The 56,827-nt window shown below is 67.6% G+C and carries 56 protein-coding genes and 3 pseudogenes (2 of these 59 only partly in view); 43 read left to right on the forward strand and 16 right to left on the reverse strand.

The features are described from left to right. Positions 1-1,319, reverse strand: the 5' portion of a protein-coding gene (gene pknB, locus QFZ21_RS00270) for a Stk1 family PASTA domain-containing Ser/Thr kinase (RefSeq protein WP_307373198.1). The gene continues 637 nt to the left of window position 1, outside the view; 1,319 of the gene's 1,956 nt are visible here — the first part of the coding sequence; its start codon is at positions 1,317-1,319; its stop codon lies off the left edge, out of view. 78 nt (positions 1,320-1,397) lie between these two features. Then, on the reverse strand, positions 1,398-2,555 hold the full coding sequence (locus QFZ21_RS00275) for a LysM peptidoglycan-binding domain-containing protein (RefSeq protein ID WP_307373199.1): 1,158 nt from the start codon (positions 2,553-2,555) through the stop codon (positions 1,398-1,400). A 120-nt stretch (positions 2,556-2,675) separates the two neighbouring features. Here QFZ21_RS00275 and QFZ21_RS00280 point away from each other — a divergent pair, with 120 nt between their 5' ends. After that, positions 2,676-3,035 (forward strand): Rv2175c family DNA-binding protein, encoded by a 360-nt coding sequence (locus QFZ21_RS00280; RefSeq protein WP_373425984.1) that lies wholly within the window; start codon positions 2,676-2,678, stop codon positions 3,033-3,035. Between the two features lie 46 nt (positions 3,036-3,081). Here QFZ21_RS00280 and QFZ21_RS00290 read toward each other — a convergent pair. Continuing rightward, positions 3,082-4,171, reverse strand: a pseudogene (locus tag QFZ21_RS00290) (polyprenyl synthetase family protein). A gap of 97 nt (positions 4,172-4,268) precedes the next feature. Here QFZ21_RS00290 and QFZ21_RS00295 point away from each other — a divergent pair. The 30 genes and pseudogenes from QFZ21_RS00295 to QFZ21_RS00440 all read left to right on the forward strand — a co-directional run bounded on the left by QFZ21_RS00295 (position 4,269) and on the right by QFZ21_RS00440 (position 34,545). Next, positions 4,269-4,643: a DUF3040 domain-containing protein gene (locus QFZ21_RS00295; protein WP_307373205.1), complete on the forward strand. Its 375-nt coding sequence runs from the start codon at positions 4,269-4,271 to the stop codon at positions 4,641-4,643. A gap of 242 nt (positions 4,644-4,885) precedes the next feature. Beyond that, the gene (gene mraZ, locus QFZ21_RS00300) at positions 4,886-5,317 is read left to right on the forward strand and encodes a division/cell wall cluster transcriptional repressor MraZ (protein ID WP_307373208.1); all 432 of its coding nucleotides are present in this window, start codon (positions 4,886-4,888) and stop codon (positions 5,315-5,317) included. 104 nt (positions 5,318-5,421) lie between these two features. Then, positions 5,422-6,360, forward strand: a complete 939-nt coding sequence (gene rsmH / locus QFZ21_RS00305; RefSeq protein ID WP_307373210.1) for a 16S rRNA (cytosine(1402)-N(4))-methyltransferase RsmH — start codon at positions 5,422-5,424, stop codon at positions 6,358-6,360. Beyond that, complete coding sequence (locus QFZ21_RS00310; RefSeq protein WP_307373213.1) at positions 6,357-6,920, forward strand: hypothetical protein; 564 nt, start codon at positions 6,357-6,359, stop codon at positions 6,918-6,920. The genes rsmH and QFZ21_RS00310 overlap by 4 nt, the downstream gene beginning before the upstream one ends. Before the next feature lie 37 nt (positions 6,921-6,957). Continuing rightward, on the forward strand, positions 6,958-8,730 hold the full coding sequence (locus tag QFZ21_RS00315) for a penicillin-binding protein 2 (RefSeq protein ID WP_307373215.1): 1,773 nt from the start codon (positions 6,958-6,960) through the stop codon (positions 8,728-8,730). 27 nt (positions 8,731-8,757) lie between these two features. After that, on the forward strand, positions 8,758-10,170 hold the full coding sequence (murF, locus tag QFZ21_RS00320) for a UDP-N-acetylmuramoyl-tripeptide--D-alanyl-D-alanine ligase (RefSeq protein ID WP_307373217.1): 1,413 nt from the start codon (positions 8,758-8,760) through the stop codon (positions 10,168-10,170). Continuing rightward, entirely contained in the window at positions 10,167-11,273 is a 1,107-nt protein-coding gene (gene mraY, locus QFZ21_RS00325; protein WP_307373219.1) for a phospho-N-acetylmuramoyl-pentapeptide-transferase, read from the forward strand. Before murF ends, mraY begins: the two co-directional genes overlap by 4 nt. Next, positions 11,263-12,798, forward strand: coding sequence for a UDP-N-acetylmuramoyl-L-alanine--D-glutamate ligase (gene murD / locus QFZ21_RS00330; RefSeq protein ID WP_307373222.1), 1,536 nt, complete (start codon positions 11,263-11,265; stop codon positions 12,796-12,798). Before mraY ends, murD begins: the two co-directional genes overlap by 11 nt. Then, positions 12,767-13,972 carry a putative lipid II flippase FtsW gene (gene ftsW, locus QFZ21_RS00335; protein ID WP_307373224.1) on the forward strand — a complete coding sequence of 402 codons (1,206 nt, stop codon included), beginning with the start codon at positions 12,767-12,769 and terminating at the stop codon, positions 13,970-13,972. The genes murD and ftsW overlap by 32 nt, the downstream gene beginning before the upstream one ends. Then, the gene (locus QFZ21_RS00340; protein WP_307373226.1) at positions 13,969-15,045 is read left to right on the forward strand and encodes a glycosyltransferase; all 1,077 of its coding nucleotides are present in this window, start codon (positions 13,969-13,971) and stop codon (positions 15,043-15,045) included. Before ftsW ends, QFZ21_RS00340 begins: the two co-directional genes overlap by 4 nt. A gap of 38 nt (positions 15,046-15,083) precedes the next feature. After that, positions 15,084-16,485: pseudogene (gene murC / locus QFZ21_RS00345) on the forward strand (UDP-N-acetylmuramate--L-alanine ligase). Between the two features lie 3 nt (positions 16,486-16,488). Then, positions 16,489-17,460 (forward strand): FtsQ-type POTRA domain-containing protein, encoded by a 972-nt coding sequence (locus QFZ21_RS00350; protein WP_373425985.1) that lies wholly within the window; start codon positions 16,489-16,491, stop codon positions 17,458-17,460. 179 nt (positions 17,461-17,639) lie between these two features. Continuing rightward, positions 17,640-18,791 carry a cell division protein FtsZ gene (gene ftsZ / locus QFZ21_RS00355; RefSeq protein WP_307373227.1) on the forward strand — a complete coding sequence of 384 codons (1,152 nt, stop codon included), beginning with the start codon at positions 17,640-17,642 and terminating at the stop codon, positions 18,789-18,791. Beyond that, positions 18,788-19,498: a YggS family pyridoxal phosphate-dependent enzyme gene (locus QFZ21_RS00360; protein WP_307373229.1), complete on the forward strand. Its 711-nt coding sequence runs from the start codon at positions 18,788-18,790 to the stop codon at positions 19,496-19,498. The genes ftsZ and QFZ21_RS00360 overlap by 4 nt, the downstream gene beginning before the upstream one ends. A gap of 42 nt (positions 19,499-19,540) precedes the next feature. Further along, the gene (locus QFZ21_RS00365; RefSeq protein ID WP_307373232.1) at positions 19,541-20,020 is read left to right on the forward strand and encodes a cell division protein SepF; all 480 of its coding nucleotides are present in this window, start codon (positions 19,541-19,543) and stop codon (positions 20,018-20,020) included. A gap of 3 nt (positions 20,021-20,023) precedes the next feature. Next, on the forward strand, positions 20,024-20,320 hold the full coding sequence (locus QFZ21_RS00370; RefSeq protein ID WP_307373234.1) for a YggT family protein: 297 nt from the start codon (positions 20,024-20,026) through the stop codon (positions 20,318-20,320). Positions 20,321-20,477: 157 nt separating this feature from the next. Beyond that, positions 20,478-21,092, forward strand: a complete 615-nt coding sequence (locus QFZ21_RS00375; RefSeq protein ID WP_307373235.1) for a DivIVA domain-containing protein — start codon at positions 20,478-20,480, stop codon at positions 21,090-21,092. 96 nt (positions 21,093-21,188) lie between these two features. Beyond that, entirely contained in the window at positions 21,189-21,746 is a 558-nt protein-coding gene (gene lspA / locus QFZ21_RS00380; RefSeq protein ID WP_373425986.1) for a signal peptidase II, read from the forward strand. 2 nt (positions 21,747-21,748) lie between these two features. Next, entirely contained in the window at positions 21,749-22,669 is a 921-nt protein-coding gene (locus tag QFZ21_RS00385; RefSeq protein ID WP_307373236.1) for an RluA family pseudouridine synthase, read from the forward strand. A gap of 48 nt (positions 22,670-22,717) precedes the next feature. Beyond that, positions 22,718-23,317, forward strand: a complete 600-nt coding sequence (locus QFZ21_RS00390) for a GNAT family N-acetyltransferase (RefSeq protein ID WP_307373237.1) — start codon at positions 22,718-22,720, stop codon at positions 23,315-23,317. 31 nt (positions 23,318-23,348) lie between these two features. Beyond that, complete coding sequence (locus QFZ21_RS00395) at positions 23,349-23,582, forward strand: RNA polymerase sigma factor (RefSeq protein ID WP_307373239.1); 234 nt, start codon at positions 23,349-23,351, stop codon at positions 23,580-23,582. Positions 23,583-23,599: 17 nt separating this feature from the next. Continuing rightward, complete coding sequence (locus QFZ21_RS00400) at positions 23,600-23,947, forward strand: RNA polymerase sigma factor (RefSeq protein WP_307373240.1); 348 nt, start codon at positions 23,600-23,602, stop codon at positions 23,945-23,947. Further along, positions 23,944-25,074, forward strand: a complete 1,131-nt coding sequence (locus QFZ21_RS00405) for a hypothetical protein (protein ID WP_307373242.1) — start codon at positions 23,944-23,946, stop codon at positions 25,072-25,074. Before QFZ21_RS00400 ends, QFZ21_RS00405 begins: the two co-directional genes overlap by 4 nt. 40 nt (positions 25,075-25,114) lie before the next feature. Further along, complete coding sequence (locus QFZ21_RS00410) at positions 25,115-25,720, forward strand: RNA polymerase sigma factor (RefSeq protein ID WP_307373244.1); 606 nt, start codon at positions 25,115-25,117, stop codon at positions 25,718-25,720. Further along, positions 25,695-26,771, forward strand: coding sequence for a hypothetical protein (locus tag QFZ21_RS00415; protein WP_307373245.1), 1,077 nt, complete (start codon positions 25,695-25,697; stop codon positions 26,769-26,771). Before QFZ21_RS00410 ends, QFZ21_RS00415 begins: the two co-directional genes overlap by 26 nt. A gap of 60 nt (positions 26,772-26,831) precedes the next feature. Beyond that, entirely contained in the window at positions 26,832-30,350 is a 3,519-nt protein-coding gene (dnaE, locus tag QFZ21_RS00420) for a DNA polymerase III subunit alpha (protein WP_307373247.1), read from the forward strand. Positions 30,351-30,420: 70 nt separating this feature from the next. Further along, entirely contained in the window at positions 30,421-31,710 is a 1,290-nt protein-coding gene (locus tag QFZ21_RS00425) for a hypothetical protein (protein WP_307373249.1), read from the forward strand. A gap of 1 nt (position 31,711) precedes the next feature. Continuing rightward, the gene (hisD, locus tag QFZ21_RS00430; RefSeq protein ID WP_307373251.1) at positions 31,712-33,016 is read left to right on the forward strand and encodes a histidinol dehydrogenase; all 1,305 of its coding nucleotides are present in this window, start codon (positions 31,712-31,714) and stop codon (positions 33,014-33,016) included. Positions 33,017-33,026: 10 nt separating this feature from the next. Further along, entirely contained in the window at positions 33,027-33,497 is a 471-nt protein-coding gene (gene nrdR, locus QFZ21_RS00435; protein WP_307373254.1) for a transcriptional regulator NrdR, read from the forward strand. 10 nt (positions 33,498-33,507) lie between these two features. Continuing rightward, positions 33,508-34,545, forward strand: coding sequence for a quinone-dependent dihydroorotate dehydrogenase (locus QFZ21_RS00440; protein WP_307373255.1), 1,038 nt, complete (start codon positions 33,508-33,510; stop codon positions 34,543-34,545). Here the strand turns inward: QFZ21_RS00440 and QFZ21_RS00445 are convergent. Then, a complete protein-coding gene (locus QFZ21_RS00445) occupies positions 34,520-35,092 on the reverse strand; it encodes a DUF3043 domain-containing protein (protein WP_307373257.1) in 573 nt (190 codons plus the stop codon). The two genes, QFZ21_RS00440 and QFZ21_RS00445, sit on opposite strands and share 26 nt — an antisense overlap. Positions 35,093-35,138: 46 nt before the next feature. Here QFZ21_RS00445 and QFZ21_RS00450 point away from each other — a divergent pair, with 46 nt between their 5' ends. The 5 genes from QFZ21_RS00450 (at position 35,139) to QFZ21_RS00470 (ending at position 40,164) form a co-directional block, all read left to right on the forward strand. Then, positions 35,139-36,560 (forward strand): dipeptidase, encoded by a 1,422-nt coding sequence (locus QFZ21_RS00450; protein ID WP_307373260.1) that lies wholly within the window; start codon positions 35,139-35,141, stop codon positions 36,558-36,560. 70 nt (positions 36,561-36,630) lie between these two features. Beyond that, the gene (gene erpA, locus QFZ21_RS00455; RefSeq protein ID WP_307373262.1) at positions 36,631-36,996 is read left to right on the forward strand and encodes an iron-sulfur cluster insertion protein ErpA; all 366 of its coding nucleotides are present in this window, start codon (positions 36,631-36,633) and stop codon (positions 36,994-36,996) included. A gap of 96 nt (positions 36,997-37,092) precedes the next feature. Next, on the forward strand, positions 37,093-37,989 hold the full coding sequence (gene coxB, locus QFZ21_RS00460) for a cytochrome c oxidase subunit II (protein WP_307373265.1): 897 nt from the start codon (positions 37,093-37,095) through the stop codon (positions 37,987-37,989). 3 nt (positions 37,990-37,992) lie between these two features. Next, positions 37,993-39,726 carry a cytochrome c oxidase subunit I gene (ctaD, locus tag QFZ21_RS00465; RefSeq protein ID WP_307373268.1) on the forward strand — a complete coding sequence of 578 codons (1,734 nt, stop codon included), beginning with the start codon at positions 37,993-37,995 and terminating at the stop codon, positions 39,724-39,726. 3 nt (positions 39,727-39,729) lie between these two features. Further along, positions 39,730-40,164 carry a cytochrome c oxidase subunit 4 gene (locus tag QFZ21_RS00470; RefSeq protein ID WP_307373270.1) on the forward strand — a complete coding sequence of 145 codons (435 nt, stop codon included), beginning with the start codon at positions 39,730-39,732 and terminating at the stop codon, positions 40,162-40,164. 91 nt (positions 40,165-40,255) lie between these two features. On the opposite strand, the gene QFZ21_RS00475 is transcribed toward QFZ21_RS00470, so the two are convergent. The 7 genes and pseudogenes from QFZ21_RS00475 to QFZ21_RS00505 form a co-directional block, all read right to left on the reverse strand. Continuing rightward, positions 40,256-40,675, reverse strand: coding sequence for a rhodanese-like domain-containing protein (locus QFZ21_RS00475; protein ID WP_307373272.1), 420 nt, complete (start codon positions 40,673-40,675; stop codon positions 40,256-40,258). An 84-nt stretch (positions 40,676-40,759) separates the two neighbouring features. Beyond that, complete coding sequence (locus QFZ21_RS00480; protein ID WP_307373274.1) at positions 40,760-41,272, reverse strand: GNAT family N-acetyltransferase; 513 nt, start codon at positions 41,270-41,272, stop codon at positions 40,760-40,762. Then, positions 41,269-41,373, reverse strand: a pseudogene (locus QFZ21_RS00485) (RidA family protein); the annotation flags it as partial. The gene QFZ21_RS00480 and the pseudogene QFZ21_RS00485, both read right to left, overlap by 4 nt. Before the next feature lie 157 nt (positions 41,374-41,530). After that, entirely contained in the window at positions 41,531-43,345 is a 1,815-nt protein-coding gene (locus QFZ21_RS00490; RefSeq protein WP_307373276.1) for a cytochrome bc complex cytochrome b subunit, read from the reverse strand. Further along, positions 43,342-44,418, reverse strand: coding sequence for a ubiquinol-cytochrome c reductase iron-sulfur subunit (locus tag QFZ21_RS00495; RefSeq protein ID WP_307373278.1), 1,077 nt, complete (start codon positions 44,416-44,418; stop codon positions 43,342-43,344). Before QFZ21_RS00495 ends, QFZ21_RS00490 begins: the two co-directional genes overlap by 4 nt. Positions 44,419-44,454: 36 nt before the next feature. Further along, positions 44,455-45,255: a c-type cytochrome gene (locus tag QFZ21_RS00500; RefSeq protein WP_307373280.1), complete on the reverse strand. Its 801-nt coding sequence runs from the start codon at positions 45,253-45,255 to the stop codon at positions 44,455-44,457. A 20-nt stretch (positions 45,256-45,275) separates the two neighbouring features. Then, positions 45,276-45,929: a heme-copper oxidase subunit III gene (locus tag QFZ21_RS00505; RefSeq protein WP_307373282.1), complete on the reverse strand. Its 654-nt coding sequence runs from the start codon at positions 45,927-45,929 to the stop codon at positions 45,276-45,278. A gap of 192 nt (positions 45,930-46,121) precedes the next feature. Here QFZ21_RS00505 and trpD point away from each other — a divergent pair, with 192 nt between their 5' ends. Both trpD and QFZ21_RS00515 read left to right on the forward strand, forming a co-directional pair. Beyond that, entirely contained in the window at positions 46,122-47,192 is a 1,071-nt protein-coding gene (gene trpD, locus QFZ21_RS00510; protein ID WP_307373284.1) for an anthranilate phosphoribosyltransferase, read from the forward strand. Positions 47,193-47,194: 2 nt separating this feature from the next. Continuing rightward, complete coding sequence (locus QFZ21_RS00515) at positions 47,195-48,181, forward strand: PHP domain-containing protein (RefSeq protein WP_307373285.1); 987 nt, start codon at positions 47,195-47,197, stop codon at positions 48,179-48,181. 20 nt (positions 48,182-48,201) lie between these two features. On the opposite strand, the gene QFZ21_RS00520 is transcribed toward QFZ21_RS00515, so the two are convergent. From QFZ21_RS00520 to QFZ21_RS00540, 5 genes are all read right to left on the reverse strand, one after another. Continuing rightward, positions 48,202-49,146 (reverse strand): 5'-3' exonuclease, encoded by a 945-nt coding sequence (locus QFZ21_RS00520; RefSeq protein WP_307373287.1) that lies wholly within the window; start codon positions 49,144-49,146, stop codon positions 48,202-48,204. A 29-nt stretch (positions 49,147-49,175) separates the two neighbouring features. Beyond that, positions 49,176-49,901: a hypothetical protein gene (locus QFZ21_RS00525; protein ID WP_307373288.1), complete on the reverse strand. Its 726-nt coding sequence runs from the start codon at positions 49,899-49,901 to the stop codon at positions 49,176-49,178. Positions 49,902-49,987: 86 nt separating this feature from the next. After that, positions 49,988-50,518, reverse strand: a complete 531-nt coding sequence (locus QFZ21_RS00530) for a hypothetical protein (protein WP_307373289.1) — start codon at positions 50,516-50,518, stop codon at positions 49,988-49,990. An 89-nt stretch (positions 50,519-50,607) separates the two neighbouring features. Then, positions 50,608-51,174: a hypothetical protein gene (locus QFZ21_RS00535; RefSeq protein ID WP_307373292.1), complete on the reverse strand. Its 567-nt coding sequence runs from the start codon at positions 51,172-51,174 to the stop codon at positions 50,608-50,610. A 209-nt stretch (positions 51,175-51,383) separates the two neighbouring features. Then, positions 51,384-51,923, reverse strand: a complete 540-nt coding sequence (locus tag QFZ21_RS00540; RefSeq protein WP_307373295.1) for a hypothetical protein — start codon at positions 51,921-51,923, stop codon at positions 51,384-51,386. Positions 51,924-52,161: 238 nt separating this feature from the next. On the opposite strand from QFZ21_RS00540, the gene rpsA reads away from it, so the two are divergent. The 5 genes from rpsA to acs all read left to right on the forward strand — a co-directional run. After that, positions 52,162-53,616, forward strand: coding sequence for a 30S ribosomal protein S1 (gene rpsA, locus QFZ21_RS00545; RefSeq protein WP_307373298.1), 1,455 nt, complete (start codon positions 52,162-52,164; stop codon positions 53,614-53,616). A 147-nt stretch (positions 53,617-53,763) separates the two neighbouring features. Next, positions 53,764-54,615: an ABC transporter ATP-binding protein gene (locus QFZ21_RS00550; RefSeq protein ID WP_307373301.1), complete on the forward strand. Its 852-nt coding sequence runs from the start codon at positions 53,764-53,766 to the stop codon at positions 54,613-54,615. Next, a complete protein-coding gene (locus QFZ21_RS00555; protein WP_307373304.1) occupies positions 54,612-55,655 on the forward strand; it encodes an aliphatic sulfonate ABC transporter substrate-binding protein in 1,044 nt (347 codons plus the stop codon). Before QFZ21_RS00550 ends, QFZ21_RS00555 begins: the two co-directional genes overlap by 4 nt. Next, the gene (locus QFZ21_RS00560; protein ID WP_307373306.1) at positions 55,652-56,512 is read left to right on the forward strand and encodes an ABC transporter permease; all 861 of its coding nucleotides are present in this window, start codon (positions 55,652-55,654) and stop codon (positions 56,510-56,512) included. Before QFZ21_RS00555 ends, QFZ21_RS00560 begins: the two co-directional genes overlap by 4 nt. Continuing rightward, positions 56,509-56,827, forward strand: the start of a protein-coding gene (gene acs / locus QFZ21_RS00565) for an acetate--CoA ligase (protein ID WP_373425987.1). It continues 1,709 nt past the right edge of the window; the window shows 319 of its 2,028 coding nt (coding positions 1-319); its start codon is at positions 56,509-56,511; its stop codon lies beyond the right edge, outside the window. Before QFZ21_RS00560 ends, acs begins: the two co-directional genes overlap by 4 nt.

The raw sequence follows: 56,827 nt of genomic DNA on the forward strand, positions 1-56,827 counted from the left end.
TCGAGGTCGTGCGATGCGGGACCGGCCGAGACGATGACCGCGACGGTCACGCCCTTGTCGAGACGGGTGCCTTCGCCGGGATCGGTCTTGATCACCGTGCCCTTGGCCACGTCGACGGAGAACTCGTCCTTCTTCTCGGGGACGAACCCCGCGTCGGAGAGGACGTCAGCCGCCTCGTCGTACGTTCCGCCGGCGACGGTCGGCACCGCGATCAGTGAGCCGGGACCGGAGCCGAACCACCAGCCCACACCGCCTGCGAGAACGGCGAGCAGCAGCACGAGGGTGAGGAGGAAGGCGCCCCGCGCGCGGCGCTTCGAGGCGCGCCGCCGCAGGATCGTGGCGTTGTCGACGGCCGGAGCGCCCGGTGCGGTGGTATCAGGGATGACCATGGTCCCGGGCATGACCTTGGTGAGGTCACCCGAATCGGCCTGGCTCCGCTGAGACGTCGTGGCCCTCGCGACCGCCGGGGCGATCCCCAGGTCGCGTTCGATCTCTCGGAGGCGCTCGAGCATCTGCCCCGCGTCATCCGGTCGCTCGTCGGGGGACTTCTCGGTCGCCCAGAGCACGAGCTCGTCGAGCTGCTCCGGAACCGCGGGGTTCCGCACGCTCGGACGCGGCACGGACTCGGTGGCGTGCTGGAACGCGATCTGCATCGGCTGCTCGCCCTTGTAGGGCTGCTCGCCGACCAGCATCTCGTAGAGCATGATGCCGAGAGCGTAGATGTCGCTGCGGGCATCGGCGGTGCCGCGGGTCACGAGTTCTGGGGCCAGATAGGCGATGGTGCCGAGCAGCTGCTGACCGGTGGCGGTGTTCGCCGTCGTCGCGCGCGCCAGCCCGAAGTCGCCGATCTTGATGCGCCCGTCCTCGGCGAGCAGAACGTTCTCCGGCTTCACGTCGCGGTGCACGATCCCGGCGCGGTGCGCGGCCGAGAGCCCCGCGAGGATCGCGTCCATGATGGTGATCGTCTGCGGGATCGTGAGCCGCTTCTGCTCCCGCAGCAGTTCGCGCAGCGTGATGCCGGGCAGATACTCCATGACGAGGTAGGCGAGCTCGCCGTCCTGACCCTGATCGAAGACGTTCACGACATGCGGGTCCGCGAGGCGGGCCGCGGCGCGGGCCTCCTGGATGAAGCGGCTCTGGAAGGCCGAGTCATCGCTGAGGTGCGCGTGCATGACCTTGAGCGCGATGCGTCGCTCCAGGCGGAGGTCGGTCGCCACGTAGACGGTCGCCATGCCTCCGCGGGCGATTCGTGCCCGCACGCGATAGCGACCGTCGACAAGCCGCCCGATGAGGGGGTCGGCTTGCTGATTGGACGTCACGTCAGAATTCTATGGAGAACTGCCTGAAAGACAGGGGAGCGGCTCACCCCTGGCACCTGCGGGTTTTCCCGATGCCGGTCATCCGTAGTGAGCCAGCCAGCTGTATGCCTGCTTCTCCCACTGGCCGTACCGGTCGGGGTAGGCCGAGATCTGCACGGCCTGCGCGGCGTCGGTGAAGGACATCGCCTCCCAGCCGGGGATGTCGAGCAGGCCACGGGTGGTCTGTCCGTTGGGATCGCCATGGCCGCCGTAGAACACTCGCGTGCTCCGGTCCGCGTCGAGGATCTGAGCGGGGGTTCCCCACCCCGTACTGGGCCGCTGCTGGAAGATCCCCAGCGAATCGCGGTCGCCCCAGTCGAGGTTGCGCAGACCCGATTCGACCATGGCGGTCGCGAGTGCCGTGGCGATGGCTCGATCGGAGACGCCCATCTCGCGACCGATGCGGATGATGAGTCCCGCGTTCGATGCCTGCTCGGCTGTGAGCGAGGCGGTCCGCTGCCCTCCCGTCGATGACGCCGCTGCCGGCGCGGGGGCGCTCTTCACGACGAGCTTCTGGCCGGGGTAGATGATCGATGAGGCGCCGAGACCGTTGAGGGAGAACAGCGCCTGGCTGGTCGTGCCGTACTTCTTCGCGATTGCGAAGACGGTGTCTCCGGCGACCACGACGTGGGTCGTGGCGGAAGCCGGAGGAGCGGTCACGGCCACCGGGGCCGCCACGGCCGGTGCTGCGGTGCCCGAGACCGCGAGCTTCTGCCCGGGATAGATGACCGAGGTGCGGCTCAGCCCATTGGCCGCGAGGACCGCGTCGACGGTGGTGCCGTACTTCTTCGCGATCGCGAAGACCGTGTCGCCGGCGACCACGGTGTGGGCGCTCGCGGATGTCCGGACGGCGACCGGCGCGGGGGCAGCGGCGGATGCGTGGAGCTTCAGCTTCTGGCCGGGGTGGATCACCGAACGCCAGGTGAGTCCGTTCCTCGTGAGCACGTCCACGGTGCGAAGGCCGAACCGGCCGGCGATGGCCGAGACGGTGTCTCCCGGCTGCACGATGTAGTCGGCGGGTGGCGCCTGAGTCGGAACGGTGCGCAGGGGTGTCGAGCGGTGCCGCTCGATCGTGGTCGGCTGCGGGGCGGCGTCCGCCGGAGCAGCGACCAGTGTCCCCGCCAAGGCGCCGAGGATGGCGCCCGGCATGCCGAACTGCAGATATCGCGTGCGACGCGTGGCGGTGTGCTGGGTCAAAGCGTCCCCCTTTTCGAGCACTTCACGCTGACACGGATGTAAACAGAAGTCAACAGGAGTGACGCAAGTGACAGATGTGACTGGAGTGCCGATATGCGACTCGGAAGCGGAGGTGAGATAGTGGGCAACGTGTCTGAGAACGTAGCTGTGACCCCCGCCGTCGAGTGGCTGACCATGCCCGATCTCGTCGAGGTGCTCGACGTGCCCCTTGGCCGTGTGCGCCGCCTGATCGACGATCACTATCTGGTCGGGTCCCGGCGCACCGGCGTCTTCGCGGTGCCGGCTGTCTTCATCGTCGACGGGCACCCGCTCAGCTCGTTGCGCGGCACCATCATCGTGCTGCAGGACGCCGGCTTCACTGACGACGAGCTGATCGACTGGCTGCTGGCCGAGGAGGAGAGCCTCGGGCGCTCCCCGATCGACGCGCTCCTCGCGGGGCACAAGAGCGCGGTCCGCCGCCTCGCGCGCACCCTCGCCTGATCCGAGCGCGCCCTCAGCCCGGGCCCGCAAGCCGGCAGCGCGACCGTCAGGCCGAGCGCACCGTCGCGGCGCGGGCGAGGTCCCGCAGGTCGCCGACCGCACCGTTGTCGAGCCGCGAGCCCGAGAGGGCGCGGTCGGCCTGCAGGGCGAAGTCGGCGATCATGGCCTCGACCCGCTCCAGCGCTCCGGAACCGGTGATCGTCGCCTGCAGGAACGACACCTGTTGCGCGGTGAGCTCCGGGTCGCCGAGCATCTCGTCGAGGATGCTCCTGGCGGGGGAGTCCAGGGACTCGCGGGGTGAGGGCGACGAGCACCGTGCGCTTGCCCTCCCGCAGGTCGTCGCCTGCCGGCTTGCCGGTGACCGACGCATCGCCGAAGACTCCGAGGACGTCGTCGCGCAGCTGGAACGCCATCCCGACCGGATGCCCGAATCGACGCAGGGCGGCCAGCTGGTCCTCGTCGGCGCCCGCGAGGGCGGCACCGAGGACGAGGGGCTGCTCGATGCTGTAGCGGGCGGACTTGAGCGACACCACCCGGAGCGCCCGCTCCGCATGCTGGGACCCCTCGTTCACGCTCCACGCCGATTCTTCGGCGATGTCGAGATACTGCCCCGTGGTCACGTCCCGGCGCATCCGGGCGTACTCCGACCGGACCGCGCGCGCCTGAGGGTGCGCGTCGAGGGCCGACTCGAGCAGGTCGTCGCTCCAGGCCACGAGCAGGTCGCCGAGAAGGACGGACGCCGCGCGCCCGAAGGCTTCGGCGTCGCCGTGCCATCCGGCTGCCCGATGGGAGGCCTCGAGAGCCCGATGAGCGGCGGGTCGGCCGCGTCGGGTGTCGGAGTTGTCGATGAGGTCGTCGTGCACGAGAGCGGCGGACTGGAAGATCTCGAGTGCGGCGCAGACATCCCAGAGCGCGTCGTCCTCGGTGGCGTCGCGATCACGGAATCGCGCGATCGAGCGCCATCCGGCATGGCAGAAGCGGGCGCGAAGACGCTTGCCGCCGACCAGCGTCGCCGCCGCCGCGTCGAGGAAGGACATCGCGTCGGGGCCGTACTCGCCGGATTCGGCGCGCATCCGTTCGAGGAAGCGCTCCAGGCGCGCGGCGACGGCGTCGGAGACTTCTGAGGGGGACGACACGACTCCCAGCATACGTAAAGCAAGGAGGCCCCGATCGGCTAGCCCCGAGCGCCTCGGCGCGCGTAGAATGAACAGGACCATACCCGAGGGGGACGAAATGCCACTCTCCGAACAGGAGCAGCGTCTGCTCGATGAGATGGAACGCCATCTCCTCCACAACGACGCCGACGTCGTGACGGCGCCTTCCGGCGATCGCACTCTCAGCTACCGCAACCTCGTGTACGGGGCACTCCTCCTGCTCGCCGGCATCGCCGGTCTCATCGCGGGGGTCATCCTCGGAGACGTCTGGGGGATCGTGGTCGGAGTCATCGGATTCGCAGCGATGCTCGCCGGCGTGATGTTCGCCGTCACTCCCGTTCGCCGCACCACCCCGGTGGTCCCGCAGGAGCGCACCGCAACGAAGCCACAGACCTCCGCGTCCTTCATGGATCGTATGAACGATCGATGGGATCGCCGCCAGGACGGTCACTGACCACCTCCCCCTTTCACAGAAGCCCGGATGCTGAGCATCCGGGCTTCTTGCGTTGACGGTCACCTCCGCTCGGTTCCCTCCACTTCCCCTCCACCTCCCTCCACCGCGGAATCCCGCGGAACTTCGGCGTGCCCTTTTTGGCTCGGCCGTCGATTGCGCCGATTGACCGTAGGAATGTGGAGGAAAGTGGAGTAAAGTGGGGCGCACCTCGAGTTGGCCGGACGGAGAGGGGGTGATGGCCGATGTTGCTAGGGACTCATTCCCCGAAGCTGGACGACAAAGGACGGGTCATCCTTCCTGCGAAGTTCCGCGAAGACCTGGGTGGCGGCATCGTCGTCACGCGTGGTCAGGAACGCTGCCTCTACGTGTTCAGCACGGCCGAGTTCGAGACGATGCACGAGCGGATCCGTCAGGCGCCGCTCGCCAACAAGCAGGCGCGTGACTTCATGCGCCTGTTCCTCTCCGGTGCCAGTGCGGAGATGCCCGACAGCCAGAACCGCATCACCATCCCCGCCCACCTGCGTCAGTACGCGGGCCTTCAGAAAGAGCTCATCGTCACCGGAGTCGGCGCTCACGCCGAGATCTGGGATGCCGAGAGCTGGAACAGCTACCTCGCTGCCGGCGAGGAGACCTACTCCGATCTGGAGCAGGAGGTGATTCCGGGACTCTTCTGACCTCGGCTGTGATGCCCCCGCCGCTCCCGCCCCGACACACTTCCCCGGTGCCGGGTCGCGAAGCGGAGGGGGATCAGGGCCGAAGGTCGAACCCGAGAAAGATCATGAGCCTCCGCGATATCCACACTCCCGTCCTGCTCGACCGCTGCGTCGAGCTGCTCGCTCCCGCCCTTCAGGCGGACGGAGCGGTCCTCGTCGACGCCACCCTCGGAATGGGGGGCCACTCGGAAGCACTGCTCGAGCGATTCCCGCACATTCGGCTGGTCGGGCTGGACCGCGACACCGACGCTCTGCGCATCGCGGGGGAGCGCCTGGCCCGCTTCGAAGACCGCGTGACGCTGGTGCACACCGTCTACGACGAGATCGGACTTCACGCGCAGGGAGCCGCCGGCATCCTCTTCGACCTGGGCGTCTCGTCGCTCCAGCTCGACGAGGCCGAGCGGGGCTTCGCGTACTCGAAGGACGCACCGCTCGACATGCGCATGGACCAGACCAAGGGCGTCACCGCCGCCGAGGTCATCGCGACGTACAACGAGGGCAACCTGCGGCGCATCTTCGAACGCTACGGCGAGGAGAAGCTCGCGGGACGCTACGCGCGCTTCATCATCGACGCTCGTCAGAAGCAGCCGATCACCCGATCGGGAGAACTCGTCGAGATCCTGATCGCCGCGACGCCCGCTGCGGCGCAGCGCGCGGGTCACCCCGCGAAGCGCGTCTTCCAGGCCCTGCGCATCGAGGTCAACGCCGAGCTGAACGTGCTCGCGGACGCCATCCCCTCGGCGATGGACGCCCTCAGCGTCGGTGGACGCATCGTGGTGATGTCGTACCAGTCGCTGGAGGATCGTCTCGTGAAGCAGGCGTTCGCCGCGGCATCCGCCTCGACCGCACCCGCCGGGCTTCCCGTCGAGCTCCCTGAACACGCCCCCCGGTTCCGCATCCTCACCAAGGGCGCCGAACTCGCGGGCGAAGACGAGCGGGCACGCAACCCCCGCGCGATCCCGGTGCGCTTGCGCGCCGCCGAGAAACTCCGGGAGAGCGCATGAGCCTGAACGCCGCGGCAGTCCGCAAGCCGGCACAGCCGATCGCCCCGCAGCGCACGCCGACCCGGCGGCTGCAGCCGGTCACGAGCCCTGCCGTCCGACGCAAGCCCAAGCTCGCCTACGCGCTGATCGCGCTCGGCGGTGCCCTCGCCATCGGAGCCGCGCAGATCGCCCTGTCGCTCGCGATCACGCAGGACTCTTTCGCCCTGAAGGATCTGTCCTCGCAGCAGCGTGAGCTCGATCTGCGCACCCACGCCCTCAACGAGGAGCTGACCGGTATGAGCTCCCCCCAGGTGCTGGCGACCGGCGCAGCGAGCCTCGGCATGGTGGTCGCCGGATCTCCCTCCTACCTCCGACTGAGCGACAGCACCGTCTTCGGCACCGGAGCCGGCGCGGACGGGGTGTCGACTATCGACCCGGAGGGCGCCGGCGCGGTCGGGAACGCTCTGATCACCGCACCACCGGCGGAGACCCCCGCCACCGAAGGCGGAGCCGTCGACCCGACCACGCAGGACCTCCCGCCGGCGATCACCGACGGCCTGCCGAGTCCCACTACGCACTGACGCCCGCCCACCGCCCCTGATCCGACGGAGAGATCGCATGACGACAAGAGCCACCCGCGGACCGCGGCGACGCACGGTGGTCGCCCTCGCGGTCATCCTCACGGTGCTGGCGACGTTCGTCGTGCGGCTCGTCGACATCCAGGTCGTGAGCGCCGACGAGCACGTCGCCAACTCGCTCACCAAGCTGGGCGTGGGGGACTCGATCCCCGGACAGCGGGGTTCCATCGTCGACGCCTCCGGAACGGTGCTCGCCTCCAGTGTGCTGGTCTACGACGCCCAGCTGAGCCCGCTGGTGATCATGAAGCTCGAGGAGAAGAAGCCGAAGCTGCCGTGGGCGGAGGCATCCGACAAGATCGCGGAGATCACCGGCCAGACCGGCGACGAAGTGCGAAAGATCGTCTCAGACGCGCTGGTCGACAACCCCGAGAGCCAGTACGCGCCCCTCAAGAAGTCACTCGACACCGAGCAGTTCATCGCCCTGCGCGATCTGGGTCTGGCGCCGTACCTCAGCATGAAGCCGCGGGAGACGCGGGTCTATCCGAACGGCGCCGTCGCCGGCAACATCCTGGGCTTCCTCGACAACACCGGGGCCGCACAGGCCGGGGTCGAGAAGCTGGAGCAGAAGTGCCTCGCACCGGTCGACGGCGAATTCAGCTATCGCCAGGGCAGGGACGGCGTGATCATCCCGGGAAGCGAACGCACCATCGACGCCGTCAACGGCGGTTCCGTGCAGCTGACCATCAACAGCGACCTCAACTGGTACCTGCAGCAGATGATCGCCGAAGAGGCGCAGAAGCAGGGCGCGAAGGGTGCGACGGCCACGGTGGTCGAGGTCAAGACCGGGAAGATCCGGGCCGCAGCCGAGTGGCCTGCGCTCGACCCCAACGATCTGGCGACGATCACCGCTGACGGCTGGGGGAGCGAGATCTTCCACCGCGACTTCGAGCCGGGCTCGACCTTCAAGGCGATCACCGCGGCCGCGGCGATCGAGGGCGCGGGCCTGAACCCGCTCAGCACCGTCAGCGCTTCGTCGCGAGAGACCTTCCCGAACGGTGCGGTGATCAACGACGCGTTCACCCACCCGGCGTACAACTACACTCTCGCGGGCGGTCTCATCGACTCCTCGAACGTCGCGCTGTCGAAGTTCGGAACCATGGTCAGTCCCGAGGTGCGCTACGACTATCTCTCTCGTTTCGGCGTCGGCAAGAAGACGATCGGACTCCCGAGCGAGGTCGCCGGCACGCTGCACCCGGTCAGCGAGTGGGACAACCAGTCGCTCTACACGACCACGTTCGGTCAGTACTTCACCGTGACGGCCGCGCAGCTCGCCGGCGCATACCAGGCCATCGCGAACGGCGGCGAGAAGATCGATCTCTCGCTCGTCGAGTCGTGCACCGGCGCCGACGGCACCGTGGCCACGCCGGAGAAGCCGAAGCACGAGCAGATCGTCACCGAGAAGACGGCCGGTGAGCTGACGCGGATGCTGGAGAACGTCGCCGTCCAGGGTGGCAACGCCGATCGGATCAAGGTCCCGGGCTACCGCGTGACCAGCAAGACCGGTACGGCCCAGGTGGCTGACGAGGTGAACGGCGGGTACAAGGCCGGGGTCTACTACACCAGCATGGTGGGCTTCGCGCCGGTCGACGACCCCCAGTACGTCGTCGTGGTGACCCTCGACGAGCCGACTAAGGTTGTATCGTCCGCGGCCACCGCATCCGCCTTCCAGAAGGCGATGACCCAGGTGATGAAGACCTATCGCGTGATGCCGTCCACTGTCCCGATGGATGAGCTGCTTCCCAAGTTCGGATAGCCGGCGAGAGCCGCGCCTGGAGATGACATGATCACCCTGACGCTCGCTGAAGTCGCCGCCGCTGTCGGTGGTGAGCTGCGCGTGGCCGGAGAGCACACGACCGAGACCTCGGTCGCGGGCGTCGTCGACACCGATTCCCGCACGATGTCGCCCGGGGCGATCTTCGTCGCGAAGCCCGGTGCCGAGACCGACGGCCATCGCTTCGTCGGCGCGGCTGTGGCTGCCGGCGCCGCGTTGGCGATCGTCGAGCACCTCGTCGACGAGCCCGTGTCGCAGATCGTCGTGCCGGATGCTGTCGCCGCCCTGGGAGACCTCGCGAGAGAAGTCGTCGCACGTGCCCGTGCCGCGGGGAACCTGCGGATCGTGGGCATCACCGGCTCGAACGGTAAGACCACCACGAAGAACTTCCTCGCGCGCATCCTTGCCGATGAGGGCGAGACCGTCGCCCCCGTCGCCTCGTTCAACAACGAGGTCGGCGCCCCGGTCACGATGCTCCGGGTGACCGAGAGCACGCGATTCCTGGTGAGCGAGTTCGGCGCGGCCGCTCCGGGCAGCATCGCCCACCTCGCGGGACTCGTCGCGCCCGACGTCGCCGTCGTGCTGATGGTGGGCATGGCCCATGCCGGTGGCTTCGGAGGCATCGAGGAGACCGCCAAGGCCAAGGCCGAGCTGGTGGCGGCTGCGCAGGCAGCGGGCACGGCCGTGCTCAACGTCGACGATGCCCGCGTCGCCGCGATGCGCGAGCTCGCCGAGTCCCGCGGCATGCGCGTGGTCGGCTTCGGGCAGAGCGCCGCCGCCGACGTGCGCGCCCGCGACATCGAGGTGACGGCATCCGGAACCTCCTGCGTGATCGAAGCAGGAGGCGAGCGCATTCCGCTGCGCCTGCGAGTGCTCGGTTCGCACCACATCACGAACGCGCTGGCATCGATCGCCGCCGCCAGGGTGCTCGGAGTGTCGCTCGCCGACGCCGTCGCCCGCCTCGAGACGGTCGAGATCGCCGAGCGCTGGCGGATGCAGCCCCTGGGCAACGAGCGCGTGCGCATCATCAACGACGCCTACAACGCCAGTCCCGATTCGATGGCGGCGGCACTGCGCACGCTCGCCCAGATCACCGGTCCGACCGAGCGCACCGTCGCGGTCCTCGGGGCCATGACCGAGCTGGGGGAGAGCGCCGGGGAGGAGCACGATCGGATCGGACTGCTCGCGGTGCGACTGAACATCCAGCGGATCGTCGTCGTCGGGCCCGAGGCCAGAAGGCTCTACCTCTCTGCCGTCGGCGAAGGGTCCTGGGACAGCGAAGCCGTGCACCTGCCCGATCAGGACGCCGCGTTCGAGTACCTGCGCACCGAGCTCCGCGACGGAGATCGCGTGCTCGTGAAGTCATCCAATTCCGTGGGCCTCCGGCATCTCGGCGATCGTCTGGGAGAATTGTTCTCGTGAGGTCACTCATCATGGCGGCGGCGATATCGCTCGCCTTCACCCTGTTCCTGACTCCCGTCTTCCTGCGGCTCTTCCGCAAGTGGGGCTGGGGGCAGGTCATCCGCACCCCCGAAGCGGTGGAGAACCCGAGCCACGAGGCGAAACGCGGCACGCCGACGATGGGCGGAGTGATCTTCATCGCGGGGTCGATCGTCGGATACTTCACCGGCGTCTTCGTCAGCGGCGAGGTCCCGGCGCTGTCGGCGCTCCTCGTGATCTGGCTGATGGTCGGCTTCGGCGCCGTCGGATTCATCGACGACTACATGAAGGTGCGAAGCCAGCGCAGTCTCGGACTCTCGGGGTGGCGAAAGATCGTCGGTCAGCTGCTCGTCATGGTCCCGTTCGGGATCGTGGCCCTGAACTTCCCGAACAAGTTCGGACAGATGCCGGCGAGCGCCTCGATCTCCCTGTTCCGCGACATCACCTGGTTGAACCTCTTCGCGTTCGGCGTGGTCCTGGGATGGGTGCTGTACCTGGCGTGGATCTCGATCATCGGGGTCGCGACATCGAACAGCGTGAACCTCACCGACGGACTCGACGGTCTGGCGGCCGGTGCCGGGGTGATCGTGGTCGGCGCCTACAGCGTCATCGCCTTCTGGCAGTTCAAGCAGCCGTGCATCGGCGGCGACCCGGATTCGCTCGGCGGATGCTACGAGGTGCGCGACCCGTTCAACCTCGCGATCATCGCCGCATCCTTCGCCGCGGGACTCATCGGTTTCCTGTGGTGGAACGCACCGAAGGCCAAGGTCTTCATGGGTGACGTCGGGTCGATGGCGATCGGCGGCGTGGTCACCGCGATGGCGATCCTCACCCGCACCGAGCTTCTGCTCCTCGTGATCGCGGGCGTCTTCGTGATCTCCTCCGGTTCCGTCATCCTGCAGCGCGCCTACTTCAAGGTCACCCGCGGCAAGCGGCTCTTCCTGATGAGTCCCTTCCACCACCATCTCGAGATGCGCGGCTGGTCGGAGATCACCATCGTGGTGCGCATGTGGATCATCGCCGGCCTCCTCGCGGTGTCGGCCATCGGACTGTTCTACGTCGAATGGCTCACGCGTGTCGGCTGATCGCCTTCGCACCCTGACGAGCTGGCATGCCGACTGGCAGGGCCTGCGCGTGGCGGTGCTCGGCCTCTCGATGACGGGCTTCTCGGTGGCGGACACGCTGGCCGAGCTCGACGCCGAGGTGCTCGTGCTCAGCGAGACCGCCGAGGAGGAGTACGCCCGGCTGCTGCCCGTGATCGGCGTCGGCCTCGAGCTCGGCTCGCTCGCCGCGGTCCCCGCCGCGCTGGTGGAGTTCGCGCCCGACGTCGTGATCGCCTCTCCGGGGTTCTCGCCGTCGCATCCGCTCATCCGCTGGGCGCAGGCCGCCGGCGTCCCGATCTGGGGCGACGTGGAGCTGGCCTGGCGCGTCCGCGACAAGGTCCTCCGCGCCGATGGCACGCCCGCCGACTGGGTGCTCATCACCGGGACGAACGGCAAGACGACCACGACCCAGCTGACCGCCTCGCTACTGGTCGAGGGCGGGAGGCGCGCAGCGCCCTGCGGCAACATCGGCGTGCCGGTGCTCGACGCCGTGCGCGACCCCGAGGGCTTCGACGTGCTCGTGGTCGAGCTCTCCAGCCATCAGCTCTGGTACCTCGGCCTGTCGAGTCCTGAGGGCGAGCTGTATCCGTTCGCCTCGGTGTGCCTCAACCTCGCCGACGATCACCTGGTCTGGCACGGCAGTGCCGCGGCGTACCGCGACGCCAAGGCCCTCGTGTATCGGAACACCCGCGTCGCCTGCGTCTACAACAAGGCGGATGCCGCCACACGGCGCATGGTCGAGGAAGCGGAGGTGGTCGACGGTGCTCGGGCGATCGGCTTCGATCTCGGCATCCCCGGCCCCAGTGACCTCGGCATCGTGGAGGGCCTGGTCGTCGACCGCGCGTTCCTCGACGACCGGGCGCGCAGCGCGCTCGAGCTGACGACGGTCGCCGACCTCGAGCACGTCGGGCTGGCTGCGCCGCACATCGTGCAGAACATCCTCGCCGCGAGTGCCCTCGCGCGGTCCCTCGGCACTCAGCCCGAGGCGATCCACGCCGCGCTGCAGAAGTTCCGACTCGACGCACACCGCATCCAGATCATCGCGCGCCATGCGGGGGTGACGTGGGTCGACGATTCCAAGGCCACGAACCCGCACGCCGCCGCATCCTCGCTGCGCGCCTATCCCGGCGCGGTGTGGGTCGTCGGGGGAGATCTGAAGGGCGTGGACATCGCCGACCTGGTCTCGGAGGTCGGATCGACAGCCCGCGCGGCCGTCGTCATCGGCGTCGAGCGCACCGAGGTCGTCGCGGCATTCCGGCGACACGCGCCCGTGGTGCCGGTGTTCGAGGTGGATGCTGGCGAGACTGGACAGGTCATGAACCGTGTCGTGGAGATCGCGGCGGGGATCGTCGGCGACGAGGGCACAGTTCTGCTGGCCCCGGCGGCGGCATCCTTCGACCAGTTCTCCAGCTATGCGGATCGCGGCCACCGCTTCGCCGACGCGGTGCGGGACTGGATCGACCGGGGGAGCGCCGATGACGCAGGTAGCCCGCCCGCCGCGGTCTGAGTCCGGAGGTCTCGCGGCCAGGGTCTCGCTCGGTCGCCGGTTCACCCCGGTGTCGACCGAGTTTCTGCTCATCGCCTCGACGGCTCTGCTGCTGACTCTGTTCGGCCTGGTGATGGTGCTGTCCGCCACGAGCGCGACCGCGGTCGCCGAGGGCAAGGATCCAATGGGGGGCGTGCTGCGTCAGGGCACGTTCGCCCTGGTCGGCATCCCGCTGATGTTCCTGATCAGTCGTCTGCCCGTGGAGTTCCTCCGGAAGATGGCCTGGCCCGCCCTGTTCGGCGCCGTCGCTGTGCAGCTGCTCGTGTTCACGCCCCTCGGGATCGCCGACGGCGGCAACAGGAACTGGATCAAGGTCGCCGGCACCCAGCTGCAGCCGTCCGAATTCCTCAAACTCGCCCTCGCACTGTGGATCGCGGCGGTGCTGCTGCGCAAGCGGACGATGCTGGGCACCTGGCATCACGTCTTCATCCCGGTCATCCCGGTCGGCGCGCTGGCGATCGGCACGGTGCTCGCGGGCAAGGACCTCGGTACCGCGATGGTGCTCGTCCTCATCCTGCTCGGCTGCCTGTTCTTCTCCGGGGTCAAGCTCCGGCTGTTCATCATCCCGGTGATCCTCGGCGTCGCCGCCGTGCTGGCCTACGCGCTGTCGAGTCAGGACCGGATGCGGCGCATCACCGCCACCTGCGACGACATGTCGGCGTACGAGAACGACTGCTACCAGTCGATCCACGGCATCTGGGGAATGGCCTCGGGCGGCGTCTTCGGCCTCGGGCTGGGCAACTCCCAGGAGAAGTACGGCTGGCTCCCCGCCGCAGGCAACGACTTCATCTTCGCGATCGTGGGAGAGGAGCTCGGCCTGATCGGATGCATCGTCGTCCTGGCCCTGTTCACGTTCTTCACCGTCGGTGCGTTCCACGTCATCCGCAAGACGCCGGACCCGTTCATCCGCGTCGCCGCCGGTGGGATCACGGTGTGGATCGTCGGTCAGGCCGTGCTCAACATCGGCGTCGTCATCGGCGTCTTCCCGGTGATGGGTGTGCCGCTCCCGTTCATGTCCCAGGGCGGTACCGCCCTGCTCGCCGTGCTCATCGCGTGCGGGGTGCTGCTCGCCTTCGCCCGCACGCTCCCCGCCGAGGAGAAGCAGTCAGCAGGCCAGGGTAGGGTCACCAGGTGACCTCGTACCTCCTCGCCGGCGGTGGCACCGCCGGCCATGTCAATCCCCTGCTCGCCGTCGCCGATGCACTGCGCGAGCGTGACGCCGACGCCTCCGTTCTGGTGCTCGGGACCGCCGAGGGGTTGGAGTCGCGTCTGGTGCCCGAGCGCGGGTACGAACTGCTCGTGGTCGACAAGGTTCCGTTCCCGCGGCGCCCGAATGCTCAGGCGGCATCGTTTCCCACACGGTTCCGTCGCGCCATCGCGCAGGTCCGCGCGCACATCCGTCAGCATCGCGTCGACATCGTGGTCGGCTTCGGCGGATACGCCTCCGCGCCGGCCTACGTCGCGGCCCGCCGCGAGGGCGTGCCGTTCGTCGTGCACGAGGCGAACGCGAAGCCGGGACTCGCGAACGTGCTCGGAGCGCGACGAGCCGCCGGCATCGGAGTCGCGTTCGCCGGCACGCCCCTGCGCCGGAGCGAGGTCGTCGGCATGCCGTTGCGACGCGAGGTGATGGAGCTGGATCGCGCGGCGACGAGAGCCGAGGCCGCCGCGCACTTCGGGCTGGATGCCGACCGTCCCGTACTGCTCGTCTTCGGCGGCTCGCTCGGCGCTCAGCGTCTGAACGAGGCCATGGCCGACTCGTGGGGTGACATCCTCGCGGCGGGCTGGCAGCTGCTGCACGTGAAGGGCGAGCGCAGCGACATGCCCGACCCAGGGGTCCCCGGCTACACGATGCTCCGCTACATCGATCGCATGGACCTGGCCTTCTCCCTCGCCGACCTGATCGTGTCGCGCTCCGGATCGGCCACGGTGAGCGAGGTCAGTGCGCTGGGCATCCCGGCGCTGTACGTGCCGTACTCGGTCGGCAACGGCGAGCAGCGTCTCAACGCCGCATCGGCGGTGGCCGCAGGGGCCGCAGCCCTCCTGGACGATGCGGGCTTCGACGGTGACGCGGTGCGACGCATCGTCGTTCCCCTGCTGGGCGATCGGGAGCGGATCGCGCAGATGGCCGCGGCCGCCGAGAAGGTCGGCACCCGCACCGGCACCGAGAATGTCGTGGGGCTGATCGACCGCGCGCTCGGCGCCGTCTGAGCCGTCGACGCACTCGAGAAAAGTAGACTGAACCCGACATGATCAGACCCGACCTCTCCCTCCCGATCCCCGAGACGATCACCGCCGCGCACTTCATCGGCATCGGTGGTTCCGGCATGAGCGGCCTCGCGCGGATGTTCCTCGACGCCGGCATCCGCGTCTCCGGCACCGACCGTGCCGACAGCGACAACCTGCGGGCGCTGGCCGCCGCCGGAGCGACGGTGCACGTGGGGCACGACGCCGCGCACCTGGGCGATGCCGACACCGTCGTGCACACCGGAGCCATCTGGCCGGAGAACCCCGAGTTCGTGACGGCGAAAGAGCGCGGGCTGCACGTCATCCATCGCTCGCAGGCGCTGCACTGGCTCATCGGGACCCGTCGTCTCGTGTCGGTGGCCGGCGCGCACGGCAAGACGACCTCGACCGGCATGATCGTCACGGCCCTGCGCGAACTCGGCGCAGACCCGCACTTCGTGAACGGCGGCGTGATCGAGCAGCTCGGCACCTCCAGCGCTACCGGGAGCGGCGACCTGTTCGTGATCGAGGCCGACGAGTCGGACGGCACCTTCCTGCTCTACGACACCGCGGTCGCGTTGATCACCAATGTCGATCCGGACCACCTCGATCACTACGGCTCGGACGAGGCGTTCCACGACGCGTTCGTCCGGTTCGCGGATGCCGCATCCGAGGCGGTCGTCATCTCCAGCGACGACGCCGGAGCCCTCCGCGTCCGCGCCGGGGTCTCGCACCCGAACGTGATCAGCTTCGGCCAGGCCGAAGATGCCGACGTGCGAGTCACCGACATCGTCGCCGCAGGCCCGGTCGCGGCGACCATCACCCACGATGGCGAGAGCGTGCGCATGCAGCTCGCGGTCCCCGGCGTGCACAACGCGATCAACGCTGCCGGCGCGGTCACGGTCCTGCGGGCTCTCGGTCATCCGCTCGCCGATGCCGTGCGCGCCGTCGAAGGCTTCGCCGGCACGGTGCGTCGTCTCGAGCAGCACGGCGTCGAGCGCGGCGTGACGGTCTACGACGACTACTCGCATCATCCGACAGAGGTTCGCGCGGCCCTCGAGGCCATGCGCAGCGTCGCGGGCACGGGCCGCATCATCGCGATCCAGCAGCCGCACACGTACTCACGCACACAGCACATGTTCCAGGAATTCGCCGATGTCCTCGAGGAGTTCGCGGATCACACCGTGATGCTCGACGTATACGGCGCCCGCGAGGATCCGGTCCCCGGTGTCACCGGCGAGCTGGTCAGCGACGCGTTCCGCGACCCGCAGACACGTGCACTACGTCGCCGACTGGCAGGAGGCAGCCGACTACACGGCCTCGGTGGCACGCGACGGCGACTTCGTGATCACGCTCGGCTGCGGGAACGTCTACCAGATCATCCCGCAGGTCCTCGACTCGCTCCGCCGCTCCGACGAGGCGTGACGCATGCGCCGGCCCGCCCCACTTCCGACCACCCCGGAGACGCAGGGGCAGCAGGATGCCGCGTCGCCGGACGTGCGGACGATCCGGCGGCGACGCGGCGAGGCGCAGGTCGTGCCGGTGTCGGACGACGTCGTCCCGATCGCGGAGGACACGCTCGGTCGGTCGAAGGGTGAGGCGCCGGCGGGAGAGCCCTCGCCGAACGGCGATGAGGCTCCTCGGCTCACCTCGACCAGGGACGTGTGGCGTGCCGCCCGCGCCAGGCGAAAGGCGCTGCGCGCCGAGATCCGACGGTTCACGCAGCGATCGCGGCGTCGCAGGATCTTCTGGCTGAGCGCGGTCGGTGCCGTCCTGCTGCTCATCGGAGGCAGCGTCGCTGCCGCGTACAGCCCGCTGTTCGCGGTGGAGAAGATCACGGTCGCCGGCGCCACGACTCTCGATCCCGCGGTGATCGAGGCCGCGCTCGACGGTCAGCTCGGCACCCCGCTCGCGCTCGTCGACGCCAGCGAGGTGAAGGCGGCGCTGCTGGCGTTCCCGCTCATCGAGACGTATGCGCTCGAGGCGAGACCGCCGCACGATCTCACGGTGCGCATCAAGGAGCGCACACCCGTCGGCGTGATCCGGTCGGATGCCGGCTACACACTCGTCGATGCCGCAGGCGTGGCCCTCTCCACGACCTCGGACCAGCCCGCCGGGCAACCGCTCATCGATGTCGCCGGCGGCAGCGATTCCGCGGCCTTCGAGAGCGCGGGACTGGTCGTGCGGTCGCTCCCTGCCGATGTCCGCGCCTTGCTCACCGGGGTCTCCGCCACCACCGTCGACGACGTGACGCTCACGCTGAACACGGGCCTCACGGTGGTGTGGGGGAGCGCCGAGGATTCGGGTCTGAAGGCGCTCGCGCTCTCCACGACGATGCGCGTCAACCCCGACGCGTCATCGATCGACGTCACTTCTCCCCACCTCGCCGTCGTCGGCTGACGGCTTTCGGCGGGAATGGCGCGACACGCCCGTGTCCTCGCGCCCGCGAGGGCATGCGGCGCTTACCTTCGATCAGAGGGAAGGCAATACCGGGAAACACTTTACACCTCTAGTTGAGGTTTAAGGTTCACCCGCCTTCTCACCACAGACCGCAAGGCTCGAATAATCGGAGGCCGGCCATGAGCCAGAACCAGAACTACCTCGCTGTGATCAAGGTCGTCGGCGTCGGCGGTGGCGGCGTCAACGCCGTGAACCGCATGATTGATCTCGGTCTCCGCGGAGTCGAGTTCATCGCCGTCAACACCGACGCCCAGGCGCTCCTGATGAGCGACGCCGACGTCAAGCTCGACGTGGGCCGCGAACTGACGCGCGGCCTCGGCGCCGGCGCAGACCCCGAGGTGGGCCGCCGCGCGGCGGAAGACCACGCGGAGGAGATCGAACAGGCTCTCACCGGTGCCGACATGGTCTTCGTCACGGCCGGAGAGGGAGGCGGCACCGGAACCGGCGGCGCCCCCGTCGTCGCGCGCATCGCGAAGTCGATCGGCGCCCTGACCATCGGTGTCGTCACGAAGCCGTTCTCGTTCGAGGGTCGTCGTCGTCAGAGCCAGGCCGAGGCCGGAGTGGCGAAGCTGAAGGAAGAGGTCGACACCCTCATCGTGGTGCCGAACGACCGCCTCCTCGAGATCAGCGACCGCGGCATCTCGATGATCGAGGCCTTCGCGACCGCCGACCAGGTGCTCCTCGCCGGTGTGCAGGGCATCACCGACCTGATCACGACGCCGGGCCTCATCAACCTCGACTTCGCCGACGTCAAGTCGGTCATGCAGGGTGCGGGCTCCGCGCTCATGGGCATCGGCTCCGCCCGCGGCGCCGATCGTGCGATCAAGGCCGCCGAGCTCGCTGTCGAATCGCCGCTGCTGGAGGCGAGCATCGAGGGCGCTCACGGGGTGCTGCTGTCGATCCAGGGTGGGTCGAACCTCGGCATCTTCGAGATCCACGATGCCGCGGACCTCGTCAAGGAGGCCGCGCACCCGGAGGCGAACATCATTTTCGGTACCGTCATCGACGACACTCTCGGCGACGAGGTGCGCGTCACGGTGATCGCGGCCGGTTTCGACGGCGGCGAGCCCTCGCTGCGTCTCGACCCGATGGTCGTCTCCCGGCCCGCCACCACCACGTCCCTCCCCGAGGTCGCGCTGACCGAGGACAAGGAGCCGTCCCCGAGCGAGAAGGCTCCGGAGTCGCAGCCCACGCAGCAGCGAGTCCCGGCCACGAGCATCGAGCCGGCCTTCGCGGACGACGACATCGACATCCCTGAATTCCTGAAGTGACCTCTGCGCCCGTCCCGACGCAGGATCAGGCGGAGCTGGCTGCGCGGTTGTCGGAGATCGACGAACGGATCTCCGACGCCGCGCGCCGTGCCGGGCGGGACGTGGGGGAGCTCACCCGGATCGTGGTGACCAAGTTCCACCCCGCCTCCCTGGTGCGGGACCTGCGCGCGATAGGTGTGCAGGAGGTCGGTGAGAACCGTCAGCAGGAGCTCTCCTCGAAGCAGGCCGCGCTCGCGGACCTGGATGTGCGTTGGCACTTCATCGGTCAGGGGCAGACGAACAAGGCTGCTGCCATCCGGCGCTCCGCCGACGCCGTGCACTCGGTCGATCGCCAGAAGTTCGCCGACGCCCTGCATCGCGCCGCGGAGGGCGACGACGTCCTCGACGTGCTGGTGCAGATCAACCTCACCGACGATGCCGCCCGCGGCGGGGTCGCACCGGCGGAGGCGGCGGCTCTCGCCGAGCACGTCCTGACCCTGCCCTCCCTGCGGCTGCGCGGAGTGATGGCGGTGGCGCCTCTCGATGAGGAACCCGCCTCCGCGTTCGCGCGCCTCCGCAGCACCGCCGACGAGGTCCGCACGGTGGACCCATCGGCCACCTGGATCTCCGCCGGCATGACCGGCGACTTCGCCGAGGCCATCGCGGCCGGCGCGACACACCTGCGGATCGGCTCCGCAATCACCGGACCCCGGCCCGACCGGGGTTAACCTGTGAACAGACCACCCCAAACGTTCGAACCGGAGGACACGATGGGTAACCCGCTGAAGAAGACCATGGTGTATCTCGGCCTCGCTGATGAGGAAGAGGTCTACGAGGAGGAGACGCAGGCCCCGGCCCGCGCCCACCGTGAGCGCGATCGCGACCGCGACCGTGAGGAGCCGGCTCCGGCTCCCGTCACGCCCCTCCGTCGCCCGGTGGCGGTTCGCCAGCCGGCGGCCGGCACCGTGAACGAGATCCTCACCGTGCACCCCAAGCAGTACCGCGACGCGCAGCTGATCGCTGAGAGCTTCCGCGAGGGCGTGCCGGTCATCATCAACCTCTCCCAGATGAGCGACGCCGACGCGCGTCGTCTGATCGACTTCGCCAGCGGTCTCTCGCTCGGCCTCTACGGCCGTATCGAGCGCGTGACGTCGAAGGTGTTCCTGCTGTCACCGGAGAACATCGCGATCTCGGGCCACGGGGGAATCGCACACGCAGACGCCGAGTCTGCGGGCTTCGACCAGTCGTAGCCCGTGGAGCTTGTCTCCGTCGTCGCGAGCATCGTCCACCTGGTGCTGCTGCTGTACGTCTTCGTCCTTTTCGCACGCCTGATCCTCGACTACATCCCGATGTTCAACCGGGAGTGGCGACCCAAGGGCTTCGGCCTGGTCGCCGCCGAGGCCGTGTTCACGGTCACCGATCCGCCGATCCGGTTCTTCCGGCGGATCATCCCTCCGTTGCGCATCGGCTCGCTGTCGCTGGACTTCGGATTCGCGATCACGATGCTGATCGTCTTCATCCTGATGAACATCGTCAGCCTGTTCATCTGAGCCGGCTGGGACTTCTCGCGCTCCGGGTGTCGTGACATCGCGACGCAATGGCGCGGGGGCTATGCTGGCTCAGAGGTGCGCGCCCCGGGTTCGCGCCAGATCACGACCACGCCATACTTTGTAATTGGCAACCGAACTCATCGAAAGAGGAGCCATCATGGCACTTACCCCGGATGACGTCGTCACCAAGCAGTTCCAGCACGTCCGCTTCAAGGACGGCTTCGACCCGGACGAGGTGGACGACTTCCTCGACGAGATCGTCATCGAGTGGCGTAAGGCCCTCGAAGAGAACGCCGAGCTGAAGGCCAAGCTGGCCGCGTACGAGTCCGGCGATGCCCCTGAGGCCGCTGAGCCGGCTGCAGCCGCTCCCGCCGCGCCTGTCGCCGAGGTTCCTGCGCCCGCTCCCGTCGCCGAGGCTCCCGCCGAGCCCGCACCGACCGGATCCGCCACCGCGACCGCCGGCATCATCGAGCTGGCCCAGCGCCTGCACGACGAGCACGTGGCCGAGGGTGAGGCGAAGCGCAACCAGCTCATCGCCGACGCCGAGACCGAGGTCAACCGCATCCGCACCGAGGCCGAGGCCAAGCAGCGCGAAGAGGCAGCACGCCTCGAGCGCGAGCGCAACACGCTCGAGGCCCGGATCACCGAGCTCCGCAACTTCGAGCGCGACTACCGCTCGCAGCTGCGCGGCTACATCGAGGGTCAGCTCCGCGACCTCGACGAGAAGTCGGCTTCCACGGACTCCACGCCGGTCTCCGCGATCGGTCTGTAAGGCGCCCTCTTGTCAGGACGCCGTCCCCTTCGTCGGTCGGCGGCCGGTGCGATCGTTGCGGTTCTCGCAGCGTTCGTACTGGCCGCCGATCAGTTTGTGAAGTACCTCACCGTCGAGAATCTGCCCCTTCATGAGGCGGTCCCGGTGCTGGGTGAGTTCCTTCAGCTGTATTACATCCGCAACTCTGGTGCTGCCTTCTCGCTCGGCAGCGACGTGACCTGGATCTTCACCATCGCGTTGAGCGTGGTTGCCGTCATCATCATCTGGAAGGCGTTCGGTCTTCGCTCACGGTGGTGGGCCGTCGTGCTCGGTGCGCTGCTCGGCGGGGTACTCGGCAACCTGACGGATCGCCTGTTGCGTGACCCCGGCTTCGGCAACGGCCGTGTGGTCGACATGATCTCGATGCCGTGGATGATGCCCGCCATCTTCAACGTCGCCGACATCTTCATCGTCACGGGCATGATCTCGGTCGCGCTCCTCGTCGTGGTCGGACTCCGCTTCGACGGTACCCGCGAGCGGGACCACCCCACGGTCGAGACCGATGAGCAGGCCGAGGCTGCTGCGGTGGCCTCGGAACATGACGCCGTATCGGTCGATGCGGCCGACGCCGACATCGCGTCGACGAACGATGCGTCGTCGACGGACGGCCGCTGACCGTGGAATCACGCTCCCTCCCCGTCCCGGACGGCATGGACGGTGAGCGCGTCGACGCCGCCCTTGCGCGGATGCTCGGCTTCTCGCGCACCTTCGCCGCCGACATCGCCTCTGACGGGGGAGTGCGCCTCGACGGCGTCACTCTCGACAAGTCCGACCGCCTGCGCGGTGGCGCTTGGCTCGAGGTCGAATGGCAGCCGAAGGAAGGACCCCGGATCGTGCCGATCCCGGTGCCCGATCTCGGCATCGTGTACGACGACGATGACATCGTCGTCGTCGACAAGCCGTCCGGCGTGGCTGCCCATCCCTCTGTCGGGTGGGAAGGTCCGACGGTCGTCGGTGCGCTGGCGGCCGCCGGCTTCCGCGTCGCGACGAGTGGAGCCCCCGAGCGACAGGGGGTCGTGCACCGCCTCGACGTCGGTACGAGCGGGTTGATGGTGGTCGCGAAGACCGAGACGGCGTACACGGCTCTCAAGCGCGCGTTCAAGGAGCGCACGGTCGAGAAGATCTACCACGCGGTGGTGCAGGGCCACCCGGATCCGCTGGTCGGGACGATCGACGCCCCGATCGGACGGCATCCGAACCACTCCTGGAAGTTCGCGGTCGTCCCCGACGGCAAGCCCTCGGTGACGCATTACGAGACGCTCGAAGCGTTCCCGGGTGCGTCGCTCCTGGAGATCCATCTCGAGACCGGCCGCACGCATCAGATCCGCGTGCACATGGCCGCACACCGGCATCCGTGCGTCGGCGATCCGCTTTACGGCGCCGATCCGACGCTGTCAGCGCGGCTCGGCCTGACGCGTCAGTGGCTGCATGCGCACAAGCTGGCGTTCTCCCACCCGGCCACGCGCGACTGGGTGCAGTTCGAGTCGCCGTATCCGGCGGACTTCCGCCACGCGCTGGACGTGCTCCGCGGGGAGTAGTCCGCGCTTCTCCACCGCGATGTCGCATCGGTGGGGGACACTGGGCGCATGAGCATCGAGGTTCGTCCGGCCACCGAGTTCGACGACGTCGCGACGCTGGTGGGTCCGAAGAAGCCGACGTCGAATGTCTGCTTCTGCCTGAGCTACCGCATCGGCAACAAGGAGAATCTCTCCCTGAAGGGACCGGACCGGGCCGCGAAGGTGCGCGAGCTCTGTCATCAGGACCCTCCCCCGGGCGTGATCGCCTACCTCGACGGCGAACCGGTCGGGTGGGCCGCGGTGCATCCGCGCAGCGAGACGAGCTTCGCGCGCAACCGTCTCATCCCGCGCGTCGACGATCTCGATGTCTGGTCGCTCTGGTGCGTGCGGGTACGGCCGGGGTTCCGCAAGCAGGGGATCTCGCACGCGCTGATCGAGGGCGCGGTCGCCTACGCGAAGAAGCGGGGAGCCCCCGCGATCGAGGGCTATCCGGTCGACAACAAGGGGGAGAAGGTCAACCTGACGATGGCCTACGTCGGCACACGACGCCTGTTCGAGGACGCGGGGTTCACCAAGGCAGCGGACACGGAATCGGTGCTGGATGGCTTCCCGAGGGTGCTGATGCGGCTCGATCTCGCGGGCTCGAAGAAGTCGTCGAAGAAAACGTGAACCGTCTGTCGCCGCACGGACAATACACAGCGTGAGCACAGACAGCGAGATCATCCGGCGGTCGCTCGATCAACCGGCAGCCTTCGCCGAGTTGTTCGACCGATATGCGCGCGTGGTCAATTCCTTCGCCACGTATCGCGTCGGGCAGCATGCGGCGGAAGACGTCTTGAGTGAGACGTTCCTCGTCGCGTTCCGCCGTCGTGCCGACTTCGACACCGGAGTCGAATCCGCCGTCCCCTGTTGTTCGGCATCGCGTCTCGACTGATCCGCCGGCATCGGACCGTGGAGGCGAAGCACTGGCGCTCGTTCGCGGCATCCGTCTCGGGAGAGGAGCACTCTTCGGAGGGCGGAGTCGACGACGCGATGACGAAGATCGACGCGGAGCGTGAGGTCGCGGGATTGAAAGCCCGGATCGCGGCGTTGGCACCGAAGGATCGCGAGACCCTGCTGCTGTACGCCTGGCAGGGCCTGACCTACGAGGAGATCGCCGCGGCGCTCGGCGTGCCCGTGGGAACGGTTCGATCGCGGCTGAACCGCGTCCGACGACGATTGGATCCCGCACGGAGAGCAAAGGCGCACGCACAGACACAGATTCCGGCGCAGGCAGACGGAGCAGGGGGAGTCCGGTGAACGTTTTCGAGAGGGTGCAGGAGACCCGTCCGGAGATCGACGGAGCCGACGAGAACATCCTCGCGGCACGCGCGCGGCTGCTGTACGAGATCCAGGAGGTCCGGCGACCCGCCGGGTCGCGGGATGCGCGACGGCCGTGGATCGTGGCTGCGAGCCTGGTGGGCGCGGCGGCTGCCGTCACCGCCGGCGCGCTGGTGGTCGGCAACCTGACGGCGCCGACACCGACGGTCGAGGCCGTGCCCACGCGCGAGCCCGGTTCGGTGATCGTGCCGAGCCCGGCGCCGACCCCGACTCCCACCCCCATGACCGGGCAGGAGGTGCTGGCGGGCGCGGCGAGCGCCGCGGCTGGATTCGCACCGCCCGTGCTGGCTCCGGGGCAGTACCTGCGGCGTGCGTGGAAGGCAGAGATTCTGGGTGTCTTCGATGCCGCACTCGGCTACCCGGGGCAACCGGGATACAGCGCTTCGCGCGCGACGGCGTCGAGTGCGTGGACGATCGGCCTCGACGGGGCCGACTATGCGCCTTCCGATCTCCGAGCCCAGTGGTACACGGAATGGGGGGCGCCCACGGCAGGCAGCGTCTACGGCGACGAAGCACAGGCCCGCGCGCAGCAGGCTGGGGCACTGCAGGGTTATGGCCCAGCGCGTCAGGTTGCGCCCACGGAGGCGCCGCGGCTTTCCGAGGGAGGTGCTGAAGACGTCTTGTGGTTCTTCGAGAACATGCCGCGCGACCCGGAAGCGATGATCGCGTGGATCCGGGACTACAAAGGCCCGGATGCGTCGGGATGGGCCGACGGGAAGGTCGGGTGGTTGCTCATCGGTCTGCTGTCGCACAATGTCGGGGATCCGGACATGCGTGCGTCGATGTACCGCGCACTCAGCCTCCTTCCCGGCTCCACGGTAGCGGCGGAAGAGGGCGGCCGACGCACCGTCACCTTCGACTCTCAGCTCGGCGCCCCGGACAGCGGGCAGACGTCGCTGCGGCGGTTCACGCTGACGATCGACATGGCGACGGGCATCGTGACGCAGACCACGGATACCAGCGATGTCGGGGAAGGGCTGATTCCGGGCGACGTTCCCGATTCCCGTATGACGTTCGAGATGAGTGTCGTCGACTCTCTGCCATGAGTATTTGGAACCGCCTTCGGATTCCGGAGCAATACCTAGTGTGAGCACGGATAGCGAGATCATTCAGCGGTCGCTCGAAGAGCCCGGGGCCTTCTCCGAGATCTTCGAGCGGCACGTCCGGCCGGTCGGCGGCTATATCCGCCGCCGAATCGGCGCGGACGCGGTCGACGACGTCCTCAGCGAGACGTTCCTCGTCGCCTTCCGGCGACGCGCCGCTTTCGATACGAGCAGCGCGTCCGCGCGGCCGTGGCTGCTCGGGATCGCCACGCGAATGGTCAAGAGCCATCGCGCAGCCGAAGCGCGGCAGTGGAGGGCTTTCGAAGCGTCGGCATCAGCCGACGGTGTGAAGGAGCAAGCGCCGCATCTGATCTCCGACGCGCGTCTCGATGCCGACGCGGCACTGCGAGCCCTGGCTCCGCGGATCGCCGCGTTGAGCGTGCGAGAGAGGGACACACTGCTCCTCCACGCGTGGGGAGACCTGACCTACGAACAGATCGCCGACGCGCTGGGCGTGCCGGTCGGAACCGTTCGGTCCCGACTGAACCGCGTCCGACGCAAGCTCGCGCCCCCCGGTTCTCACGGTGCGACCCGACTGACCTGGATGAAGAAGGAGGAGAGCGATGCTGCTTATGGAACGAGTTGGTGAGATCGGGATCGACGAAGCGCGCATCTCGGAGGAGAGCGTGCGCGTCGCACGACAGGCGCTGATGCGGGAGACCGCACGGAGCGCGCGCCCCGAGGTCGCGCGACGGCCACGCCGGCGGATCTGGGCCGGCGTCGGGATCGGCGGCCTCGTCGCCAGCACCGCGGTGACCGCGATCATCGTCGGGTCTGTCCTGGCGCCACCGGCCGTCCCCGACGCCGCGGCCGCAGAGATCCTCGAGCACGCGGCCACGGCGACCGTCGATGCGCAGGATGCTTCACTGTCCCCGGGGCAGTTTCTGCGGATCGAGACGGTCGGAGAGCACCTGCAGTTCTGGAACTCGGCCTGGGCGGACGACGGGGATGAGAACACCGACGCGTTCAACGCCTCCCGCTCGGGTGCGGATGCCGCGGTCCTCGTCCGCGACACCCGCGTGCTCTACGTTCCCGCCGATCGTTCGACCGACTGGTTCTACGACTGGGGTCACGCGGAGGTCATCGAGTCCTTCGGCGAACGCGGTGCGGAGGCTGCCGACGCGTGGTCTCTGAGTCCGGGCCCGAAGGGCACGGGTCGGGGCGTCGTCGAGACACTTCCCGCGGGAGAGTATCTGGCCGAGGGCGGTGATACGCCGCCGATGCCGTATCTGGCGGACCGCTACCGCCCGTTCTATGCCGAGATGCCGAGAGAGCCGCAGGCGCTGCTCGACTGGCTGCGCGCGCAGTCAGGGATGACGGGGACGGAGGCTGATCGATGGGTCGCGGCGGGGCTCTCCGATCCCTCGGCGATCAATCTGATGCCCGCCGATCTTCGGGCCTCCTTCTTCCGGGCGATCGCGCTCATGCCCGGGTTCGAGGTCGTGGCGGAGGACAGCGCGTCCGCGACGCTGCAGTACGTCGTGCCGGGCCATCGGACCACGACCATCGTGATCGACACGCATCAAGGACTGGTCCTCTCGATCGCTGAGAACTATGGGTCGGGTGGTCCGGCGGGCGACACCCAGGAATCCGTGACGCGCGTCGTCACCTCCGTGGTGGGCTCGGCTCCGGCCTCGTAGTGCCAGTTCCGACCCCGTCATCGGCCTCCGATGTCGGGGTCGGAAAGTAGACTCGAACCCATGGCATCCGACTCCTTCGCCCACCTGCACGTGCACAGCGAATACTCGATGCTCGACGGTGCGGCGAAGATCGCGTCGATGACTCAGGCGGCCGCCGATTACGGGATGCCGGCCATCGCGGTCACCGACCACGGCAACACTTTCGCCGCCTTCGAGTTCTACCGGGCGGCCAATGCGGCGGGCGTCAAGCCGATCATCGGGCTCGAGGCGTACGTCACTCCGGGAACCCATCGCAGCGACAAATCCCGAGTGCAGTGGGGCTCGCCCGACCAGAAGAGCGACGACGTCTCGGGTTCCGGTGCATACACCCACATGACGATGTGGAGCGAGACCACCCAGGGCATGCACAACCTGTTCCGGCTCAGCTCCCGGTCGAGCATGGAGGGCTACTACTTCAAGCCGCGAATGGACCGCGAGCTGCTGCAGACCTATTCCAAGGGACTGATCGCGACGACCGGATGCCCGTCGGGCGAGATCCAGACCCGTCTGCGTCTGGGTCAGTACGACGCCGCGCGCGCGGCTGCGGCCGAGTTCCAGGATCTGTTCGGCAAGGAGAACTATTTCGCCGAGATCATGGACCACGGGCTCTCGATCGAGCGGCGCGTGATGACCGATCTCCTGCGCCTCGCGAAAGACCTCAACATCCCGCTGGTCGGAACGAACGACTCGCACTACACGCACCAGCACGAGGCCGATGCGCACGAAGCACTGCTCTGCGTGCAGTCCGGATCCACCCTCGATGACCCGAACCGCTTCAAATTCGACGGCGACGGCTACTACATCAAGACCGCCGCCGAGATGCGGCAGCTCTTCCGCGACCACCCCGAGGCCTGCGACAACACGCTGCTGATCGCCGAGCGGTGCGAAGTCGAGTTCAACACTGCGGCGAACTACATGCCGCGCTTCCCCGTGCCCGACGGCGAGACCGAGGACAGCTGGCTCATCAAGGAGGTCGAGGTCGGCCTGCAGTACCGGTACCCCAACGGCATCCCCGACAAGGTGCGCAAGCAGGCCGAGTACGAGACCGGGATCATCCTGCAGATGGGCTTCCCCGGCTACTTCCTGGTCGTCGCCGACTTCATCAACTGGGCCAAGGACAACGGCATCCGCGTGGGGCCGGGGCGTGGTTCCGGCGCCGGATCGATGGTCGCCTACGCCATGCGCATCACCGACCTCGACCCGCTCGAGCACGGCCTCATCTTCGAGCGGTTCCTGAACCCTGACCGCGTCTCGATGCCCGACTTCGACGTCGACTTCGATGATCGTCGCCGCGGCGAGGTGATCGAGTACGTCACTCAGAAGTACGGCTCGGAGCGCGTGGCTCAGATCGTGACCTACGGCACGATCAAGTCGAAGCAGGCCCTGAAGGACGCCGGACGCGTGCTGGGCTTCCCCTTCAGCATGGGAGAGCGGCTGACCAAGGCCATGCCGCCGCCCGTGATGGGCAAGGACATGGAACTCGGCGGCATGTTTGACTCCGCGCACAAGCGCTACAAGGAGGCGAGCGAGTTCCGAGCTCTCATCGAGACCGACCCCGAGGCGAAGACCGTCTTCGACCGGGCGCTCGGACTCGAAGGGCTGAAGCGCCAGTGGGGTGTGCACGCGGCCGGTGTGATCATGTCGTCCGAGCCACTGCTCGACATCATCCCGATCATGCGCCGCGAGCAGGACGGGCAGATCGTCACGCAGTTCGACTACCCTTCGTGCGAGTCGCTCGGTCTGATCAAGATGGACTTCCTGGGGCTCCGCAACCTCACGATCATCTCCGACGCGCTCGACAACATCCGCATGAACCGTGGCGAGGAACTCGACCTCGAGCATCTCGAGCTCGACGACCGCGGCGCATACGACCTGCTCGGTCGCGGCGAGTCGCTGGGAGTGTTCCAGCTCGACGGCGGGCCGATGCGATCGCTGATGCGTCTGATGAAGCCCGACAACTTCGGCGACATCTCGGCTCTGATCGCCCTCTACCGGCCGGGTCCGATGGGCGCGAACTCGCACACGAACTATGCGCTGCGCAAGAACGGCCAGCAGCCGATCACCCCGATCCATCCCGAGTTCGAGGAGTCTCTCGCCGACATCCTCGACGAGTCCTACGGCCTGATCATCTATCAGGAGCAGGTGATGGCCATCGCCCAGCGGGTGGCCGGGTTCTCGCTCGGTCAGGCAGACATCCTCCGCCGCGCGATGGGAAAGAAGAAGAAGTCCGAGCTCGACAAGCAGTTCGAGGGCTTCCAGGCCGGCATGCACGCCAACGGGTACTCCGACGGCGCCGTCAATGCCATCTGGGAGATCCTGCTGCCGTTCTCCGACTACGCGTTCAACAAAGCGCACTCGGCGGCGTACGGCGTCGTCTCGTACTGGACGGCATACCTCAAGGCCCACTATCCGGCCGAGTACATGGCCGCGCTGCTCACCAGCGTCGGCGACTCCAAGGACAAGATGGCGCTGTACCTCAACGAGTGCCGGCGCATGGGGATCAAGGTGCTCCCGCCCGACGTGTCCGAGTCGATCAACTACTTCGCCGCCGTCGGCGATGACATCCGATTCGGTCTCGGTGCCGTGCGCAACGTGGGCAGCAACGTCGTCGACGGCATCGTGAAGGCGAGGAAGGATGCCCGCTTCGACTCCTTCCACCACTTCCTCGACAAGGTGCCGCTGCACGTGGCGAACAAGCGCACCGTCGAGTCGCTCATCAAGGCCGGCGCGTTCGACACCATGGGCGACACGCGACGCGCCCTCATGGAAGTGCACGAGGATGCCGTCGAGGCGGCGGTGGACCGCAAGCGCAACGAGGCGCAGGGGGCGATCGGGTTCGACTTCGACAGCCTCTACGACGGGCTCGAGGAGGTGGCGCCCGCCAAGGTGCCGGCACGCCCGGAGTGGATCAAGAAGGACAAGCTCGCGTTCGAGCGTGAGATGCTCGGCCTGTATGTCTCCGACCATCCGCTCGCGGGCCTCGAGATGCCGCTCGCCAAACACGCCTCCATTTCCATCCACGACCTGAACAACTCCGAGGACATGCAGGACGGCGACCAGGTGACTGTCGCAGGACTCGTGACCAGCGTGCAGCACCGCGTCGCCAAGGCCAGCGGAAACCCGTACGGCATGATCACGGTCGAGGACTTCAACGGCGAGGTCACCGTGATGTTCATGGGCAAGACCTACACCGAGTTCCAGCACATCCTGCAGCAGGACTCCATCCTCGCGGTCCGCGGTCGGGTGTCGCGGCGCGATGACGGGCTGAACCTCCACGCGCAGTCGGCGTTCGCGCCCGACGTCGGGTCGTTCGACGCCGCCGGCCCTCTGGCGCTCGTGCTCGCCGAGCAGCGCGCCACCGAACGCGTCATGAATGAGCTCGCCGAGATCCTGCGCCGGCACAACGGCGATACCGAGGTGCTGCTCCGTGTGCACCGCGGCGGCACAGCCAAGGTGTTCGAGGTGCCGATGCCCGTCAAGGTGACCGCAGACCTGTTCGGAGACCTCAAGTCTCTGCTCGGACCTGCCTGTCTGGGATGAGCGGGTAGGATCGTGAGCCGTCGGACGCACGATGAGTGCTGCCGTCGATCCCCGTGACGAAAGGACGACCATGAGCACGGATCTCCCCGAATCGTCGGATGCCGAGAACGCGGCGTTCAGCGACGAAGACGGCGTCCTCTACGACGAAGACGTCACGCCCGAGTTCGGCATCCTCGGATTCACCCTGCGCGAGCTCCTCATCGTCGGCGTCTGGCTCGTGGCCTTCGTGGTCTCTTTCTTCCCCTTCGCCGGATCTTCTTCCATCTGGGCCACGGGCATCCAGTGGATTTTGCCCATCGGCGTGCCGACCGTGGCGGTGTTTCTCCTCGTGCTCCGCCGGTTCTCGCCGGACGGGATCCGCCGCGTGGGATCCCTCGGAATCGACCAGTTCGCGTCCGTGGCCTTCTCCGTCGCCGCGGTGTTCTGGCTGAGCATCCTCTGGAGTGCCGTGGCGGCGGTGATCGAACTCGGTGTGTTCGGGTTGTTCTGGAGCGGCATCGTGCAGCTGCTCGCCTCGCTCGCCCTGGTCGCCCTGACCGTCTTCGCGCCCATCATCCCGGGGCTGAAGGAAGACTTCCACGGCCGCCTCGTGACACTGGCGCACCGCAACGCGAACCCGGTCCGGCCGGTCATCGCCCGGCCGCGCCCCGAACCGGTCGAGGCGCCGGCTGCCGTTGCCGAGCCCGCTGACGACGCGGACCCTTCGGCCACCGCTGCTCCCGCACCCCCGCAGTTCACCGCGCCGGAACAAGCGGCCACACCGCTGCACGACTCGCTCGTCGCGGACGCGAACCCCGAGACGCATGTGGTCGATGTCGTCGCTCTCGACGTCGAGCTCTCCGGTCAGAATGCGACCGACGAGGTGGCGCGGCTCGACCTGGCCGAGCAGGTGCCCCTGGGCGCGCACGCGTCGGGCGGCGGAACTGGAACCGAAGAGACGACGGCCGAGGAGGACTACGTGCCCGTCTACTCGCGTCGCTCCCGCAACCAGGAGATCGCGTCGGACACGGGGAGCATCGAATCTCTGCTGGAGACGGCCCAGACCGTCGAGACCGGCGACGCCGGCAGCAACGTCGACACGGGCAGCACGGACGACACCGACGTCATCGACGACTACCCGTTCACCGAGGCCGACCTCGATGCGACCAAGCCGCGCGAGCCTGCGCCCGCCGCCCAGCCGTTCTGGGTTCTCGCGCCCACGGAACGCGATGTGCATGACGAGCGCGGCGAACCGCTGTTCCGCATCGGTCCTAACGCGTGGGCCCTCGTGATCGAGGATCGTGGGGGCGCCTACGTCGTCCGCCATGATGACGGCCGCATCGGCTACCTCCACGAGATCTCCGACGTCACGAAGGGCTGACATGCGCACGATCGATCTCCGAGGGCGCGAGCTCTCGGCCGCTGACATGCTCGCCGCTGTTCCTCGCGCCGCGCAGGCGCGTGCGGAAGCTCTCGACGCGGCGACGCGCATCGTCGACGACGTGCGCGAACGCGGAGCGACAGCGCTGCGCGAGCAGGCGGAGCGCTTCGACGGGGTGAGCGGTCACGCCGTGCGGGTTCCGGAAGCCCACATCGCGGAAGCGCTCGAATCCGTCGACCCCACCGTGCGCGCCGCGCTCGAGGAGGCGATCGTTCGCGTTCGTCAGGGGTCCGAGGCACAGGTGCCTGCGCCGCAGACGACCGATATCGGCCCCGGCGCACGCATCCAGCAGCGCTGGCAGCCGGTCGCCCGCGCCGGGGTGTATATCCCGGGCGGCAAGGCGCCGCTCGCCTCCAGCGTCGTCATGAACGTCGTGCCCGCGCAGGTCGCCGGGGTGCAGCACATCGCACTGGCGTCCCCGCCGCAGGCCTCCTACGACGGCCGCATCCACCCGACGATCCTCGCTGCGGCAGGACTGCTCGGAATCGACGAGATCTACGCGATCGGCGGAGCCGGAGCGGTCGGCGCCTTCGCCTGGGGCGTACCGGAGATCGGGCTCGATCCGGTCGACGTCGTCTCCGGTCCCGGCAACAACTACGTCGCCTCGGCCAAGCGCGTGGTCGCCGGCATCGTCGGGACGGATTCGGAGGCCGGTGCGACCGAGATACTCATCGTCGCCGACGACAGCGCAGACCCGCGGCTCGTAGCCGCCGATCTGATCAGCCAGGCCGAGCACGACGAGCAGGCGTCCGCCGTGCTCGTCACCGACTCCCCGGAACTCGCCGCGCGCGTCGACGACGAGGTCGCGCGTCAGGCTCTGCGCACGCGGCACAGCGCGCGAGTGGCAGAAGCACTCGCGGGCCCGCAGTCCGCGATTGTGCTCGTGGACGGTCCCGGCATGGCGGCCGCGTTCAGCAACGCCTACGCGCCCGAGCACCTCGAACTCCACCTCGTCGACGCCGAGGCGGCGGCATCCGCTTTCACCAGCGCCGGCGCGGTGTTCGTGGGCGACCAGACGCCGGTCAGCCTCGGCGACTACATGGCCGGAAGCAACCACGTGCTGCCGACCGGGGGACAGGCGCGCTATGCCTCGGGCCTCGGCGCCTACACGTTCCTGCGGCCTCAGCAGGTCATCACCTACGACCGCGCCGCGCTCTCCGCCGTTCGCGACGGTGTCGTGGCGTTGGCCAACGCCGAGGCGCTGCCCGCCCATGGCGAGGCGATCGAGGCGCGGTTCACCGCGTAGGATCGGTCAGATGCACTGCCCCTTCTGCCGTCATTCCGACTCGCGCGTCATCGATTCGCGTACCAGCGACGACGGACTGTCGATCAGGCGGCGCCGCCAGTGCCCCGAGTGCGGCGGCCGATTCACGACGACCGAGACCGCGAGCCTCAACGTCATCAAGCGGTCCGGGGTGATGGAGCCCTTCAGCCGGGAGAAGGTCATCTCCGGCGTGCGGAAGGCCTGTCAGGGCCGGCCCGTCACGGAAGCGGACCTCGCCATCCTCGCGCAGCGCGTGGAGGAGAACGTGCGGCAGACCGGCGTCTCGCAGCTCGACACGAACGAGATCGGCCTCGCCATCCTCGGGCCGTTGCGTGAACTTGACGAGGTCGCGTTCCTGCGCTTCGCGAGCGTCTACCAGGCGTTCGACTCGCTGGAGGACTTCGAATCCGCGATCACCGACCTTCGCGCCGACCACGCGGAATCGGAGTCGGCGGACCGGTAATCTGGCAGGGATGTATCCGCTGCTCTTCCGCGCTGTCCTCTCGCGCTTCGATCCCGAGTTCGCCCATCATGCGGGAATGGTGGTGATCCGGGCACTCGGTGCACCGCCGCTCGCGCGGGTGACGCGGTCCCTGACACAGCCCGACCCGTCCCTGCGCGTCGAGGCGCTCGGGCTGACGTTCCCGTCGCCCTTCGGCATCGCAGCCGGATTCGACAAGAACGCGATCGGCGTGCGCGGTCTCGCCGCGCTCGGCTTCGGCCACGTCGAGGTCGGCACGGTCACCGCCGTCCCTCAGCCGGGCAACCCGAAGCCTCGGCTGTTCCGCCTGATCGCCGACCGGGCCGTTATCAACCGCATGGGCTTCAACAACGAGGGAGCGGATGCCGTCGCCCGGCGTCTCGCACAGCTTCGCCGTGGCGCTCCGGACACGATCATCGGCGTCAACATCGGCAAGAGCCGTGTGGTCGAGGTCGAAGAAGCCACCGCCGATTACGTGGCGTCGGCGACACGACTCGCCCCGCTCGCCGACTACCTCGCCGTCAACGTCTCCTCACCGAACACGCCCGGTCTACGTGGCCTGCAGGCCGTGGAGACGCTGGCACCCCTGCTGCGCGCCGTGCGCGAAGCATCCGGATCCACCCCGCTCCTGGTGAAGATCGCCCCCGACCTCCCCGATGACGAGATCACGGCGATCGCGCAGCTCGCCGTCGCCGAGGGACTCGCCGGCATCATCGCGCACAACACCACGATCAGCCGCGAGGGCCTCCTGACCGACGAGGCGGTCGTCGAGGCGGCAGGAGCGGGAGGACTCTCCGGAGCGCCGCTGAAGCAGAGGTCGCTGGAGGTGCTCCGCATCGTCCGCGCGGCGGTGCCCGCCGACTTCTGCGTGATCGCTGTCGGGGGAGTGGAGACCCCCACCGATGTGCAGGAGCGCCTGGCTGCCGGCGCGACCCTGGTGCAGGGATATACGGCGTTCCTCTACCGCGGACCGTTCTGGGGCCGCGAGATCAACCGAGGGCTTCTCAGGCGGGGTACTGCCCGCGCTTGACCTGCGGCTTCGGCAGACGCATGAAGCGCATCTGCAGCGCCCGCATGCCGGCGTACCAGCCGAGGCCCTTCTCCATGCGCTCGGCACCGAACTTCGCCGCGACCTTGCGCTTCACCCGGAATCCGAGCAGGACCATGCCGCCGATCGCGATCAGGAGGTACGCCATCATCGCGATGTAGGCGTAGAACGAGATCAGCGGGTTGGCCGGAACGAGCGACGCCAGGATGACGAGCACCATGACGGCCATGACGAACTCGGCGGGGTGCCAGCCGGCGTCGACGTAATCGCGCACCCAGCGGCGCTGCGGGCCCTTGTCGCGGACGGGGAGGAACTTCTCCTCGCCGGCGGCCATGCCTGCCTGGGCGCGGGCGCGACGCTCGTTGAGCTCGGCTCGGGCCGCGGCCTTCGCCTCCTTCGTGTTGGCGACCAGGGGACGACGGCGAGCCGCCTCCTGCTGCGCGCGGGTCGGCGTCGCGCGCCCCTTGCCGACGGCTGGCGTCTCGGGGGCGTCGTCGTTCGTCGAAGGGGAGACAGGGGTAGTGGCCACGAGGTTCCTCGGTTCGCTGAAGGTGGATCACCTTAAGATTACTCGCATGACCTCTTCCGCTCACCACGGCCAGCAAACACCGCCCAGCGAATCGGACGCCGCCGTCCTCGAAGCCGTGTCGATCGGCATCCCCTCCGCACTGTCGGACCTCGGCCACCTCGTGCGCATCCCGGGCATGGCCTGGCCGGCGTTCGACCAGACGCAGCTGGAACGCAGCGCGGAAGCCGTCGCAGCGCTCGTCGATGGCACCGGTGTCTTCGATGAGGTGCGCGTGCTGCGCGCTGCGGTCCCCGGCACCGACGAGTTCGGTCAGCCGGCCGTTCTCGCCACCCGGGCCGCCCGCAACGGAAAGCCCACGATCCTGCTCTACGCCCACCACGACGTGCAGCCCCCCGGAGACGATGAGCTCTGGGAGACACCGCCGTTCGAGCCGACCGTCCGCGACGGCCGCCTCTATGGACGCGGCGCCGCAGACGACAAGGCCGGCGTCATGGCGCACGTCGCGTCGATCCGTGCCGTGAAGGAAGTGCTCGGCGACGACCTCGACCTGGGGATCGCGATGTTCATCGAGGGCGAAGAGGAGTATGGATCGCGGTCGTTCGCGCAGTTCCTCTCCGACAACAAGGAGGCGCTGCGAGCCGACGCGATCGTCGTCGCCGACTCCGGGAACTGGGACTCCGTCACGCCGGGTCTCACGGTCTCGCTCCGCGGCAATGCGCGGTTCACGATGCGCGTGCGCACGCTGGAGCACGCGTCGCACTCCGGCATGTTCGGCGGAGCCGTCCCGGACGCGATGATGACGACCGTGAAGCTTCTCTCGACGCTGTGGAACGACGACGGCTCGGTCGCCGTCGCGGGCCTGCTCGAGCGCGACGCGCCGACTCCGGACTACGACGAGGCCACCCTGCGGGAAGAAGCCGGACTGCTGCCGGGCACGACGCCGATCGGCAACGGCACGATCCTCAGCCGCATCTGGAACAAGCCCGCGATCACGCTGATCGGTATCGACGCCACGAGTGTGGCCTCGGCATCCAACACCCTCCTGCCCGAGGTGACGGTCGTCATCAGCGCGCGCGTCGCACCGGGGCAGACGGGGGAGGAGGCCTACGAGGCGCTTCAGGATCACCTCCGCGCTCACGCCCCGTTCGGCGCCGAGCTCACCTTCTCCGACGCCGACCTCGGCGACGGGTTCCTCGCCGACACGAGCGGCTGGGCGGCTGCGCTCACGCGGGACGCCATGAACGACGCGTACGGCGTGGCTCCGATCGACCTCGGCGTGGGCGGGTCCATCCCCTTCATCGCCGACCTGGTGCGGGAGTTCCCGGCGGCGCAGATCCTCGTCACGGGCGTCGAGGACCCTCACTCGCGCGCGCACAGCCCGAACGAATCGCTGCATCTCGACACCTTCCGAAACGCCGTGGCGACCGAAGCGCTGCTGCTTTCTCGGATGAACGCGGTCGACCTCTGAGCCGGCCGGCGCGACCGGCGGTAGAATTGGCTCGAACGCCGTGCCACTGCGGCCCGTGACAAGGAGCGACATGAGCGACACCACGCTGACTTCAGAGACCACCACCCGCGCCCACGGCATCAGCCTCACCGACGCGGCAGCCGTCAAGGTCAAGAACCTGCTCGAGCAGGAAGGCCGTGACGACCTCCGTCTGCGCGTCGCCGTGCAGCCCGGCGGATGCTCCGGCCTGATCTACCAGCTCTACTTCGACGAGCGCTTCCTCGAGGACGACGTCACCGTCGACTTCGACGGCGTGGAGGTCATCGTCGACAACATGAGCGTCCCGTACCTCGACGGCGCATCGATCGATTTCAAGGACACGATCTCCGAGCAGGGCTTCACGATCGACAACCCGAATGCGGCCGGCAGCTGCGCCTGCGGCGACAGCTTCCACTGATCCGAACGCCCCCGCCAACCTGCGCGGTTGGCATGAATCAGGTGTGAGGTTGCCCTAGACTTGGGTGTGCCCTGTCCGCAATCTGAAAGGTGCATCGTGCCCTCGAAACACCGCCTTCGTTGGGCCGCTCTTCCCGTGGGAGTAGTGGCAGCCGTGGTCCTGGCGGGATGTACCACCACCGAGTTGAACGGCTACCTTCCCGGCTTCATCGAGGGTGAGCCTGCGGCCACGAACCAGACCGAGCGCGTGTCCGGTCTGTGGGTCAATTCCTGGATCGTCCTGCTCGCTGTCGGCGTCATCACCTGGGGCCTGATGGCCTGGGCCGCGATCGCGTACCGGCGTCGCAAGGGCCAGACCGGCCTGCCGGTCCAGATGCGCTACAACATGCCGATCGAGATCTTCTACACGATCGTGCCGCTCATCCTCGTGCTGGGCATGTTCTTCTTCACGGCTCGTGACCAGGCCGAGATCGAGGCGAAGTGGGACGACCCCGACGTCGAGATCACCGCGATCGCCAAGCAGTGGGCCTGGGACTTCCAGTACGACGCCGAGTCGGAAGACGACACGGTCTGGACCATGGGCATCCAGGCGCAGCCCGACGCCGAAGGCAACATCGACCAGGCGCAGCTGCCGACGCTGGTGCTCCCGGTCGACAAGAAGGTCACGATCGACCTGCAGTCCCGCGACGTCATCCACTCGTTCTGGATCATCGACTTCCTGTACAAGAAGGACATGTTCATCGGGAAGGACAATTCCTGGTCGTTCATCCCGACCCGGGTCGGCGAGTACAAGGGCAAGTGCGCCGAGCTCTGCGGCGAGTACCACTCGATGATGCTGTTCAACGTCAAGGTCGTCGAGCAGGACGAGTACGACGCCTACCTCGCCTCTCTCAAGGAGGAGGGCAACACGGGAGACATCACGGACGAGTACGACCGTCTCTCGAACCTCCCCGGCACCACCGGGAACACCGACTCCGAAGAAGGAGAGGAGTAAGCCATGTCGACCACTGAAGCGCCCCGCACCGACGAGGCCCCTCGCTCCCGTCCCACCGCCCTGCCCGCCCGCCAGGCTGCTCTGATGAGCTCCTCGCGCGTCGAGCAGAAGGGCAACATCGTCGTCAAGTGGATCACCTCCACCGACCACAAGACCATCGGGTACATGTACCTGATCGCCTCGGTGCTGTTCTTCCTCCTCGGTGGCGTGATGGCTCTCGTCATCCGCGCCGAGTTGTTCGCGCCGGGCATGCAGATCGTCCCGACGAAGGAGCAGTACAACCAGCTGTTCACGATGCACGGCACGATCATGCTGCTGATGTTCGCGACGCCGCTCTTCGCCGGCTTCGCGAACGCGATCCTGCCGCTGCAGATCGGGGCGCCCGATGTGGCGTTCCCGCGTCTGAACGCCTTCGCCTTCTGGCTCTTCCTCTTCGGATCGACCATCGCGGTCGCCGGCTTCCTCACCCCGCAGGGTGCGGCGTCGTTCGGATGGTTCGCCTATCAGCCACTCGCGGGAGCGTCGTTCACGCCGGGTGCCGGTGGAAACCTCTGGATGGTGGGCCTCGGAATCTCCGGTTTCGGAACCATCCTCGGCGCGGTGAACTTCATCACCACGATCATCACGATGCGCGCTCCCGGTATGACGATGTGGCGCATGCCGATCTTCTCCTGGAACACGCTCATCACGAGCCTGCTCGTCCTGATGGCCTTCCCGGTGCTGGCTGCGGCGATCTTCGCTGCTGCTGCCGACCGCATCCTCGGCGCTCACATCTACGACCCGGCCAACGGCGGCGTGCTGCTCTGGCAGCACCTGTTCTGGTTCTTCGGTCACCCCGAGGTGTACATCATCGCGCTGCCGTTCTTCGGCATCGTCTCGGAGATCTTCCCGGTGTTCAGCCGGAAGCCGATCTTCGGATACAAGACCCTCGTCTACGCGACCATCGCCATCGCCGCCCTGTCCGTCGCCGTGTGGGCGCACCACATGTACGTCACGGGTTCCGTCCTGCTGCCGTTCTTCGCGCTGATGACGATGCTCATCGCCGTGCCGACGGGTGTGAAGATCTTCAACTGGATCGGAACGCTCTGGCGAGGATCGGTGACCTTCGAGACGCCGATGGTCTTCGCTCTCGGCTTCCTGGTCTCCTTCGTCTTCGGTGGACTGACCGGTGTCATCCTCGCGGCCCCGCCGCTCGACTTCGCGCTGTCCGACTCGTACTTCGTCGTCGCGCACTTCCACTACGTGGTCTTCGGCACCGTCGTGTTCGCGATGTTCGCCGGCTTCTACTTCTGGTGGCCGAAGTGGACCGGCCGCATGCTGAACGAGCGCCTGGGCTACGTGCACTTCTGGATGCTGTTCATCGGCTTCCACATGACGTTCCTCATCCAGCACTGGCTCGGTGTCGACGGCATGGTGCGACGCTACGCGGACTACTCCGCGGCCGACGGCTGGACCTGGCAGAACCAGGTCTCCACGATCGGTGCGATCATCCTCGGCGCCTCTATGCTCCCGTTCTTCCTGAACGTGTGGATCACGGCGCGCAAGGCTCCGAAGGTCACCGTGAACGACCCGTGGGGCTACGGCGCGTCCCTCGAGTGGGCCACGTCGTGCCCGCCGCCGCGGCACAACTTCACGTCGATCCCGCGCATCCGCAGCGAGCGTCCGGCATTCGACCTGAATCACCCGGAGGCGGCCGAGTTCTCGGTCAGCGTCCCCGGCGAGCGAGAGGCGCACTGAGTCATGCGCGATAACGTCATTCTCTGGTGGATCCTGACGGCGTTCTTCGCCCTCGTCGGCGTCGTCTACACCGGCTGGCACATCCTGGCCACCCCGAACGAGAACTTCGCGATGCGGATCGAGTGGGTCGGCACGGTCGCCCTCTTCTTCGCGGCGTTCATGGGCGCGATGATCGCGTTCTACCTCGACCGCACGCATGCGGCTCAGCAGGGTGAGCTTCCCGAAGACATCCTGACCGCCGACATCGACGACGGTGACCCCGAGCTCGGCGAGTTCAGCCCGTGGTCCTGGTGGCCGATCGTGCTGGCGGGCTCTGCAGCCGTGTTCGTGGTCGGCCTGGCCGTCGGACATTTCCTGCTCCCGATCGGTCTCGCGATCTTCGTCGTCGCGATCGTCGGCTGGGTCTACGAGTACTACCGCGGCCACTTCGCCCGCTGACGCACACATCGAAGAAGGCCCTCGGATTCGTCCGAGGGCCTTCTTCGTGTCTGAGCGGGTCGTGTCCGACCAGGTCGTCTCCGAGCAGGAATCAGGCGCGTGTGCGGATGCGCGCGATGCCCGTGAGAGGGTCGACGGGGCGGTGATGCACGCCGTCGGCGTTTTCCACGGGGTAGCCCTCGCGAACCCAGTATTCGAACCCGCCGATCATCTCACGCACCCGGTAGCCGAGCTTCGCGAACTCAAGGGCGCCCTTGGCTCCCGCATTGCAGCCGGGGCTCCAGCAGTACACGACCACTTCAGCATCCGCGGCGATCTCCTGAGGGGCCCTGGTCGCGATCTCGCTGTAGTGCATGTGCACGGCACCGGCGACCCGTCCCTGCGCCCAGGCCTCGTCAGAGCGCACATCGATCACGACGAGGCTTTCGCCACCCTTCAGCGCGGCATGGACATCGCTCGCATCCGTCTCATAGGCGAGCTTGGCGGCGAAGAATTCGGAACGTTCCATCATGGCTTCAGCCTAGGGTCACCGGATGCCGTGACAGCGGCATAATCACGCCGACCGGCGACGGATTCCGGACATTGAGCGCGGCGCTCAGAGAGAAGCTGTCATCTGCACCCGGCGCCCGTGGACGCCGAGGCGCAGTGCGTCTTCGGTCGAGATGAGACCGCGATGGAACTCGGAGTCGGGCTCGGTCTCCACAAAGCCGCAGGAGGCGTAGAACGGGGCATTCCAGGGCACATCCGCATAGGTGCGGAGCGTGATGCGCCGATGGCCGCGGCGTCGCGTCTCGGCGACAGCGGCCTCGACCAGCCGGCGCCCGATGCCTCTGCGTCCGTGTTCGGGGAGGACGGAGAGCTGCTCGAGGTGGGCGTGCCCCTCGATCTCCAGCACATGCACGAAGCCGACCGGACCGGCGGCGGCGTCGCCGGTCGTCGACTCGGCGACGAGAACGAATCCCGGCATGGCGGCCCGCTCCAGGGAGCTCGTCGGGGGAGGCCAATCCGCCGCGCCGAAACGGTCGATCAGCAACGCATCTGCGGCCGCCTCGATCTGCTCGATGGCGGCATCGTCCGCGGGCCTCGCAGCGCGGATGAGAGCCGTCACGACCGACCCGACGCGACAGCGGCGATCGCCTCGATCTCCACCAGCTGGTCGTCGTACCCGAGGACGGTGACGCCCATCAGTGTGCTGGGGACGTCATTGTCGTAGGCATACGGTGCATCGGCGAGAGAGGTGGAACGGATGAGCTGAACGATGGAAGACACCCCTCGATCCTTGCACGACGGTGCGGTCCACCATGTGCGGCAACGACGAAGGCCCCGTCCAGAACGGACGGGGCCTTCAGCTGTGGGGGAGAGGCGACTACTCGCCCTCCTCCGACTTCTCGTTCTTCGACTTCTTGGCAGGCTCCGTGGCGATCACGGTGCTCGGGGTGTTGGCCGTCTCGTCGACGTGCGTCTCACCCACGGTGAGCGGGGCGTCGGGGAATCCGGCGCGCTCGTGAGCGCCCTGGATCTCGGCTGCCTCGGTCTCCTCGTTCTGCGCCGTGACGTGGTGCTGGTGCGAGTCGGCCGCTTCGACCTCTGCCTGCGTGAGCGGAGCGAGGCGGTCCTCGAAGAACCAGCGCGAGATCGAGGAGCGGACGTTCTCGGTCCACGGGATCCGGCCCTTGGCGTTCGGGCGCACGACCAGCGGCTCGTATCCGTCGACGTCGATCAGCTTCCAGCGGTCGTACTGGTCGACCGGCTGGTGCACCTCGATGAACTCGCCGCCGGGGAGACGGACGATGCGACCCGACTCGAAGCCGTGCAGCACGATCTCGCGGTCCTTCTTCTGCAGCGCGATGCAGATGCGCTTCGTGACGAAGTAGCCGAGGATCGGCGCGATGAACAGCAGCGCCTGGAGCGAGTGGATGACGCCTTCCATCGTGAGCATGAAGTGCGTCGCGATGAGGTCGGAGGATGCTGCAGCCCACAGCACCGCGTAGAAGAGGACACCGGCGACGCCGATGGCGGTGCGGGTCGCCGCGTTACGCGGACGCTGGGCGATGTGGTGCTCGCGCTTGTCACCAGTGATCCACGCCTCGATGAAGGGGTAGATCGCGACGACGACGATGAACAGTCCAAGGACCACCAGCGGGAGCAGGATGCCGAACGACCAGGTGCGGTCGAACAGGACCAGGTCGAGGTTCGACGGTGCCAGTCGGAGCGCTCCGTCGGCGAAGCCGATGTACCAGTCGGGCTGGGTTCCGGCCGAGACGGGGGACGGGTCGTACGGGCCGTAGTTCCAGATCGGGTTGATCTGGAAGAACGTCGCGATCAGCACGATCACACCGAAGACGATGAACAGGTAACCGCCCATCTTCGACATGTAGACGGGCATCATCGGGTAGCCCACGACGTTGTCGTTCGTACGGCCGGGGCCGGCGAACTGCGTGTGCTTGTTGACGATCATCAGCATCAGGTGCACGACGATGAGGCCGATGATGATCAGCGGCAGCAGCAGGATGTGCAGCGTGTACAGGCGGCCGACGATGTCGGTTCCCGGGAACTCGCCGCCGAAGAGCATGAACGAGGTCCACGTGCCGATCAGCGGGATGCCCTTGATCATGCCGTCGATGATGCGGAGGCCGTTGCCCGAGAGCAGGTCGTCGGGGAGCGAGTATCCGGTGAAGCCCTCGGCCATCGCCAGGATGAAGAGCACGAAGCCGATCACCCAGTTCAGCTCGCGGGGCTTGCGGAAGGCTCCGGTGAAGTACACGCGGAGCATGTGCACGCCGATTCCGGCGATGAACACGAGCGCGGCCCAGTGGTGGATCTGACGGACGAGGAGCCCGCCGCGCAGATCGAAGGAGATGTGCAGCGAGGACTCCAGCGCCGCGGACATCTCGATGCCGCGCATCGGTGCGTAGGCGCCGGTGTAGTGGGTCTCCACCATCGAGGCCTGGAAGAAGAACGTCAGGAAGGTTCCGGAGAGGAACACGACGACGAAGCTCCAGAGCGCGATCTCGCCGAGCATGAACGACCAGTGATCGGGGAAGATCTTGCGACCCAGCTCCTTGATGAAGCCCGACATGCTGGTGCGCTCATCGATGTAGTTCGACGCGGCACCGACGAAGCGGCCGCCCAGCGGCGCCTTCGTGTCCTTGTCGTCTTTGGACAGCGTTGCGGTGCTCAATGGCGCTCCCAGAAGCTCGGGCCGACGGGTTCCTTGAAGTCGCTGCGTGCGATCAGGTAGCCCTCGTCATCGACGGTGATGGGCAGCTGCGGCAGCGGACGTGCCGCCGGGCCGAAGATGACCTTGGCGTGGTCCGTGACGTCGAACTGCGACTGGTGGCACGGGCACAGCAGGTGGTGCGTCTGCTGCTCGTACAGGGCCACCGGGCATCCGACGTGCGTGCAGACCTTGGAGTAGGCGACGATGCCGTCGTAGGACCAGTCCTTGCGGTCCTCGGCCTCGGTCAGCTGCTCGGGGCGGAGGCGCATCATCAGCACGATGGCCTTCGCCTTCTCCTCGAGGTAGCCGTCGTGGTGGCTGAGCTCGGCGAGCTCCTCGGGGATCACGTGGAAGGCGGATCCGAGCGTGACGTCGGCCGCGCGGATGGGGGTGCCGTCGGGGTCGCGCACCAGGCGCGATCCTTCTTCCCACATCGTGTGCTTGAGCAGCACGACCGGGTCGCCGGCCGTCGGGTCGTCGGGCGTGGAGTGCGGGGCCAGGCCGCGGAACAGCGCGACGCCGGGGATGATCGACGCGACGATCGCTGCGAACAGCGAGTTGCGGATCATGGAGCGCCGTCCGAAGCCGGACTCCTCGTTCGCCTCGGAGAATGCCTGCACGACCGCTGCACGCGTGGCATCCGTGCCACGGGTGGGGTGGCGGTGCTCGATGTGCTCCTTGTCGGACATCAGCGCCTTGGACCAGTGGATCGCACCGATGCCGAGGGCCAGGAGCGCGAGCGCGATCCCCAGTCCGATGAAGAGGTTGTTCTGACGGATGTCGATGAGCGCGCCGCTCTCGATCGGGAACAGCATGTAGGCGGCGACCGCCCAGATGCTCCCCGCGAGGGAGAGGTAGAACAGCGTGTAGACCGTGCGAGCGGCGTTCTTCTCCGCCCGCGGGTCCTTGTCGGTCATCCGCTCGCGGTGCGGCGGCAGCCCCGGGTTGCGCACGGGATCGCTGACTGCGACACCCAGCCCCGGAGAGGGCTGGTAGGCCCTGTCAAGAGCCTGCGAGTCGTCGTCGTGTGCCATGGTGCTCCTCGTACGTTCCTCTTCGATGAATAAGCGTCAGTTGGACTTCGCCGTGATCCACACGGTGATGGCGACGAGCGCGCCGATGCCGAAGATCCACACGAACAGACCCTCGGAGACCGGGCCCAGCGATCCGAGCGAGAAGCCGCCGATCTGCACGGACTGCTGCTGGTACAGCAGCGCCGAGATGATGTCGCGCTTGTCCTCGTCGGACAGGTTCATGTTGCCGAAGACCGGCATGTTCTGGGGACCGGTGACCATGGCGGCGTACATGTGCAGCGCGCTGGTCTCGGTCAGGGCCGGGGCGTACTTGCCCTCGGTCAGCGCCCCGCCGGCGGCGGCGACGTTGTGGCACATCGCGCAGTTCACGCGGAACAGCTCGGCGCCGTTCGCGACGTCGCCCTCGCCGTCCAGGATGTGGTCGGCGGGGTAGGTCGGGCCGGGAGCGACCGACTGCACGAAGGAGGAGATCGCGAGGATCTGCTCCTCGGTGAACTGCGGCTCCTTCTGCGGCGCCTGCGGTCCCTGCATCTGCAGCGGCATGCGGCCGGTGGAGAGCTGGAACTCGGTCGCCAGCTCGCCGACGCCGTAGAGGCTCGGTCCGTTGGGGGTGCCCTGCAGGTCGAGGCCGTGACAGGTGGCGCAGTTCGCCTTGAACAGCGTCTGGCCGTCCTCCACGGTCAGCTCGGTCGAGACGCTCGACGTCTCGGTGGCCGCGAACGCGGCGGACGCACCGGCGTATACCGCACCGGTGATCATGAGGCCTGCTCCGATGAGCGCGGCCGCCGCCAAAGGGCTGCGACGACCGCCAGAACGGCGCTTCTTCTCTCGTGCCATCTCGGGGATCAGCTCCGCTCTTATTTCAGGAAGTAGATAACGAGGAACAGCACGATCCAGACGACGTCGACGAAGTGCCAGTAGTAGGACACCACGATCGAGGACGTCGCCTCTTTGTGCCGGAAATTCTTGACCGCGTATGCGCGTCCGATGACGAGCAGGAACGCGATGAGTCCACCCGTGACGTGTAGGGCGTGGAAGCCGGTCGTCAGGTAGAACGCGGAGGCGTACGAGTCCGCGTTGATCGGCATGCCCTCTGCGACCAGCTGTGCGTACTCCCACACCTGGCCGGAGACGAAGATCGCGCCGAGCGCGAAGGTGAGGAAGAACCACTCGACCATGCCCCAGCCGAACAGCCGACGGCGGCCGGTGCCGTTCTTCTGGCCCTTGGCGAGCTTGTAGGGCTGGAGGTCCTCAGCCGCGAAGACGCCCATCTGGCAGGTGAACGACGAGAGCACCAGGATCGCGGTGTTCACGGCCGCGAATGGGACGTTCAGCAGCTCGGTGCGGTCGGCCCAGAGCTCAGGGGAGGTGCTGCGGAGCGTGAAGTAGATCGCGAAAAGTCCCGCGAAGAACATCACCTCGCTGCCGAGCCACACAATGGTGCCGACAGCTACCGGGTTGGGCCGCTTGATCGTTCTCGCCGCCGGGGCATACGTCGCTGAGGTCGTCACCCTTCCATTATGGCCGATCCACGGGGGTGATTCGCCCACCAGGGGGCCCCGTTTCGCCCTTCTGAGACTTAGGGGACCCTAAGAAGACGCTGCGAATAGTCGGTGAATCCGCGGGAAACAGCGGATGCTCTTCTCACGCGCGCGCGTCATCATCCGTCTGCACGTTTTCTCGCCGCCGATAGGATCGCACTCATGGCTGATTCCCTGACCTGGTCCGACGTGCTCACCTCGCTGCTGGAGCGCCGTGATCTCAGCGTGTGGGAGTCCACCTGGGCGATGCGCCAGATCATGCAGGGCGACGTCAGCGAGGCGCAGCTTGCCGGCTTCCTCATCGCGCTGCGAGCGAAGGGCGAGACGATCGACGAGATCGTCGGCTTCCGCGACGCGATCCTCGAAGCCGCCGTTCCGCTCCCGGTGTCCCCGAACGTGCTCGACATCGTCGGGACCGGCGGCGATCGGGTGGGAACGGTGAACGTCTCCACCACCGCGGCGATCGTCATCGGCGCCACCGGCATCCCCGTGGTCAAGCACGGCAACCGCGCGGCGAGCTCGGCGTCCGGATCGTCCGACGTGCTCGGCGCGCTGGGCCTGGAGCTCTCGCTCGACCCCGCCGCCGTGGCATCCATCCTCGACCGCACCGGCATCACGTTCGCGTGGGCCGGCGCGTTCCACCCCGGTTTCAAGCACGCGGGCGCCGTGCGCGCCCAGCTCGGCGTGCCCACGGTGTTCAACATGCTCGGCCCGCTGTGCAACCCGGCTCGTGCCGAGGCCAACGCGGTCGGGGTCGCGCAGATCGAGCGTGTGCCGCTGATCACCGGCGTGTTCCGCACCAGGGGAGCGACAGCGCTGGTCTTCCGCGGCGACGACGGGCTCGACGAACTGACCACCACCGGACACAGCCGCATCTGGGAGGTCACGCGCGGTGACATCCACGAGCACGACCTCGATCCCCGCGACCTCGGCATCCCGACAGCGGATCTCGCAGACCTGATCGGCGGATCGCCGCAGCACAATGCGGAGATCCTCCGCCGGACCCTGGCCGGCGAGAGCGGGGCGGTGCGCGACATCGTGCTCCTGAACGCCGCGGCAGGCATCGTGGCGTTCGAGCTCTCGCAGGATGCCACGCAGGTGCAGCGTCCGATCCTCGAGCGTCTTCGCGAAGGACATGAGCGCGCCTCGGCGGCGCTGGACGACGGCCGAGCCCTCGCGAAGCTCGACGAATGGATCGGCGTGAGCCGCGAACTCGCCTCCGCTCAGGGCTGACCGTGGATCCCGTCGACGCACTCCTCGAGATCGCCTCCCTGCTGGAGCGCGAGCGGGCGTCGCGGTACCGGGCGAAGGCGTTCCGTCAGGCGGCGCAGATCCTGCAGGACCTTCCCGACGATGTGACATCCGACCCCACGCGGCTGCGCGCCAGCAAGGGCATCGGCGAGTCGACGTTCGCCGTGATCCGGCAGGCGCAGGCAGGTCAGGTTCCGGACTACCTCGTGGAGCTTCGCGGCGACGTAGAGCCTGAGCGTCAGTCCGAGCTGCGGGCGAAGCTGCGCGGTGACCTGCATGCCCACACCGATTGGTCCGACGGGACCACGTCGATCTCCGTGATGGCTGCTGCCGCGAGAGCTCAGGGGCACGAGTACCAGGCGATCACGGATCATTCGCCCCGGCTGCGCGTGGCGCGAGGCCTTTCGGCGGAGCGGCTTCGTGAGCAGATGCCGTTGGTCCGTGCCGAATCGGGCGACGGCTTCACCCTGCTCGCGGGCATCGAGGTCGACATCCTCGAAGACGGCGCTCTGGATCAGGAGGATTTGCTTCTCGCCGAGCTCGACATCGTCGTGGCATCGGTGCATTCCAAATTGCGCATGGACTCCCGTCCGATGACCGCGCGGATGATCAAGGCGGTGTCGCATCCCCGGGTGAACGTCCTCGGACACTGCACCGGTCGCCTGGTCGAGGGGAGTCGGGGCACGCGTCCGCAGTCGGTGTTCGATGCGGCTGCGGTTTTCTCCGCGTGTGCGGAGAACGGCGTCGCTGTCGAGATCAACTCGCGTCCGGAGCGGCAGGATCCTCCCGATGAGCTGATCGGCATCGCCCTGGAGGCAGGTTGCCTGTTCTCCATCGATTCGGATGCACATGCCCCGGGTCAGCTCTCGCTGCTGGATCACGGGGCTGAGCGCGCTGAACGCGCCGGGATTCCGGCGTCGCGGATCGTCACGACGTGGGGTCTTTCCCGGCTGTTGTCCTGGGCGGAGTGACGCTGCCTGAGTAGTGACGGTCAGTCGGCGGCGAGGGCGGCGTTGGACACGGCGGTGACGGCGCGAGTCATGGAGGAACCGAGGTTCCACTTCTCGGCGAGGGCTGTCGCCACGTCGGCCTCTGCCGGGTCGAGGACGTGCAGGGGGATTCCGGGGGCCGTGATCGGCAGTGACGTGGCGACGGCGACGACCGTGGGAGCGACGTCGAGATACGCCGACGAGGCGAGGATCTTGGCGCGGACGCCGGCGCTCATGCCCTCACCGGCCTCGGCGGCCGCGCGGATGCCCTCCAGGTCGGCATGGGTCTGCAGCAGGGTGGCCGCGGTCTTGTCGCCGACGCCGGCGACGCCCGGGAGTCCGTCGGACGCGTCGCCGCGCATGGTGGCGAAGTCCGCGTACTGCGATGGCAGCACGCCGTACTTCGCGACGACCGTCGAGTCGGTGACGATCTCGAGGTTGCTCATGCCCTTGGCCGTATAGACGATCCGCACATCGCGGGCGTCGTCGACGAGCTGGAACAGGTCGCGATCACCGGTGACGATGTCGACCGGCATCGCGGCGTCTGTCGCGAGGGTGCCGATCACGTCGTCGGCCTCGTGCTCAGCCACTCCGATGATCGGGATGCTGATGGCGGCGAGCGTCTCGCGGATGAGGGGGATCTGCGCCTCGAGCGGGTCGGGCACCTCTTCGACGTCGGGCCCGGCGGGGACCACCTCGACGACGCGGTGCGCCTTGTAGCTGGGGATGAGGTCGACGCGCCACTGGGGACGCCAGTCGTCATCCCAGCAGGCGATGACGTGTGTGGGCTCGTACAGCGTCACGAGCTTGGCGATGATGTCGAGCAGACCGCGGGCGGCATTGATCGGGGAGCCGTCCGGCGCCTTGACCTTGTCGGGCACACCGTAGAAGGCGCGGAAGTAGAGGCTGGCGGTGTCGAGCAGCATGAGGCGGTCGGCGCGAGGCATGGACTCAGTCTGGCACTGGCAGGTCTCGGTCAGCAGCCCGGCGACGACGGCTTCTGATCGCAGGTGTACGCGACGAGAGCGGTGTGCGCCTCGAAGATGCGGATCTCCTGGGGCGGACCGTCGGCCGTGAGCTCGCCCGCGACCGGGATCCATCCGGTGCCGAGGTCGACCTCGGCGGTATAGCGGACATCGACATCCGCGCTGTAGGCGCCGCGGTCGCGATACACATGGCTCGTCGCGGTCGGCGTGAACTGCGCCTGGCCGAGCGCATCCCAGCTCTGCCCGCCGCTCGTCGTCGTCGCGTCGGTGCCGTCGCCGTAGTGGAAGTCGTACGCCGACGGGGTGAACCTCACGGCGATGGGCAGACCGAAGAGAGTTCCTGATGCTGTGGTGACGGATGCCGTCGCGACGAAGTTGGTCGCCATTCCCGCGATGCCGAGGTTGGACGGCTCGCCGGCCAGCGGGGTGGGAGCGGGAGCGAATTGTGCGAGATCGGTGATCGTGATCGCGGGGGTGGCTTGCTCGGGTTCGGCTTCTTCGGGTGTCTCCTCCTCGTCAGGACCGCGGTAGCAACTGACGAACGACCAGCTGTCCATGCACTGGTCGAAGGTGGCCTCACGGCGAGGAGGGCCGGTGTAGGTGCCGGGGTTGGTGTTGCCGATTGGGGGCGAGGTGCCGGGCTCGGTACCTGAGCTGGTTTGCGTGCGCCAGATCTCGACCTTGTTCTCTGTGTTCGTTGCCCACGTACCTTCCATGCCGACCTGTGGAGGTGGCTCGTCTCCTCCGCCCATCATGAGCAGCAAGCTGGTTGCCGTTCCAAGCATGAGAAGTATTCGGTTTCCTAGCATGCGATCCCTTCGGTCGGCACCGAAGAGGAGATCCCCAAGCCCGTCTCCGTCTCGGCCCGGACGAACTCCACCTCGATTGATTGCCTTGCCGTTCGATCGGGAGGTACGACTGACACCCCGTCGACGCCGACAAGATCCACATCGGATACGTCTATACAGAGCCGCACGGTCACGGTCGCCTCGGTGAACTCAACTGGTGTGAAGGTGTCAAACGATGATTTACCCGTGCGCCGAATCCCGTTTGCGTGATACTCGCTGAAGTTTTTGCGAGCCGCACTCTGCGCCTGGTCGGTCAAGAGCGCAAAGACGGGTTCGAAGGTCTTCGGTTCTCCCAAGTCGGTCGCGTTGGTGGCGTCTGTGTAAGCCCGGTACGTCTCCTCCGCCGCAGCGAATGCTTCCTCTTCCGATGCGAACGCCGGTGTCGGTGTCGGCGTGGGGTCCGACGTGGGGGAGCATCCGGTCAGCACGACGGAGCCGACAGCAATAGCGACGAGGGGCAGAGACGCGAGGCGATGGAGTTTCACCCGGGTCACGGTAGCCCGAGCACGAAAAGGCCTGCAGAAGTTATCCACAGCTGCTCGATCGCAGCCGCGCCCTGCGCCGCGAATCGATGTCAGCAACCGGCGGCCTTGGGTTGCTCGGAGCAGGTGCGGGCGACGAGGGCGGTGTGCGCTTCGAAGATGCGGATCTCCTGCGCGGGACCGTCGATGGCGAGTTCGCCGGGCACCGGGAACCATCCGCCGCCGAGGTCGACTTCGGCGGCGTAGCGGACGGTCACGCCGGCCTCGTAGATACCTCGTTCTCTGTATGTGTGGCTGGAGTCGGTGGGCGTGAAGGGCGCCTGACCGAGCGTCGACCAGGTCTGTCCCCCTGAGCTGAGAGAGGCTGTGTTCCCGTCGCCGTAACGGAAGTCGAAGCCGACCGGAGTGAAGCGGACGGTGAGAGGAGTCCCGAAGAGAGCGCCGGCTCGAGTGTGAGCGGATGCCGCGGCGACGAAGTTCGTCGGCATGCCCGCGACGCCGAGGTTGTCGGGCTCTCCCGTTGCCGTGACGGGGTCCGGGGCGAACTGGGCGAGGTCAGTGATCGTGATCGCGGGGGTGCCCTGCTCGCGTTCGGCTTCTTCGGGTGTCTCCTCCTCGTCAGGACCGCGGTAGCAACTGACAAAGGACCAGCTGTCCATGCACTCCTCGAAGGTGATCTCACGGAGAGGAGGGCCGGTGTAGGTGCCGGGGTTGGTGTTTCCGATCGGGGTTGAGGTGCCGGGTTCGGTCGTCTTGCCGCCGAGCCGCAGTGAAGATCCATCGTTTCCAGCTACAACGTCGACCCCACCTACGCTGTCGTCTTCGTACGCAACTGACGGGAGAACTAGGGCGACGAAGAGAAGAACGGCTATTCCACGGCGCATGAGCTGCTTTCGCTCCGAGCGGCGCGTTCGATCGAGAGACGACCATCACTCGAAGCAAAGGTCACGGTCAACGAATTCAGATCGGGCCGATTCGGAGGGGTGACAGAGACACCATCTTGGTCGACGACATCCGACTGGCTGACGTCCACGCAGACTTCCGCGACAACCGCGCCCTTCATGATGTCGGCGCTCACTGCGCGGAAGTCAGCAACCTTCGTCTCGCCCGTGAGCTCGTATCCGGCTGCGTACAGCTCGGAAAAGGTCTTGCGATCTGCGGCTTCAAAATCGCCGCTTGTAAGAGAGAAGAGAGCGTCGATCGTCTCTGGCTCGCCGACATCGACTTGATTCAGTTCGTCTGTGTACGCCCGATACGTCTCCTCCGCCGCAGCGAATGCGTCCTCTTCCGACGCGAAAACCGCGGTCGGTGTCGGCGTGGGCTCCGGCACGGGGGAGCATCCACTGAGCACGACGGAGCCGACAACAAGGGCGACGAGCGGCAGAGACGCGAGACGATGGAGTTTCACCCGGACACGGTAGCCCGAGCACGCAGAGGCCTGCAGAAGTTATCCACAGGTGAAACAGTCGCGAATCCGGCTCCCACCGGCATCCGGCTTCTGATAACCTGAGTTGTCACTCGTGGCGTGCCTACGCATGCCCTCGTGGCAACTTCACCAAAATCCAACTGCTGGGAAGCGTGCAGTCGGCCGTGCGCGGTCTTCGCCTCTCAGCCTGAGACTCCACCCAACAAGGACAACCCACTACATGACTACCGCAACGACCGCCCCGGCCACCAAGCAGGTCGCCATCAACGACATCGGATCTGCTGAGGACTTCCTGGCCGCGGTCGAGAAGACCCTGAAGTTCTTCAACGACGGCGACATCATCGAAGGCACGATCGTCAAGATCGACCGCGATGAGGTTCTGCTCGACGTCGGATACAAGACCGAGGGTGTCATCCCCTCGCGCGAGCTCTCCATCAAGCACGACGTCGACCCCAACGAGGTCGTCAAGGTCGGCGACGAGGTCGAGGCTCTTGTTCTCCAGAAGGAGGACAAGGAAGGCCGTCTGATTCTCTCCAAGAAGCGTGCTCAGTACGAGCGTGCCTGGGGAGACGTCGAGAAGATCAAGGAGAACGACGGCGTCGTCACCGGTACGGTCATCGAGGTCGTCAAGGGTGGACTCATCGTCGACATCGGCCTCCGTGGCTTCCTGCCGGCCTCGCTCATCGAGCTGCGCCGCGTCCGCGACCTCACGCCGTACCTCGGCCAGGAGATCGAGGCCAAGATCCTCGAGCTCGACAAGAACCGCAACAACGTCGTGCTGAGCCGCCGCGCTCTGCTCGAGCAGACGCAGTCCGAGTCGCGCACGACCTTCCTCAACAACCTGCACAAGGGTCAGGTTCGCAAGGGTGTCGTCTCCTCGATCGTCAACTTCGGTGCATTCGTCGACCTGGGCGGCGTGGACGGCCTCGTGCACGTCTCCGAGCTGTCCTGGAAGCACATCGAGCACGCCTCCGAGGTCGTCGAGGTGGGCCAGGAGGTCACCGTCGAGATCCTCGAGGTCGACCTCGACCGCGAGCGCGTCTCCCTGTCGCTGAAGGCGACGCAGGAGGACCCGTGGCAGGTCTTCGCCCGCACCCACGCGATCGGACAGGTCACGCCGGGTAAGGTCACCAAGCTCGTTCCGTTCGGTGCGTTCGTTCGCGTCGCAGACGGCATCGAGGGCCTCGTCCACATCTCCGAGCTCTCCAGCAAGCACGTCGAGCTGGCCGAGCAGGTCGTGTCGGTCGGCGAAGAGGTCTTCGTCAAGGTCATCGACATCGACCTCGAGCGTCGTCGCATCTCGCTGTCGCTGAAGCAGGCCAACGAGTCGGTCGACCCCAACGGCACCGAGTTCGACCCGGCCCTGTACGGCATGCTCGCCGAGTACGACGAGAACGGCGAGTACAAGTACCCGGAGGGCTTCGACGCCGAGACCGGCGCCTGGAAGGAAGGCTTCGACACCCAGCGCGAGGCATGGGAGCAGGAGTACGCTGCAGCCCAGGCTCGCTGGGAGGCCCACAAGGCTCAGGTCACCAAGGCCGCAGAGGCCGAGGCAGAGGCCGGCGCCGACTTCGGCGGCCAGGTCTTCACGAGCGAAGCCACCGGTGCAGGCACCCTGGCCGACGACGAGGCACTCGCGGCTCTCCGCGAGAAGCTGTCGGGCGGCAACGCGTAAGCATCACGCTCTGAAACGGGCCGTCACCTCACCTTCGGGTGGGCGTGGCGGCCCGTTTCGCATCCCCGAAAACACACGCGGTTCCGTGCGTGACCGAACATTACGACGGCATTCGTAACAATCGGCGTGCTCGGCCAGCATGGGGGTATGACCGCCCTGCTCTCTTCGTCGCGCGTTGCGAATGCCCCGACGCCCGCCGGCGCGGCGCAGGCGGTCCGGCTGGAGGGCATCGAGCGCTCCTTCCCGCTCCCGCAGGGGAAGCGAGACGTGCTGCGCGGCGTGGACGTCGACATCGCAGCCGGGGAGATCGTCGCGGTCGTCGGCCCGTCCGGATGCGGGAAGTCGACACTGCTCCGTCTCGTGGGCGGACTCGACGCCCCGACGCGCGGCAGCATCCGCCTCGATGGGACCGGCGTCGCCGACGTCGACGAACGCACCGCCAACGCCTTCCAGGAGCCGCGCCTGCTGCCCTGGCGCACCATCGCCCAGAACGTCGAACTCGGGCTTCCCCGCGGCACGGCGCGCCGCGCCGGACGGGAGAGAGTACGCGAGCTGCTGCAGCTCGTCGGACTCGAGCACGCCGCCGATCAGCGGCCGCGCGAGGTGTCGGGCGGCATGGCGCAGCGCGCCTCGCTGGCCCGCGCTCTTGCGCGCAACCCGGGGGTGCTCCTCCTTGACGAGCCCTTCGGCGCTCTCGACGCGCTCACCCGGCTCCGCATGCACGATCTGCTGCTGAAGATCCACGCTGCCGAGCCCACCACCATCCTCCTCGTCACGCATGACGTCGAAGAGGCCCTCTACCTCGCCGATCGCGTGCTGCTTCTCCGTACGCTCACCGGCGGCGACAGTGAAGCCGAGCCCTCGATCGCCCGAACGGTCGCCGTGCCCGGCATCCGCCCCCGAGACCGCGCAGATCGCGGTCTCGCCGACCTCCGCGCCGAGCTCCTCGAAGGCCTCGGCGTGGACACCCATCACCGCATCACCGAGGAGACCCGATGAGCACCATCACCCGCCGAATCATCCCCGCGATCGCGATCGCCGGGACGATGATGCTCGTCGCGACCGGCTGCGTCGCGGGCGAGAACGCCGATGCCTCCTCCGATGGCGACAGCAAGCCCGCGGCAGGGGACTGGTCGTCCGACACCCTGTCCATCGACTTCGCCACCTACAACCCGCTGAGCCTCGTCATCAAGGACCAGGGCATCCTCGAAGAGATCCTGGGCGACGACGTCGAGGTCGAGTGGATCCAGTCCGCCGGCTCCAACAAGGCGAACGAGCTGCTGCGCTCCGGCTCCGTCGACGTCGGTTCCACCGCCGGCTCGGCCGCTCTGCTCGCTCGCTCGAACGGCTCGCCGATCCAGGTCATCGACATCTACTCGCAGCCCGAGTGGTCGGCGATCGTCGTCGGCCCCGACAGCGACATCGCCTCCGTCGAAGACCTCAAGGGCAAGTCGGTCGCGGCGACCAAGGGCACCGACCCGTACTTCTTCCTCCTGCAGGCGCTCGAAGAGGGCGGGCTGTCGCTCTCCGACGTCGAGGTGCAGAACCTCCAGCACGCCGACGGTCGCGCAGCGCTCGACGGCGGATCCGTGGATGCGTGGGCGGGACTCGACCCGATCATGGCCGCAGCCGAGGCGGAGTCGGGCGACAAGCTCATCTACCGCAACGTCGACTTCAACTCCTACGGCTTCCTCAACGCCACCGAGGAGTTCATCACCGACCACCCCGACCTCGCGCAGGCCGTCGTCGACGCCTACGAGCAGGCGCGTGAGTGGGCTCTCGAGAACCCCGACGAGACCGCGGCACTGCTCGCCGAGGTCGCGGGCATCGACATCGAGGTTGCGACCACCGTCATCCAGGAGCGCTCCAACCTCGACGTCAGCGGCGTGCCCGGCGAAGACCAGCTCGCCGTGCTCGAGAAGATCGCTCCGGTCCTGGTCGACTCGGGCGACGTGCAGGGCGGCAAGGCATCCGTCGACAAGGCGCTCTCCTCGATCGTGAACTCGACGTTCGCCGAGAAAGCGGTCGGCGGCGAGTGAGCATTCCCGACCAGCGGGTCATCATCCCGGCCGATTCCCGAGAGGCACTCGACTTCGCGAAGGGGGTGCGCAGGCGCCCGGATGCCGGTGCGCGCCGCACCTGGGACCGTCCCGTCGTCCGCGTGCTGGGCGGCCTGCTGCTGCCCGTCCTCATCATCGTCTCCTGGCAGGTCGCGACCACGTCGGGCTTCGTCGAGCCGTACCGGCTGCCCGCTCCCGCGACGGTGTTCCTCGCCGGCGTGGAGCTGGCCGAGAACGGGCAGCTGTGGACCCACATCGCGATCTCGGTGCAGCGCGTGCTGCTCGGCTTCGCGATCGGCTCGGTGGTCGGTCTCGCGGCCGCCGGGCTCGTCGGACTCTCCCGGCTCGGTGACGTGCTGCTCAGCCCGACTCTCGCCGCCGTCCGCGCGGTGCCCTCGCTCGCCTGGGTTCCGTTGCTGATCCTGTGGATGCAGATCGGCGAGGAGTCGAAGGTCACGCTGATCGCGATCGGCGCCTTCTTCCCGGTGTACACGACGGTCGCATCGGCGCTCCGGCACGTGGACCCGCACCTGGTCGAGGCCGGCCGGTCGTTCAGCCTGCACGGCTGGTCGCTGTTCCGCACCGTGCAGCTGCCGGCTGTCGTGCCGTCGGTCGTCTCCGGGCTGCGGCTCGCTCTCGCGCAGGCCTGGCTGTTCCTCGTGGCCGCCGAGCTCATCGCCTCGTCGATGGGGCTGGGCTTCCTGCTGACCGACTCGCAGAGCACTGGCCGCGTGGATCGGATCCTCCTGTCGATCGTGCTGCTGGCCCTCCTCGGGACGATCACCAACGGCATCCTCGTGCTGGTCGAGAAGTACCTGCTCCGAAGGTGGGCGTGACGGTGACCGAAGCCCGGCTGCAGGAGTCGCGCGTCTACGCTCCGCGCGCCGATTTCGCGGCTCAGGCCAACCTGGGCGGCGATGTCTACGAGCGCGCCGAGGCGGATCCCGTCGCGTTCTGGGAAGAGGCCGCGCGTCGGCTGGACTGGTTCGAGCCGTGGCACACCGCGCACGAGTGGGAGCCGCCGGTCGACGATGCGATTCCTGCCGCGCGGTGGTTCGTGGGCGGCACGCTGAACGTCGCGTACAACTGCGTCGATCGGCATGTCGAAGCCGGTCGCGGTGACAAGGTCGCGCTGCACTTCGAGGGCGAGC

The organism is Microbacterium sp. W4I20, assembly GCF_030816505.1.
Taxonomy (GTDB): domain Bacteria; phylum Actinomycetota; class Actinomycetes; order Actinomycetales; family Microbacteriaceae; genus Microbacterium.

What these genes read in the sequence shown, in the direction of transcription:
- QFZ21_RS00295 (WP_307373205.1), top strand. Translation starts at nt 4,269, where the DNA reads ATGCCACTCTCCGAACAGGAGCAGCGTCTGCTCGATGAGATGGAACGC.
- mraZ (WP_307373208.1), top strand. Translation starts at nt 4,886, where the DNA reads ATGTTGCTAGGGACTCATTCCCCGAAGCTGGACGACAAAGGACGGGTC.
- rsmH (WP_307373210.1), top strand. Translation starts at nt 5,422, where the DNA reads ATGAGCCTCCGCGATATCCACACTCCCGTCCTGCTCGACCGCTGCGTC.
- QFZ21_RS00310 (WP_307373213.1), top strand. Translation starts at nt 6,357, where the DNA reads ATGAGCCTGAACGCCGCGGCAGTCCGCAAGCCGGCACAGCCGATCGCC.
- QFZ21_RS00315 (WP_307373215.1), top strand. Translation starts at nt 6,958, where the DNA reads ATGACGACAAGAGCCACCCGCGGACCGCGGCGACGCACGGTGGTCGCC.
- murF (WP_307373217.1), top strand. Translation starts at nt 8,758, where the DNA reads ATGATCACCCTGACGCTCGCTGAAGTCGCCGCCGCTGTCGGTGGTGAG.
- ftsW (WP_307373224.1), top strand. Translation starts at nt 12,767, where the DNA reads ATGACGCAGGTAGCCCGCCCGCCGCGGTCTGAGTCCGGAGGTCTCGCG.
- QFZ21_RS00350 (WP_373425985.1), top strand. Translation starts at nt 16,489, where the DNA reads ATGCGCCGGCCCGCCCCACTTCCGACCACCCCGGAGACGCAGGGGCAG.
- ftsZ (WP_307373227.1), top strand. Translation starts at nt 17,640, where the DNA reads ATGAGCCAGAACCAGAACTACCTCGCTGTGATCAAGGTCGTCGGCGTC.
- QFZ21_RS00365 (WP_307373232.1), top strand. Translation starts at nt 19,541, where the DNA reads ATGGGTAACCCGCTGAAGAAGACCATGGTGTATCTCGGCCTCGCTGAT.
- QFZ21_RS00375 (WP_307373235.1), top strand. Translation starts at nt 20,478, where the DNA reads ATGGCACTTACCCCGGATGACGTCGTCACCAAGCAGTTCCAGCACGTC.
- QFZ21_RS00390 (WP_307373237.1), top strand. Translation starts at nt 22,718, where the DNA reads ATGAGCATCGAGGTTCGTCCGGCCACCGAGTTCGACGACGTCGCGACG.
- QFZ21_RS00415 (WP_307373245.1), top strand. Translation starts at nt 25,695, where the DNA reads ATGCTGCTTATGGAACGAGTTGGTGAGATCGGGATCGACGAAGCGCGC.
- dnaE (WP_307373247.1), top strand. Translation starts at nt 26,832, where the DNA reads ATGGCATCCGACTCCTTCGCCCACCTGCACGTGCACAGCGAATACTCG.
- QFZ21_RS00425 (WP_307373249.1), top strand. Translation starts at nt 30,421, where the DNA reads ATGAGCACGGATCTCCCCGAATCGTCGGATGCCGAGAACGCGGCGTTC.
- hisD (WP_307373251.1), top strand. Translation starts at nt 31,712, where the DNA reads ATGCGCACGATCGATCTCCGAGGGCGCGAGCTCTCGGCCGCTGACATG.
- nrdR (WP_307373254.1), top strand. Translation starts at nt 33,027, where the DNA reads ATGCACTGCCCCTTCTGCCGTCATTCCGACTCGCGCGTCATCGATTCG.
- QFZ21_RS00440 (WP_307373255.1), top strand. Translation starts at nt 33,508, where the DNA reads ATGTATCCGCTGCTCTTCCGCGCTGTCCTCTCGCGCTTCGATCCCGAG.
- QFZ21_RS00450 (WP_307373260.1), top strand. Translation starts at nt 35,139, where the DNA reads ATGACCTCTTCCGCTCACCACGGCCAGCAAACACCGCCCAGCGAATCG.
- erpA (WP_307373262.1), top strand. Translation starts at nt 36,631, where the DNA reads ATGAGCGACACCACGCTGACTTCAGAGACCACCACCCGCGCCCACGGC.
- ctaD (WP_307373268.1), top strand. Translation starts at nt 37,993, where the DNA reads ATGTCGACCACTGAAGCGCCCCGCACCGACGAGGCCCCTCGCTCCCGT.
- QFZ21_RS00470 (WP_307373270.1), top strand. Translation starts at nt 39,730, where the DNA reads ATGCGCGATAACGTCATTCTCTGGTGGATCCTGACGGCGTTCTTCGCC.
- QFZ21_RS00475 (WP_307373272.1), bottom strand. Translation starts at nt 40,675, where the DNA reads ATGATGGAACGTTCCGAATTCTTCGCCGCCAAGCTCGCCTATGAGACG.
- QFZ21_RS00495 (WP_307373278.1), bottom strand. Translation starts at nt 44,418, where the DNA reads ATGGCACACGACGACGACTCGCAGGCTCTTGACAGGGCCTACCAGCCC.
- QFZ21_RS00500 (WP_307373280.1), bottom strand. Translation starts at nt 45,255, where the DNA reads ATGGCACGAGAGAAGAAGCGCCGTTCTGGCGGTCGTCGCAGCCCTTTG.
- trpD (WP_307373284.1), top strand. Translation starts at nt 46,122, where the DNA reads ATGGCTGATTCCCTGACCTGGTCCGACGTGCTCACCTCGCTGCTGGAG.
- QFZ21_RS00520 (WP_307373287.1), bottom strand. Translation starts at nt 49,146, where the DNA reads ATGCCTCGCGCCGACCGCCTCATGCTGCTCGACACCGCCAGCCTCTAC.
- QFZ21_RS00525 (WP_307373288.1), bottom strand. Translation starts at nt 49,901, where the DNA reads ATGGAAGGTACGTGGGCAACGAACACAGAGAACAAGGTCGAGATCTGG.
- QFZ21_RS00535 (WP_307373292.1), bottom strand. Translation starts at nt 51,174, where the DNA reads ATGGACAGCTGGTCCTTTGTCAGTTGCTACCGCGGTCCTGACGAGGAG.
- rpsA (WP_307373298.1), top strand. Translation starts at nt 52,162, where the DNA reads ATGACTACCGCAACGACCGCCCCGGCCACCAAGCAGGTCGCCATCAAC.
- QFZ21_RS00550 (WP_307373301.1), top strand. Translation starts at nt 53,764, where the DNA reads ATGACCGCCCTGCTCTCTTCGTCGCGCGTTGCGAATGCCCCGACGCCC.
- QFZ21_RS00555 (WP_307373304.1), top strand. Translation starts at nt 54,612, where the DNA reads ATGAGCACCATCACCCGCCGAATCATCCCCGCGATCGCGATCGCCGGG.